This is a genomic window from Micromonospora sp. M61 (genome assembly GCF_018070245.1).
Lineage (GTDB): Bacteria > Actinomycetota > Actinomycetes > Mycobacteriales > Micromonosporaceae > Micromonospora > Micromonospora zamorensis.
The window spans coordinates 1-57,283 of sequence record NZ_JAGPYA010000043.1; the positions used below are offsets into that span (position 1 = coordinate 1).

A 57,283-nucleotide genomic window follows, 5' to 3' on the forward strand; every position below is an offset into this window, starting at 1 on the left:
CGGCGGCGGCGCGCAGCCCGGCTCCACGGCGGGGAACGACTCGGCGTAGCTGAACACCCGCTTCGCGGTGCCCACGTTCTCGTAGATCCAGGATGAGACCAGCACACTGGCGTCCGAGGCCGGAATGCCGTGCTTGGTGAACGCCTCGTACAGCTCGGTGACGGTCACCCCGTCGTAATTGATCTCGCTCGCCATTGTGGTGTCCCTCTCAGAGCTGGTCGTACACGCCGCGGTGCCGGCGCTGCTGGAAGGTGCGGAAGGTCCGGGCCACCGTCGGGCGCAGCGGCTCGGCGGTGCCGTCGGCGTCGAGGTCGACGTGGTCGCGGCGGATGCCGAACGTGTTGATCTCCACGCCGAGCGGGCAGACCCGGGTCAGCGCGTTCATCAGGCGCTCGTACTGCGCCAGGGTCAACGTCACCCCGTCGGGCAGCTCCACCCGGAACTCGTACGGGTCGGTCCGGCCGGTCCGCACGTAGGAGAGCGCCACCACGGCGACCAACCCGGCGTGGGTGGGCCGCAGCGCAGTCCGCGCGCCGACCGCCTTGATCTCCGCGGTGCCACCGCCGAGCCCCACGGTGTACCAACGGAACCCGGTGGCCCGGCGCTCGGCCAGGTTCAGCCCGGCCTGCGGCAGCCCGATCACGCTGCACACCAGCAGGATCCGGTTGCCCGTCTCGACCAGCGGCAGCGCGGCGGCGAGGTGCTGCTCGCGCAGCAGCCCGACCAGGCGGGCCAGCCGGTCGCCGGCAGCCGGCTGGCCGGCGATCAGCGCGCTGGCCAACGCGGCCGGCAGCTCGATGGTCTCCACCAGTTCGTCGGGGAGGCGGTTCAGCGCGGCGACCACCGGGGCCGGATCCCGTACCGCGGGAAGGCCGGCGGCGGCCAGCACCTGGTCCACCGGCTGCCCGGCCGGCCGGGTCGGCACCGCCGCCCACCGGGTCCGGGCCGCCGCGTCGGTCAGCGGCGTCCACGCCGGCTCCCCCGCGCCGGTCCAGGCTGACGCGGCGGCGACCAGACCGGCGAGGAGCAGCGCGTTGCCGCCCGGGTCGCCCGGCGCGTGGAACTGCGCCTCGACCGGCGTGTCGGCCCCGACCGCGGCGCTCAGCGGCGCGGTCACCGCCAGCCCTCGCGTGGGCAGGTGCGACAGATACATCCTGGTGGTGCTGACCCGGTGTGTCGTCGGCAACCCGCACACCCGCCACAGCCAGGCCAGTTCCCCGTCGGCTGCCACAGTGGGCACGCCCTGCGCACGGGCGGCGGCGATCAGCGCCTCGGCGGTCCGGTCGGCGGTGACCGCTCGGGCGGTGTCCAGCACCCGGTTGCGCAGGTCGGTGGCCTGCGCGGGGGTCGGCCAGCTCACGTCGACGCCGAGGCCCAGCTCGTAGCGGCTGCCACCGGCGTCGTCCTGGGCCCGGGTCACCTGCCAGACGATGGACGAGCCGAGCGCCCGGCAGACCCGACCGGCCCGGTCCAGGGCGGCGGCCAGCGGCGGTGCGACGCCGTGCGCGCTGTCGAAGGCGTACGACTGGCGCAGGCTGGCCCGCAGCGCGGTGACCTCGGCCAGCCGACTGGCCGGCAACGCCCGGCCGGCGTGCACTGTGTTGTTCGGCGGGGTGTTCGCGGGCAGCACCAGCCGGTCGCGGCGCAGTTGCGCGAGGAAGTTCGTGCGGTGCTGCGGATCGCCGGCGGCCACCAGCCGGATCGCCACCGCGAACCGGTCGTCGTCCTCGCGCACTGTGAACCGCGCCCCGCCGGGCAGGTCGGCGAAGAGCCCGGTGTTCGGGTCGGTGTCCGTGCCGGGCCCGTTGAGCAGCCGGCGCACCGCACCAGGGGTGGGCAGCAGGAACCGCCCGTAGAGACCGAGCCGGTGGGCGTACGCGGCGTCCGGCTCGCGGGCCGGCGGGGCCAGGCGGCGGGCGTACACCTCACCGGAGGCCGGCTCGTGCACCAGCTCGTCGACGAAGCGGGCCACCCCGACGTCCGCGCCGATCCGGTCCAGCGCGTCGCGGCGGGCGTGCGCGAGGGTCCGGTACGCGTGCACCTCCCGGGCCGCGCGGCGCAGCCGGTGCTTCTCGTACGACATCAGGTAGAGCAGCCGGCCCAGGTTGCCCTCCAGCACGGCCAGCTCGACCAGCCCGGTGAGCGCGGCACCGGTGACCGGCGTGGCGGCGGCGCCGTCGACGGCCCGCTCGGCCGTCACGGCGACGGGGAACGACGCGACCAACGGCTCGTCGGCGGTGTCCGGGGCGTACGCCGGCACCGACGCCCCGGCGGCCGACCACGGCGCGAAGACCACCGGCGGCAGCACCCGCTGGCCCGCGCCGCCGGGGTCCACAGTGACGGTCACCCGCACGGTCTCCTCGGCCAGGTCGCGGCGCAGCACGACGGTGAGCAGCGGGTGGCGGCTGGTCCAGTCCACGACGGCGGCGCCGGTGCCGGCCAGTGGCACCACCACCCGCCGGACGGTGCCCGGGTACGGGCCTTCCAGCTGGTCGACGAGGTTACGTTCGACGGACGGGTCGGCGCCGTCCACGGGTACCCGGATGTCGGTCATCGGTCCCCCGCTCAGACGATCCGGAACGGCCGGGGGTCGTCCCGGTCGACGTAGACGGGCACCTGGTTCGCGGCGAGCACCGCGTTGTCGCCGACCGGCAGGCGCTGCACCCCGTCGCCGGTGGGCGCGCTGCCGGTCACCACCACCGCCGAGTCGGCCGGGAAGCGGACCAGCCGCAGTGCGCGGACGTCCGCGACGCCCGGCTCGTTCATCAGCGTCCAGATCACCTCGGCGGCGCGGACCGGCTCGCCGAAGGGCAGCTCGTCGACGTAGCGGCGCAACCGGGCGTGCAGGCGGGCCCGCAGCTCGGTGGCCGCTGTGGACGCGTTCACCGTCTCCTTCGAGCCGGTGGGCAGGGGCAGGCCCCTGATCACCAGATCGGCCTCGACACCGATGCCCACCTCGTCGGCACGGTCCACGGAGGCGAAGATGCCCACCGGGCGCAGGTCCTCGATGACCGACTCGACTGCGGCGTGCAGCCCGTCGGGGCCGTCCCAGATGGCCGCGGCGGTGGGCGCGACCAGCACCGTGACGTAGTACGGGTTGCCGAGGTCGCGTTCGGTGCTGAAGACCCGCTCGATGAAGTTGAAGTTGCCGAAGATGGACTGGTTGAGGTCCAGCCCGCCGCGACCGTCGAAGACCTGCACCTGACGTACGCCGGGCACTGTCGCCACGGCCAGACCGATCGCCTCGGCCGTCCAGATGGAGCGGGGCGCGGCCAGCAGCAGCTGCCGGTAGCGCGCGTCGGGGACCTGCTGTTCGCCCCCGGTCAGCGCGACGGTGTGGGTGATCTCCACCAGTTCCTTGCCGGCGGCCTGCTCGGCGTCGTCCAGGTCGGCCAGCAGGGTGTCGGCCCGGTTCCAGCGGTCGATCTTCTGGCTGGGTTGCGCGGGGTCGAGGTTGTGCGCCGGGCCGGGATAGAACGCGGCGACGGCCGGCACCCGTTCGCCCACGGCGGCGGAGAGCACCACCGTCTCGTCCAGAGCCACGTGGTGCCCGCCGGGTGTGGACAGCCGCGCTCCCCGGGGCAGTGTGAGCTGGGTGCGCCCGGTGGGCAGGGCGGCCTTCAGCTTCAGCTTCACCGTGCCCTTCGCCGGCAGGTACGGGCGGGGTATGCCGAGTTCCTCGCCGAGGCGGGTCAACGCGTCGGCGGTCGCCGACACCACGTACGAGTTGTCGTAGACGGCACCGAGCGCCGCCCACAGTCGGGCGTCCTCCAGCGCGGCCAGTTCCAGGACCTTTCGGAGCACCGCTCCGCTGGTCAGGTCGATGTCGTCGCCGAAGAGCAGCCGGGCGGTGGCCAGCTTCTCGGCGAGCAACCGGGCGAAGGACTTCGGCACGAAGCCGCTCTCGACGATGCCGAAGCCGGTCGAGCCGGTGGCCCGAAGTGCGGCGGCGTCGACGGCCAAGACGTCGGCCAGCTCGGCCGGGAGGGTGGGATCAGACACTGGGCAGCTCCCCGAGATGCACCGAGAGCCGGTCGTCGGTGATGGTTTCGAACTGGACCTGCACCTGGAGGGTGCGGGACGCGCGCAGCGCGGCCTTCGCCGCGTCGTCGGTGCCGTTCGCGCCGAGCCGACCGTCGTCGAGGTTCACGTCGACGATCTTGCGGACGCGGGGGTCGCGGTCGAGCAGCGTGATGATGCCGATGCGCACCTGCTCGCGGATCAGGTTCGGCTCAATCTGCTCGGCGAGGGCGTTGAGACCGTCGAAGCCGAAGGTGGCGTCGAAGACGTTCGAGCCGCGCAGGGTGGTCAGGGCCACCGCGAGGCTCTGGGCCACGTTGTCGGTGCCGGCGACGAGGGCCAGCACCCGGCCGTTCGGGCCGTCGTCGAAGACGATGTCGCGGGCCAGGTCCACGCCGGGCATGGTGGGTTCGAAGGCGAGGCCCCAGCCGAGGTAGCGGCGCTGGGCGGCCTGCCGTTCCCGCTCGGTCCGGTCCATCTCAGACCGCCTTCAGCTTGCTCTGCCCGGCACTGGCGGACAGCCCGGGGGTGCTGCCGTTGGTGGCGCCGCTGAGGGTGGCCAGCGCCACGCCGGCCCCGCTGACGTGCAGCTTCTGGGCGGCGCCGGTCGCCGACACCACCGTCTTGCATTGCACCGTGGAGCTGCTGTCGGTGATCGTGCAGCCGGTCACCGACTTGCCGGTGATCCCGTCGAGGCGGGTCACCTGGGCGCCGGCCACGATCAGCTTCGCCTGCCCGGCCGGGGTGACCGCGCCCTGGCTGGGGCAGTGCACGTTGCTCGACGTGGTGAGCACGAAAGCCATGTCGCTCTCCTCAGTGGACGTTCATCGCGTTGCTGACCTGGACGTCGACGTCGTCGGCGGCGATGTTGACGGTGCCGCCGCTGATGTTCACCGCGCCGTTGCCCGCGTCCAGGTCGATCTGGGTGGCGGTGATGGTGATGGAGCCGTCCTGCTTCATCACGATCGACGACCCGCCGGCGGCGTGCTCGATGGTGATGCTGTCGGCCTCGTCGGCGCGGGCCGGGCGCTGACCGCGCCCCTGCAACTGGGCCCGGCCCACCCGCACGGTCAGCTCACCCAGCTCGATGACCCGGTTGCCGTCGCCGTCGGTGAGGTCGTGCGCCACCTTGCCGTCGTGGTCGGCCGGCACCACCGTGTCGCCGACCGACGAGCGGCTGTTGGTGGCCACCCCGACCGGCAGGGACAGCCACCAGTCCCCCGGCTGGGAGACCGGGGCGTGCCCGGTGGGCCAGAGCGCGCCCACCTCCACCGGGTCGTCCGGCACGCCGTTGCGGTAGGCCAGCGCCACCCGGGTGCCCGGGTAGCGGGGCAGGATGAGCCCGCAGCCACCCCAGGCGAACGGGGTCAGATAGGTCACCCCGGGCAGCGGCGCGGGCTGTTCCCGGCGGACCGGCAGGCGGCGGGCGCCGTTGGGGCGGCCGTCCGGGCGGGCCAGCCCCTCCCACACCGTCTCGGTCTGTGCCGGCGGTTCGACCGCGCCGGTGGCGTTGGTGGCCGCCGCGCGTACCTCGCCGATCTCCAGGCCACGCGTCTCGCCCCGGGCGGCGCGGGCCGCCCGCCGCACCGCCTCGGCGGCAGCCACCCCGGGCGAGGACGCCGGACCGGCCGGCTCAGCCGCGCCCACGCCGGAGGCGTCACTCCAGCTGTCCCAGGCCTGGGCGCCCGAGGTGACCTCGACGCCCTGCACCACGGTGACGAAACCGGCGGTACGCGACAGGGTGTGCCGCGCGGCGCTGAGGTAGAGCAGCTTCGCCCCCGCGCCCAACTCCCCGGTCGACGGGGCGAACGGGGCCGCGAACGAGCCGAGCAGTGCCGCTCCGACGCTGCCCAGCGTGGTGGCCTCGTCCACCGCTGGCGGGTCGAAGCGCACCAGGTCGCCGGGCTTCAGGTCGGGGCGGCCCTTGAGGGTCAGTGTCCACGCCCGACGGCGCGGAGCGGCGGTGCCGCCGGCCTCGGTGGCCGCGTACGGGTCGGTGTCCTGGCTGCCGTTCTCGGTGCAGGCGAGCAGGCCGGTGGCGAGGGTGAGCGGCTTGGGCTCCCCCTCCGGGTAGGGGATCGGCCGCTTGCCGACGTGCACGGTGCCGTCCCGGATCAGCAGCATCCCCCGCCCGTACGAGTTGAGCGACTGCTGCAACGCGCCGCCGATCCGCTCCAGCGCGGCGCGGTGGAGCAGCCCGGCGCCGAAGGCGACCCGCTCGTCGCCGGCCGCCTCGGTGGCGCCCCTGGTCATCGTGCCGTCCGGGTTCGCGCCCCAGGTGGCGATGTCCACCCTGGTCCGCTCCGCGACGGCCCGGATCGCGGCGCTGAAGGTCGCCGCCTCGAACCGCTCGGCGACCCGCTGACCGAGCCGGGCGTACGCCTGCTCGACGAGGGTCAGCTCGGTGTCGTACGTCCGCTCGCCGGTGAGCCGGCGCACCTTCGTCACCCGCAGCACGGCGACCAGCGCCTGGGTCAGCTCGGCCGGGGTGGGCCCGGCGTTGACGCCGACCAGGTTGGTGAAGAAGGCGCCGACCGAGGTGTTGGCGTCGCGCCAGTACAGGTGCAGTTTCGCCACCAGCGGTGGTTGGCCCTCGGCGGTGCGCAAGAGGGCGAAGTGCTCGTCGATCAGCCCCTGCACGGTGATCGTGTACGCGCCGGGGCCCAGTCCGTCGGGCAGCGCGGCGTCGATGGCCGCGTAGTAGTCGGCGCTGGACAGCGTGAGCGCCGCGTCCTGGCTCAGCCCGGTCGGGGTCTCCCGGTGGAAGGTCAGGGTCCAACCGGCGTCGTTGCCGACCGCGCCCTGGCGGACCTGACCGGTCTGGAACGGCGTGAGCGTCATCGCAGCACCCTCCGCAGCTTCTTGTCGAGCAGGTAGCGGTAGCGCAGCCGGCCGGGGCCCAGCTCGGATTCGACGCGCTGGGCGGGTGGGCGGCGACGCCAGACGAACTCGTTGATCGGTGGCGGCCCGAACTGGTCCGCCGCGCGGTCGGCGCGCCGCCAGGCCAGCGCGATGGACGAGCCGTAGTCGCCGGAGCCGCGTACCGTCCCGGCGTGCAGCAGCCAGCCGAGCACCACCACCTCGACGACGATCGGGGTGGACCCGGCGGCGACCGCCGGGCCGGCGTCGGGGCAGACCCGGCGCAGACCGCCGGCGAGCGGCACCGAACCGAGGATCCGGGTGCCCTGACGGACCACCAGTCGCAGCGGCACCCGCCCGACCAGCGCCGGTGGCGGGGGCACGGCCGGGGGCGCGGGCCGGGGCGCCAGGTCGTCGGCGGAGGTGCTGACCACCGCGAGGGGGTCGGTGTTCAGCCACTGCCGGGCCAGGCCGGTGGGCAGGATCAGCACCGCGTGGACACCGGCGCCCAGCTCGACGCGGTGCGGGAGGCCGGCGGTGAGGCTCTGCCGCACCTCGGTGAACCCGTCGGGCACCTCGACAGGTGTCTCCGGCAGCAGGTAGCGGTCGATCGGGAACGGTGGCATCAGTTGCCCAACCCGTCGGCGAGCGCGCCGACTCCGATGCTGGCCACGTCGAGCAGCTTGCCGAGCAGGCTGGGACGGGGCACGTGGACGAGGGTGATGGTGGTGTCCAGGACGTCGCGGCGGGCGGCGGACGCGTTGAAGGTCAGCGACTGCACCTGCATGTCGGTGCGGATGGTCATCGAGGTGACCAGGATCAGCCCGCCGAACTTCCCCCCGGAGTACGCGGCGAGGGCGGTGCCGCGTTTGCTCGCCTCGGCCATCGTCTCCAGGGCGAACTTCCAGGCGTAGCGTTCCGCGCCGACGAGGACCCCGGTCAGGGTGATGGTGTCGTCGTGGGTGGCCACGATGGCCTTGTGCGCGGTGGAGCCGATCGGCGGCAGGTGGTAGGTCTGCGCGAGGGAGATGGCGGTGACGGCCCAGAGCGGGATCGGCAGCACCCCGTCGCTGATGATCGCCGACGGCACCGTGCCGTACCGCATGAAGCTGCTGGTGATGGCCATGCTCAGCGCCCTCCGATGGGTGGCAGCGACACCGGCGTACCGGTGGCTTCGACGGCCAGGCCCAGGGCGCGCAGCGCCTGGGTGATCTCGCGGACCTCGCCGGCGGCGCTGGTGACGCGCAGCCGCAGCCGGCGATCCTCCAGTGCCCGGCTGATCCGCGCGGGCCGGGTGGACGCGGAGCCACGCCGGTTGATCCGGTCGATCTCGGCTGCGGCGTCCTCCATCCGGGAGATCGCGTCGAGGATCCGCGGGTCGGGGGTGAAACCGGGGTCGTCGCGTTGCAGCCGGGCGATGGCGTCGCGGAAGTCGGAGGCGTCGCGGCGCAGGTTGGTGACGAGGTTGTCGGTGAGCGCGCTGACTCCGCTGACACTCCTGGCCCGGTGCGACTTGTCGTCGATCAGCCACACCCACCCGTCGTGGCCGATGCCGACCAGGTCGGTGCCGGCGACCTTGACGTTGGCGTCGGGGCCCTTGAGGAACAGCTCGATGCTGCTCAGCGAGAACGCGGCGCCGTACTCGCCGAGCACGCCGCGGCCGTAGGTGACCATGTCGTGGCGCAGGTAGGCGCGGAAGCCGGGGCCGTCGTCGGCGCGGCCGCCCCGGTCGCGGAAGCGTCGCCACAGGGTCGCCAGGGCCTCCGGGTTGTGCACGGCCAACTGCTGGGTGAGCCAGATGTCGCCGCTGGCCACCACCGCGCGCAGCTCCGGGTCGGCGATGCGGGCCAGGGCCTCGGTGAGCCGGGCGTCGTTCATGTGCAGGCCCTTGGAGCGGGCCTTGCCGAGTTCACCCACTGCGGTCCGCAGCCGGGCGACGTCGTCGGGGGTGAGCCGGCCGCCGAGCCGGGTCTCCAGGTCCGTGACGGCGGCCCGGCTGCCGCTCTCGGTTTCGGCGGCCACCGCCCGCCACAGCGCCTCCGGTTCCAGCTCGGCGGCGCGGCGCAACGCGGCCTGCTGGTCCGCCGGCATGGCCCGGAACGCTTCCTGGACCACTGCGGCGGGCTCGACGTGCCAGCCGGCCGCACTGGTACCGCCTGCGACCTCGAACTCGCGCAGCAGCGAGTCGGCGTACTGGGCTGCGTCGTCGGCCAGCCGCAGCGGCGCGTCTCCGACGATGCCCTCGCGCGGGCGGCTCAGTTCGCGCATCTCGGTGTTGAGCTGGTCGAAGCGCTCGCCGAGCGTCTCCAGCCGCACCCCCTCGGGCAGGGTGCCGCCCTCCAGCACGTGGTCGAGGATCGCGGCGATGTTGTCGCGCAGCACGGCGATGCGTTCCAGCCGGTTGAGCGCGTTGTTCAGGTGCAGGTCGCCGACGTCGTCGACGACGCGGCGGATGAGGTGCTCCAGCAGCCGCCGGGAACGCACGTCGCCGGCCTCGCTGTGCGCGGCGATGGTTCGCATGAAGCGTTGCAGTCGTGGGTTGGCGTCGGCGGCGGCGTGCACGGCGGCGGCGTCGAGGAACCGGCCGGCACGGAACCGGCGTGGCCCGGTCACGGCCGCACCACCGGGACGCGCGGACCCGCGGCGGCGCCACCGGGCTGTGAGTCCAGCACCATGAGGATGAACCGGGCGCCCTCCGGGCCACCGACAGCGCCGCTGAGCATCGCCTCGCGCTCCACGTACGCGAGCACCGGCTCCATCAGCTTCTGCACCACCCGTTCCAGCACCTCGTTGAGCAGGATCTCGGTGAGGAACCCCTGAAGCAGGTCACGGGACGCGGCTTCGACGATCTGCCGGGTGACCCGGCGTACCACGTACCCTCGGGCTGTGCGCAACCCGGCGCGGACACCGAAACGCAGGGCGACCCGGCCTCCGCGCACGGCCGCGCCGCCGATGGTGCCGGCCTCCGGGATCAGCGACAACGCGAGTCCGAGGTACGCGGCGAACAGCTCGACCTCGACCTCGGTGCGGGTGAGCACCAGCTCCGGGTCGAGCATCGATCCGTAGAGGCGCTCGCGCTGGTGTGCGTGTGCCACGTCGACGGCGGCGACGGCCACCCCGACCACGAAGCCCAGCGGCGGGCAGAGCAGCGACAGCGCGATGATCCCCACCATGACGCCGAACGCGCTCAGCGCCTCCCGGCCCAGCTCGGTGTGGAACAGGCTGTCGACACCGGTGGCGTAGTAGAGGTTGCCGCCGAAGAACTCGCCGATCTGCTGGTGGGTGACCAGGTGGATGCCCTGCAGCGCGAACTGTCCTCCGGGGATGGTGGCCGACGGGATGTGCTCGCTGATCCGGCTGGACCGGAACGCGAAGCGGGCGTCGGTGCGGGCACGGCCGAGCATCTCGGTGTTGTTGCGCCGCATGTCCTGCAGCACCCGCCACAGCTCGTCGCGGATCGCCGACCGGTTGCCGGCGAAGCGGGCCAGCACGTCGGGCAGGTCGGTGATCTGCTTGACCAGCGGGTCGATGCCCTCGGCCTCGCCGCGTTGGATGACCAGCGCCTGCTCGATCTCGGCGAGGGTCCAGAGCACCGCGTGCGAGTCGCGGATCCGGGTGGTGCCGTCACGTTCGACGATCTCGCCGGCCGCGCCGGGACTGCTCAGCGCGGCCTCGGTGGCGAGGAACGCGCTGGAGATGGCGCGGGCGGCCCCGTACCAGGCGGTGGACGGGTTGGCCATGGACACCGTGGCGAGGGTGCCGCCGCCGAGGTCGGTGTGTTCGGCCGTCCACCGGGCGGCCTCGTGGCGGCGCAGCCGCTCGCGCAGTCCCTGAAGTTCGGCGTAGTCGGTGAGCTGGGACACGATCAACCGCTCGAAGATCGGCGCGTACCTGTCGAAGTGGGTGATCCGCGCCTCGATGCCGGTGCGCGAGCTGAGCAGCAGTTGCACGAGCATCGCCTGGCTGCCGACGACGAAGAGCTGCCCGACGGCGTCCTTGACCGCGCCGCTGAGCGCCTGGACGAAGTGCAGGTTCCAGGACGCGGACGTGTCGATCCAGCCGCCCTGGATGCGGGCAAAGTGCTCGGGTTGGCTGTAGCGGCGCATCACCAGTTGGGCTAGGTGATCCAGTCGGGGCACGACCCCGGCCAGGTGGCGCAGGAACTGCACCGCGGGCGAGGCGACCGGCCGGAAGTCCAGCGGGCCGAGCCCTCCGGAACCCTGCGGCACGGGCCGGGTGAACGCCTCGCGTTCCGAGGCGCCGACCAGCAGGCTGATCGCCGCGGCCCGGCCGCGCAGCATGGCGGCGGCCTGGAGGCAGAAGTTCGCCGGGTAGCGGCAGGCCTCGCCCATCTGGAGCCGGAACGCGATGTCGTCCATCAGTCGGCGCAGCTCGTCGCCGTCCGGGCCGAGCGCGGCCAGCTCCGGTTCGCCGTTGAACGGCGCGCAGGCCCGCATCTCGGAGTGTTCGCCGGCGACGGCCGGAAACCGTCGACCCTCGGCGCCGGGCGGGGCGCTGGGGCTGCTCGGGTCGAAGACGAACCCGCCCCGACGGGCCCCGCCGCTGCCGTCCCCACCGGTGCCACCGCCGCCCGGCCCGGTGCCGGTGCCGGTGGGACCGCCCGGGCCACTGCCGGTTCCCGCGCCGGTGCCACCGCCCGCGCCCGTTGCGCCGCCCACGCCGGAGCCGCTACCGGTACCTGTCCCCGAACCGGTGCCGTCGCCGATGCCGCCACCGGGGGGTGCGTTCGGATCCGGTGGCGCCGCCGGTCGCTGCTCGACGCTGATCGGCAGGAGGTTGGCGGTGCCGGTCCAGTGCAGCGTCTTGTCGGTCTCCTCGGTGCCCACCAGCAGCAGCGAGACCCCACCGATGCTGATCACCACGAGGCAGGTGGGCACCGCGCCGCCCACCGAGGCGAGGATCGCGTCGACCCGCCGGGTCACCTCGGCGTCGACGGCCCGCTCGATCTGCGCCTGGTACTCGTCCACACTGGTGGTCTCGCCGCGCGGCTGGGCGGTCCGCAACCGCTGCCGGATGTCGGCACTGAGCTCCTCGTCCACCATCGCGACCAGGGCGCTCCGGTCGGCGACCAGCCGCCGCTGCACCGTGCCGGGCTGCGGGCTGGGCACCCGCTCCTCCACCTCGAAGTGCGGCTGCGGAGCGGCCCGGAACACCGTCTCGCCGAACCGCTCGAACGTGAGGACCGACCACGGGGTGGTGTTCACCATGACGACCCAGACCGGGCGACCGTCCGAGCCGACCACCCGGGCGATCACACCCTGCGGCGTGCCCGACGGCAGGCCGCCGTGCTGACGTACCGCCTCACGGCCCAGCTCGGCGAAGTGGCTGGCCAGGTACGTGACCGGCCGTAGCAGCCACTGGTAGGTCACCGAGGGCGGCTCGTCGCCGTCCACCGGCACCTCGGCGGCGTCCCCACCGTCGTCGTAGGACGGCACCCGGTAGACGGCCAGCAGGTGACGCATCCGCTGCGGGTCGAACACCTCGGCTGCCGGTCGGCTCAGCGGCGCGGCCACCCCGGCCGGAAGCCCCGGGTCCAGCCGCGCCGCCGTGATCACCTCGTCGATGCGCCGGCGTAGCCGGGCCTCGAAGGCCCGCCGGTCGTCCGGGGACACCCGCTCGCCGCCCGCGCCGGTCCAGCGGAACTCCGGCGGGTCGGGGCGTACCTCCAGGTAGCCGCCGCGGGGCGCGACCACCTCGCGGCGGGAGCGTTCCAGCGCGCGGGCCAGGGCCGCGCCGAGCGCGTCGGTCACCGCCGCCGGCCGCTCGGTCACCGACCGGGCGTCCAGCCGGATCCGCACCGGGACGTGCACCGAGATGGCCACCGTCAGACCTGCCCGTCCAGGTGGTCGGCGAGGCGGGCCAGCGCGAGGTCGGCGAGCGCGTCGGTGTCGACCGCGCCGTCGGCCACGACCACCTCGATCTCCACCGGGAAGTGGTACGCGATGACAGCGCGGTCGTCCTCGGCCACCTGCGCGGCCTCCGCCTCGCTGCCGGCCGCCGGCAGCACCAACTCACCCGCGTGCACCAGGGCCAGCCCGGTACGGGTGACCCGGGCGGCACGGCCAGCACCGGTCGTCATCTGCTACCTCCGGTTGATCGTTGGCGGGCTGTCACGTCCTGCCCGGTCAGGGCAGCACGGACTGGTCGCCGGTCTTCGGGTCGACGGTGGCGGCCAGGCTGAAGCCGCTGAAGGTCGCGGCCGGGGCGCCGGAGATGGTGGCGGTGGTCGGCGTGGCGCTGGTGATCATGCAGTCACGCAGGACGAAGGACGAGAACGCCCAGTCGTCGCCGGTGTGCTCCAGCAGCGCGATGTCGAACAGGTCGCCGTCGAGGGCCAGCTTGGTGAGCCGGCCGGCGACGTCCCCGATCGCCTTGACGGTCATCGTGAAGTTCATCGACACCGGCGCGTGGATGACACCCAGGTGGGTGACCTCGCACGAGTGCAGGGCCTCGACGTTGAGCGAGAAGGACGGGCTGAACGAGTCGATGGGGCTGATCAGCACCGTCTCGGTGCCCTTGGTGTACTGCACCGCGAGGCGGGTCTTCCACTCCATGGTCTGGTTCCTCCGGGTCAGAACTTGGCCACGAGCGTGACCAGCAGGCGGCTCACGGCCGGGCCGTACGTGACGGTGACGACCAGGTCGACGGTGCGGTCGGCCCGGGCGGCGGTGACGATCGAGGTGTCGGTTGCGGTACGCGCGACCTCGGGGATGGTGAGGATGTCCAGCACCGGGATCTCGATGCGGTAGTCGTCGATCACCGACTGCCGCTTGAGTGGGCCGAGGATGCCGTCGACCTGGGTCTTCAGCAGCGTCATGCCCGGCTTGGTGATCCGCGCGTCGCCGACCAGCCCGATCAGGCCGGCGCGCAGCATGAACTCGATCGCATCGAGGGTGCGCACCAGGTCGACGTGCAGCAGGCTCGCGTCGGAGGTGAACAGCCTCCCGTCGGCGAAGTGCAGACTCTCCCCGGTGATCAGCGTCGGGTCGATGATCGGCGTGAGGTTGGCCTCGGACAGGCCCTTGATCTCAGCCGGGCTGTACTGCTTGGCCACCGGGATGGCGACCCCGCGGATCTTCTTCAGCACGATGCTGTGGTGCACCGGCAGTCCGGCCACGGCGGCCATCGCGGCGGTGGCCGCGTCACCGTCCGCGCCCCGGGCGGCGATCATCACCATCCGGCTGGTGCTGCTCTTGAGCGGGTTCGCGGCTGTCGTGATGTCCGCGACGTAGGTGGGGCCCTTCTCGGTGGCCGGGTTGACCATGGCGAACCCGAGCCGCCGCTGGCCGGCCGCGGACATCGTCTCCACGTGCGCCTTGAGCGCGTGCAGCCCGGTGGGCGCGCCCGCACCAGCGGGGTTGCCGACGCCCGACTCGTTGGCCAGCGACACCATGGTCACGTCGTCGGCGGCCTCCAGACCGCCGAGCGCGGCGGCGTAGTCGTCGCCGGCGACCTTGACCCCGTACACCTTGGCTGGACGCGGGTCCTGCAGGAACGCCAGCTCCAGGGAGTTGTAGAGGGCGTTGCGCACCACGTTGCCGGCCTGCCGGCGGGCGAAGTTGGTGACCGCGTCGTCGAGAGTCTCGATCCGGACCGGCGTGTTCGCCGGCGCCGAGCCGCCGTCGGCCGTGGCCGGCGCCTTACCCACCACGGCAATGACGCCCGGTGAGCGCTGGGCCAGCGGCGCCGGTGGCGGCACGATCCGGACCTCGATGAACGGGAATGCTGCTGTCGGTGCCACGGGTCCTCCCGGACGAAGTTGCTGTTGCGGTCTGGGGTCTCAGGTCGTCACGGCGGCGAGGCCGATGCCGCTGCGGGCGAGCCACTGGCCGGCCCGGGCGAACCGGGCGGCCCGCTTCTGTGCGTCGGTGCCGGTGTCGCCGCCGGGCCAGCCGTCGTCGTCGAACGTCTCGACGGGGACCACCCAGACGGCGACCACCCGATGTCGTCGCCGGACGTCGTCCGGTGCGGGCACGTCCAGGCCCAGCTCCTCGGCGCGGGCCCGCACGAGGCGGGTCTCGACGAGCAGGTCGGCCAGGGAGAAGCCCTGGTCGCGGATCAGCACGGCGGCGGCGAACGGCAGCGGACGCGGGGTCGGCGGGGCGGCTGGCGGCGCCGCGTAGCGCAGCTTCACCGTGGCCCCCGCGGCCTGCCCGCGCATCCGCGTCACCAGGTCGCCGGCGTTCGCCGCGCCGACACCCGCGAGCAACCGGTCCAGGTGTGCGTCGGTGAACGCGGCCGGCTGGTGCAACCCGGCCCGCAGGCGGGCCACCAGCCGGCTCCGGCGCTCGGTCTCCAGTTGCGCCGGGTCGGCCGGCAACGCGCCCAGGTCGGCGACGATCTGCGGATCCACGTCGAAGGCGGGCACCGCCACGTCGAGGTCCTCGACCCGGTCCCGGGCTGCGCTGGTCCGCACCACCAGGCTGCCCCGCCACAACGCGTCGATCCGCAGCGCCGCACCGCCGAGCCCGTGCAGGCGCACCCGCAGCTCGGTGCGGGTGGTGCCACCGGAGCCCAGCCACTCCCCCTCGGCCACCGTGACGGGAGCGGCGGCGAAGCCGAGGGTCAGCTCGTCGAAGACCGCCGCGTACGGTGGCGCGACCGGCATCGCCTCGGTGTCGTACGCGGCCTCGACCAGGTGCGCCAGGGACGCGTCATCGAAGAGCGCGGCGCGGGTGCCCGGATCGGCCAACCGCACCAGCACCCCGTCGACGAAGTCCACCGCACGGCCTCCCCGCTGCCCGCGCCGGTGCACAGTGCCCGGCTCGGCACGAGGATCGCGAAGGGCCCGTCACCGGACCGTCACCGCCACCGTCACCGTTGCCCGCCGCCGCCGCGACTGTCGGAAACTGAGCACCCGCACAGCTCTCCGCAGCCCCTGCCGTCCGTCCTCAACGGCGGCAGGGCGCGGCGCGGCTGGAGGCGGCCTCACCCATGAGCGTGATACCTCACAGTCATATTGATGCCTCACAGTCATCACGCTCATCCGCACATGCGCCTCCGACTGCTCTCACCCACCGTGAGACACCCTCCGCGCGAGCCGGTTAGCGATCGGCGGGCGAAGCTCCGTGCAGGACCACACGGAGAGGATGTGGGGCGCTGGTGGCGAGATCGCCGAACACGGCGAACAGCAGGGCGTACTGACCGGCCGGCTCGTCGACGAGCAACTCGCCAGCGTCAATGACCAGCAGGGTGAGCGGGTCGGCATCCAGCCGGTCCCGGAGCACGTCGGAGAGGGCGTCCCAGGTGCTCCCCAGGTGGGCCGGCAGGGCCAGCGCAACGGCCAACGCGGCGAAGAGCGCGGGCCGGGTTCGAGCTGCTCCACCGGACAGCACCACCGCGCCGGGCAGCTCCGGGACGGCGCCGCGACAGACCGTCAACCAGTCGGGCAGCCGACCGTCGTCCTCGTCGTACATCAGGTTTCTCCTGGTCTGGCTTGTGCGACGACGCCGGGGGCCGGCCGGACGCAGCCGGCCGGCCCCCGGTCGGTCAGAGCCGGTAGAAGTCGGTGTAGTGGTTGGGTGAGAACCAGGTGACCCCGGTGCTGCGGTTCACCACGATCCGGTACGCGTCCCGGGCGGCGCCCTGGGTCCGCGGGTAGACGTCGTACTCGTAGTAGGTGGCGTTGGTCGGCAGTTGACCCTCGTAGTTGTAGAACCGGCCGCCGGCGAAGTTGGATTTGCCGCCGCTCCAGGAATACCAGCCGCGGCTGGTCGGGAAGCCCTTGGCGGACCAACCCGAACGGGCGGCACGGGCGTCCGCGCAGCGGCTGACATTGCAGGAGCTGTAGACCGCCGCCGAGGCAGAGTCGGTCAACCGCGGGGCCACCACGGACGGGCCGACCAGCGCGGCGGCGACCATGGTGAGGAGCAGGGCGAGAGTGGTGGTACGCCGGCGGATCGCGCCGAGCGTGGCCAACGGGGACACGAGGGTGGACACAGGCTGCCTCCAGACCATCCAGTCGATCGATCCGCATCACTGTCGGATCAGCCCCAGTCTCACCGTTGCCGGTCGACGGCGACAGCCCCGTCGCCCCAACTGCGCCACAATGCTCGGTGAACCCCGCACGACCCTCCGCCCTCGTGGGCCCTGACGGCGTGGCTACGGGCAAATCGGTCATCGGTTGTTAGCGTGAAACGCGGATCCGCGACCGTGGAGGGGTGCCATGACGGACGCCCCCGATGGGAGGCCGAGGCCCGCGGACCAGTGGCGACACCGGGGCGTTCGAGGGCTGACCATCGCCCGCGACGCGAGCGTCCGGGGTTGGCGGTGGTGGGCACGGCACTGGGATCGACTGGTCGCGGCCCTCCAGGACGAGGCCCCCGTCGGCTCCGGCGCGGCCCCGCCGCTCTCCGGCCCCCTCGTGGAGCAGCGCGACGCGCCCCGACTGATCGCGGTCCCGGCACGCGGATACGTTTACTCGTTCCACATCCGCGCCACCTTCGCCTGGTCGTCGTCGACGAGCCTGCGCTCCGAGGTACTGAGCTGGTACGTGCAGTACTTCCAGCCCAACGCGATCCAACGGCTGACCCGGCTCGCCGCCGACGCAGCCCGGAACCTGCCGCCGCATCGCGCGGGTGACCTGGAGGTGGCGTTGCGGCAGGCGCTCGCCGACGATCCGGAGTGGTCCTACGAGCGGGGTGACATCGTCATCACCTGCCGCCCCGACGCCGCCGTCCGGCTCGACGAGCGGATCATGCCGGCGCTCCAACCACACGTCGACCGACTGCTCGAACTGGAGTACCAGTTCGACGAGCAGGTGCGCAAAGCCCGGTACGCCGAGGAACTGAGCCGCCAGTGGGCCACGCTCCTGAACACCCACGCCGACGACCAGGACGTCGCCGACGCCCGCGACCACATGCTCACCACTCAGCGGGAAGCCGCCCGCTGGATCACCGAACTCCTACGCCGCCACGCCGAACACCCGCAGGAAGCGACCGCGTCCCCAATCCCGCCCCAGAGCCGCCCTTCGAGATCACTTGATGGTGAGTAGCGATTCAGGGCTACAAACAGCTACAGAGCATCAAGTGATCATGCGTCGGGGAGACGGAGCCCTGGCCGGTGCGTTTTCGCTGGTCTAGCCGCCGAAGCTCAGCGCCTGCCGCAGATCCACGTCCAGGCTCTCGTTGTACTGCGGATCGGGCTCAGCCCCGCCAGCGCTGAGGACGGTGCTGAAGAAGCATCTGGCGCCAACGGCGAGGATCACGCGAAAGATGTCCGTGTCATCGAGACCGTGAGCGCGCAGGCCCGCGACGTCGGCCTCGGTGATGGAGTTCGCGTCGGCCGCGGCCTTCCCGGCGAAGTTGACGACTGCGACCTCCTGCGCGGAGAGACCGGCGTCGCCGTGGTCTGACGCGATGGCGGCGACGGTCGACGCGTCGAAGAACTTGTCGCGTAGGACCTTTCCATGAGCCAGGCCGCAGTAGGAGGACTTCAGGGCCCGAGCCGCGGCGAGGGTCGCCAACTCATAGCGGCGCAGCTCCATCCCGGCCTTCACCGCACCGTTGAGCTGCTGCCATGCCAGGTACACCGCCGGGCTGTGGGCGAACAACCTGGTGTAGTTGGGCAGGTAACCCATCGCCTTCGTGTCGGTATCGAACATCCGCTCGGTGTCCGGCGACTGCTCTGCCTGCTGCAGAAAACTCATCCGACTCCTCCCCATGCTTGGACGTACGCCAGCGGATCATGCGGGCGCTCCAACCGCACGTCGACCGGCCAATACCCACGCCAACGACCAGGACGTCGCCGATGCCCGCAACCACATGCTCATCACGCAGCGGGAAGTCGCCCTTCAAGATCACTTGATGGTGAGTAGTGATTCAGAGCTACAAGCAGCTACAGCGCATCAAGTGATCATGCGCGGAGACCGCGATTGGCGAGGATGGCGAGGGTTTCCTTACGGACCTGAACCGGATCTGCGGTTAGGCGCCGATGACTGAAGCGGACGACGAGAATTCCGACGGTGGCGAGTAGCGCGTCGCGGCGGAGGTCGATCTCGCGTTCGACCAGGTCACCGTGGCTGGTCGCACCGTCCAGCTCGATGTTGACCCGTTCCGCCTCGGCGAACATGTCGAGGTAGATGGTCCGGGCGCTAACGCGCACCCGTTCCTGCCGAATAAACACTGGCATGCCCGGTCCGGTGAAGACGTGATCATGGCCCCAGATCTCCAATGGGCTCCGACAGCCAGCAGCGAGCCGATCCATCAATCCGCGCAGCGCCTTGCGGTCGGGCAACCTCGGCACCTCGCCGAGAGCGGTGACAAGCCTCTGCGGGGTGGTAAGCCGGCCGTTGACCGCACGGATGAGCAAGCTTGGTCGGTCGACCGTAGGCAACAGCGGCCAGCAGTCCACCAAAGTCCGGTCGAGCCGGGTGACCGGTAAGCCACCTCGGATCACCACGTGCGGAGGCTCAACCGCGAAGCCGGGACGGTGACGCACCACGAGGTGTGGCCACGAACGCCGACCCGATCCGGTGGGCAGATCGAGATGCACGGGCGCGCGCGGCGGTTGACGCCGCAGGCCCCACACGTCGAGCGCGCTCAGGCGGCTGAGTGCGGCATAGCGACCTCCGTACGCCAGCGCGGCCCGGCGAGCCAGTTCCGGCTCGATTCGCGCGAGGACCGGCAGCTCGGATTGAGTGTCCCGAAGGAGCTCAGCATCGACGTAGACCTCCGGCAGCACCCGGACCATCCGACCGGCCCGGCAGGCGCCCTGGAGTGTCCAGGGTGGCGCAACGCTGAGCATGTCGCGCCGTGTGGCAAGTCCACCACGTCGATCGAGCAGGTTCTGCAGGCGCGCGTCCACAAGCCCACCCTGCCGTTGAACACCTCCTCCTGGGAGCTGCTGTGGATAGCGACAGCACGTGTGGACAAAGACCGGGTCCTATCAATCTGTGGTACGCGCCCGCCAGTCGTGGTGCAGCCCCAATAACTGATCGGCCACCCGCGGCTCCCGCCCGAATCGCGCCCAGCCTGCCGATAAGTACGCCGAGCAGAGCCGGGAGCCGCGTCAGGAGCGTCCTCGTTCCGTCATCTCTGCCGGTCTCGTGTGGATGCTGAAACCCGACACTCAACGGTCTTCCTGTCAGAGTGACAATAAGTCTATGTTTGATTCATGTCTGACGATCGCTGGGTTCCGCCGACCGTTCTACTTGCGGTCGACCTCGTCATCCTGACCTTGCGGGATTCTTGCCTCCACGTGCTGTTGATCGAGCGCGGGGTTGAGCCCTATCAGGGTGCCCTGGCCCTACCGGGCGGTTTCCTCAACCACGAAATGGAAGATCTCGTGACGGCGGCCCACCGAGAGCTTGCCGAGGAGGCTGGCTTGGGGCCGGATCAGTTGCACCTCGAACAGCTCGGCATCTACGGTGCGCCGGATCGGGATCCGCGGGGGCGGGTGATCTCTGCGGTCTACCTGGCCATCGCCCCTCGGTTACCCGAGCCAGTAGCCGGAACTGATGCAAGCAAGGCGTGTTGGACCCCGGTGGCGCAGGTGCTGTCCGGCGAAGTGCAGCTCGCCTTCGATCATGTGCAGATCCTGACCGACGGTGTCGACCGGGCGCGGGAGAAGTTGGAGCGGTCGGCGCTCGCCACGGCCTTTTGCGGTCCGACCTTCACGATCGCGGAGCTTCAGGACGTCTACGAAGCGGTATGGGGCGTGACGCTCGACCCGCGGAACTTTTACCGGAAAGTGCAGAGCGCGGACGGCTTCATCCTCCCCGCCGGCCCAAGTCGCAAGACCGAAGGGGGCCGTCCCGCTCGACTGTTTCGTCCTGGGCCCCGCACGACTCTTCACCCTCCGATGACCCGACCCCACGGCCAGGCAGACAAGGAGTCAGTGTGAGCACAAACAGCGGTCTCGTCGTGATCCTCACGGCGTTGAACCTCGAGTACGAAGCGGTTCGCGACCAGTTGACCGACCTCCGGGTGCGTCGACACACGGCCGGCACCCGCTTCGAGGTCGGCCGGATCGACCAGACTGAGTGCCGGGTCGCCCTGGGGCTTGTCGGCAAAGGCAATCATCCGGCGGCGGTGCTCGCGGAGCGGGCGATGGCTCAGTTCTCCCCGGCCGCCGTGCTGTTCGTGGGAGTTGCCGGCGGTCTATGGCCCAATATCTGCCTCGGCGACGTCGTCGTTGGCAGCAAGATCTACGCCTACCACGGTGGCACCAGCCAGGACGACGGCCTGAAGGCCAGGCCAAAGGCGTGGGAAATCCCCCATGAGGCGGACCAGATCGCCCATCACGTCGCCAGGTCCACCGCCTGGCGTCGCGTTCTTCCCGCAGGCGCAGCGCCCGATGTCCATTTCGGGCCGATCGCCGCGGGAGAGGTCGTGCAGGACTCGGGGATCTCCGAACAGGCCCACTGGATCCGCGAGCACTACAACGATGCCGTGGCGATTGAGATGGAAGCGGCCGGTGTGGCGCAGGCCGGGCACCTCAACCGCGCCCTACCCGTGGTGGTCGTCCGCGGCATCAGCGACCACGCAGACGGCAGCAAGGCAGCAACCGACCAGCAGGCCTGGCAACCGAAGGCCGCACGTCACGCCGCAGCGTTCGCCATCGCGCTGGCGCGAGAACTGATCATCGACGGGCCGACCAGCCGAGACGGCGCGGCCCGGGACGGGAGCCCCACGATGCCGATGACCAACCGCAACATCGCCACCGGGAATGCCCACGTCGGGGTGCAGGCCGGGCAGATCTACGGCAACGTCAACGTCGGCGCTGAGGTTGCTCAGCCGATCGACCTTGCAACGAGTATCGCGGACTTCCGAACGCATCTCAAACAGGCCCACCTCGACGGACAGTTGGACGAAGAAACCTATGCCGCTGCCGAGTCGGAACTGGATGCGGCAACGGAATGCGTCTCGGCGGGCACGTCCGAAAAGAAGAGTGGCCTGCTGGTCGCGCTCAAGCGGTTGCGGGGCCTGGTAGCCGACGTGGCAGAGCTGGCGGCGCGGCTTGCGACGATCATTGCTGTGGTACGGGGCACGTCATGACGACAATGGCTGCGACCAACGTCGCCGAAGGGGATGCGCATGTCGGGGTTCAGGCAGGGGTAGTCCATGGTGACGTCAACTTCTACCGAGTGCCGCCGGGCTCCAGTCCGGAGGAAAAATTTGTATCCGCGTTGAGGTATCTCGACGGGCGGGTTCGTGATCAGGCGCGCACGCTGATCGAGCAGGCGGTCGTCGGTGGGTACGTCACCTCGAAGGTCCGGTTCTACCGACTCATCGCCCTGCTGAGCGGACGCACCCTGCGTCAGCTCTCCGACGAGGAGTTGGATCACCTCACCGCCATTTGCGCTGACTTCTCCCACCTCGAAGATCATGACGAGTGGGCCGCGGGCTCGAAAGTGATCACCCATCACCTCCTAGCCCCCGTCAGCGTCACCGAGACGGACCAAGTGATCAAGGAAATCGATGCATTGAACCAGCGTCAGCGCGACGAGATCTATGGTCACCTCGAAGCGCTGCTCGACGGCGCGCTGCAGGAAAAGATGTGGCGAAAGTCTGTCGCCCTGGCGGATTCGCAGCGCACTGCGAACGACCGGTTCAACCGGGTCTGGAAGTTCTTTCATCCCGCACCCGCTCAGCCTCGCACCCCACCGGTTCAACCTGCTGCCGTCGGGCTTCGCGACTGGCTGCGCGCTGGCGTTGGCGCAGCTGTCTTCGTCCTCGCTGTGGTGCAGCTGGCCATACTGATGGCGGCACGCGGCACGCTCGACCCGTTCCTAGGTTTGCTCGCGGCCCTGGTCGGTCTGGCCGCTTTTTGCATCGGCGGAGCGGACCGGTATTACCGAGGAACACGGCTGCACGCGAAGGAAGCACAGATCCGTCCACCACAGCAGCGGCGACGCGAAGCGCCACCGGAGGGCTTCGCCCGCAAGGTTGACAGGCTCTTCGACCGCTACTTCGGCCGATACGTGCCTGATGGCACCGACCGGTCCTACTGGCGCGCCCAGACAGCCGGGATCCAGCGGCATCTCCGCGACGAAGTGGTCGAGCTTTACCGGGAGCAACGCATCGAGGCCGACCGAATCGCCTGGCTGGTGCGGCATCTCGTAAGCGATGTACGAGGGCAATGGGAGCGGGACACGCTGACGGCGTACCGGCTACGGCTGCGCGTCCCCGCCCGGACGAAGGCGCTCCACGTCGGTGGACTTGCTCTCCTCGCTGCTGGGAACCTCTGGGTCGTGCCCGCCGTCATGGCCGGCGCCCCCTTGTCCGGCACAGGCTGGCTACTGCTCGCGGCGGCGTCTGCGGTGCCAGCCGTGCGCTCGTCGTTCCGGATCGTCGCCGAACAACGCAGAGTCGCCGACGACCAAGCGGAACGAGCCGACAAGGAAACCGCCCGCTGGAAGGCGTACCACCGGTGGTGCCACAAGCTGTCCGACAAGCCGTCAGACATCGAGATGGCCGCTTGGTTGGAGAGCGACCGTAAGGTCTTAGTAGACCAAGCCATGCAGCAGTACCGACTGCACCCGAGCCAGGTGATCGCGCACGCCTTCATCGAGGCCCCGGCTCCCTCCTGCAAGAAGGCGCGGTACCCCCAGGGACCGTGGCGTTACTCCAGGTACCGCCTGCTGCTGTTCCTGCTTACCGACGACGGCGTCCGACAGGTGAACATCGACCTCGATTTCGAAACCAGCGCAAGCCGCACCACCCAACGGCTCAACTACCGCTTCGACGCCCTCGCCGCAGTCCGGATCGACGGCATCGCCACACAACAGCAGACCTTCGAACTGACACTTTTTAACGGAAAACCCATCTCCATTCGGATTAGCGAACCTGACGACGAGTCGCTCCAGCACGACGAGAACGCCGCCAAGATCGCGGAGCTGTCGCTGGACGCCGCAGGACTCAGTCACACCCTGCACGTCCTCGAAGGCGTCGCTGCCGAAGGCAAGGAATGGGTGAAGCACCGACGCCATCGTGCCGACAAACGACTCGCCAACCTCACGAGCGCCATCCGTGGGCTCGACTAAGCCCTGGTCACATCCCTCCCCTATAAGGGATCGTGTCGAAATAGCTCAGCTGCCAACGATCACAAGGACACCCACCGAGCACGTCACGACGGCACGTCGCGGCGGCGGAAGCCGGCCACGCCGACGGCGAGCAGGGCTGCGGCCACCGCCGTCAGCACCACCAGCGGCAGCACCGCCGGGTCGACCGCGGGCACGGACGGCACATGGGTGTACGGCGAGACGTTGAGCGCGGCCTGGGGCAGCTTGAGCACCGCGCCGAGTTGCCCGAGGAGCAGGAAGATCAGCAGGGCTGTCCAGGACAGCACCACGGACCAGCGGGGCAGCAGCCCGAACAGGGTGGTCACCACCCCGGCGACCACGAGCAGGGCGGGCAGTCGCAGCAGCGCGGCGCCGCCCAGCTCGACAGCCTTGCCGAGCGGGTCGTCGGTGACGAGGCCGTAGCCGAGGCCGGTGGTCACGCCGGCGAGCAGCAGCAACGCGACCGCGCCGAGCGCCGCGGCGAGGACCTGGGTGCCGAGCCAGCGGATACGGCTGACCGCCGTGGCGAGGGCGGCTTCGAGGACGCCGTCGGTTTCGTCGCCGCGTACCCGGAGCAGGGCCTGCACCACGTACGCGCCGATGGTCAGCGCGAAGAGGCCGAGCATCGCGGCCAGGTACGCGTCGAGGAGGTTGGCTCCGCCGCCCATCGCGTTGATCGCCTCGGCGGCGGCCGGATTCTGGTCGATCATGGCGTTGAACTCGTCGCCGGCGATGCCCATGGAGAAGCCGAGTACGGCCACCCCGACCGCCCAGCCGAGGAGCGTGCCGCGTTGCATCCGCCAGGCCAGCCCGGCCGGGCTGAGCAGCCGTGGCGTGCCGCTCGCCGGTCCGCGTCGGGGCGCGATCAGCCCGGCGCCCAGGTCGCGGCGCTCCGCGAGGGCGTACGCGAGTGCCACCCCGGCGAGCAGCAGCGCGACGGGTAGGGCGAGGACCCACCAGCGTTCGCCCTCGAAGGCCCGCACCTGGTTGCCCCAGCCGAGCGGGGAGATCCATGAGGGCCAGGCGCTCTGCACCCGGGTGCCGTCGGCGCTCTGCTCGCCGAGCACGTCGCCGGCGGCGCGTAGCACGAAGGAGAGCCCGACGGTGGCGGCGGCGAGCGCGTTGGCGCCCCGGGAGGTGACGGAGAGCTGGGCGGTGACGGCGGCGATCGCCGTGAAGGCGACCCCGACACCGCCGATCGCGGCGGCTGCGGCGAGGGAGCCGGCCAGCGGTAGGCCGGCGCCGATGAGGGCGAGCGCGAGCAGCCCGGCGGCCAGCACGTTGGCGGCGACGATGACGAGCAGCGCGGCGGTCAGCGGCGCGTACCGGCCGACCACTGAGGCGCCGAGCAGCTCCGCCCGGCCGGTCTCCTCGTTCTGGCGGGTGTGCCGGGTCACCGCGAAGGTGCTCAGGAGGGCGACGATCAGGGCCAGCGTCACGTACGTTTCGGCGACCACCACCGCGCCGAGCTCGGTGCCGGCGATGGGGCCGTTGAAGGCGCGGGCGACCAGGCTGGACGCCGAGGTGGTGGAGTATGCCTGGCGGGCCGCCTGGTCCGGGTAGATGCCGGCGACGCTGGCCGCGAGGGCGTAGCCGAGCAGGGGTGTGCCGAGGACCCAGATCGCGAGCCGGATCCGGTCGCGGCGCAGCACGAGCCGGGCCAGCAGCGCGGTGTTGGTCAGCGCGCTCACCGGGCACCGGCCTGCGGGGCGCCGGCATCCGAGGCGGCACCGGCATCCGAAACGGCGGGAGCACCGGCGCCGGCGGCGGGGTTGTCGCCGTAGTGGCGCAGGAAGAGCTGCTCCAGGGTCGGTGGGGTGCTGGTGAGGGCGCGGACGCCGAAGCGGATGAGCTGGCCGAGCAGCGCGTCGATGTGCGCGGGGTCGACCTCCAGGTGGGTACGCCCGTCGACCTCGTGCACGTCGTGCACGCCGGGAAGCGTGTCCAGGCCGGTGACCGGCCGGGCGGTCTCGACGGTCACCGCCGTGCGGGTGAGGTGGCGCAGCTCGGTGAGGGTGCCGGACTCGACGGTGCGGCCCTCGCGGATGATGCTGACCCGGTCGCAGAGGGCCTCGACCTCGGCGAGCACGTGGCTGGAGAGCAGCACTGTGGCGCCGGCCTGCTTGACCCGCCGGACCTCGTCCTGGAACACCGCCTCCATCAGCGGGTCGAGGCCGGAGGTCGGCTCGTCGAGCACGTACAGCTCCACGTTGGAGGCGAAGGCGGCGACGATGGCGACCTTCTGCCGGTTGCCCTTGGAGTACGTGCGACAGCGGCGGGTCGGATCGAGGTCGAAGCGGTGGAGCAGCTCGTCGCGACGACGCCGGTCGAGGCCGCCGCGCAGCTTGCCGAGCAGGTCGATGGCCTCCCCGCCGGTGAGGTTGGGCCAGAGGTTGACGTCGCCGGGCACGTACGCCAGCCGGCGGTGCAGACGGACCGCGTCGCGCCACGGGTCGGCGCCGAGCACCTGGGCGTCGCCGGAGTCACTGTGGAGCAACCCGAGCAGGATCCGGATGGTGGTGGACTTGCCGGAGCCGTTGGGCCCGAGGAAGCCGTGCACCTCCCCCTGCTCGACCCGCAGGTCCAGCCCGTCGAGTGCCCGGATCGCGCCGAACGTCTTGACCAGGTTGCCGATCGAGATGACGGGCATCGCCCCTCCTGCGGTTGGCTGCGTCGACCGATCTCACTGTACTGACCAACGGTCAGTCGAATCAACGGTGATCGTGCCCACCGGTCAGGACGTCGCTAGGCTGGCCGGCATGACCGCCGATCCCGCGGACGACACCCGTACCCGGATCCTGCGCGCCGCGCTCGACCTGTTCGCCGAGCACGGCTACCAACGCACCTCGCTGCGCCAGATCGGCGAGCGGCTGCGGCTGACCAAGACCGCGATCCTGTACCACTTCCCGACCAAGGAGAACCTGCTCGCCGCCCTGGTCGAACCACTGGTGGTTGACTTGGAGGCGCTGCTCGACACCGCGCAGACGCAACCCACCGAGCGGGCCCGGTGGACGGTGCTGGAGGGGTGGGTCGACATCATGCTCGCCCATCGCCGACCGCTCGGCATGCTCTTCCACGACATCGCGCTGATCGGCCGGGGCGACACGTACCACCGGTTGATAGTGATCGCGATGCGGGCCAACGACCTCATCGCGGGGCCGGATGCCGGACGTCGGGAGCGGGTCCGGGCGGTGCAGGCGGTCGCGTCGTGCAGCGATCCGATCGTCTTCTTCACCGACGTGTCCGACGAGGTTCTGCGCGCCGACATGCTCGACGGCGTACGCCGACTGCTGACCGCACCGACCGCGGACGCCGCAGGTCCGCCGGACGCCGACCCGACGGGCGCGGCCGTGGGCCCGGCGGCTGCGGCTCTGGCCCACGCGAGCCGGCCGGACGCGGCGCCGGGCGGCGGGGCGGCTGCCCGTCGGCGGCGGCCCGGTCGACCGCCGGCGCTGGGTCGGGAGCAGGTCGAGGCGGCCCGGCGGATGCACGCGGCGGGCACCCACTCGGTGGACGCCATCGCCGCCACGTTGGGTGTCTCCCGGGCCACCGTCTACCGCCACCTCGACGGGCAATAATGAGACAGTTTTAGCGACGGTTTCGAGACGGTTGTGAGCGGATGCTCAGGCCGCCAGGGTGGCGTAGCGGCCGTTGCGGTCCAGCAGACTGTCGTGGGTGCCGGCCTCGACGATCCGGCCGTGGTCGAGCACCGCGATCTGGTCGGCGTCGCGCACTGTGGAGAGCCGGTGCGCGATGGTGATGGTCGTCCGCCCCTCGGCCAGCACGTCGAACGCGCGTTGCACGGCACGCTCGGTCTCGGTGTCCAGCGCGCTGGTGGCCTCGTCGAGGACCAGGATGCGGGGGTCGCGTAGCAGCGTGCGGGCGATGGCGAGCCGCTGCTTCTCGCCGCCGGAGAAGCGGTGGCCGCGGGAGCCGACAGTGGTGTCGTACCCGTCGGGCAGCCCGGCGATCAGGTCGTGGATCTGGGCTGCGCGGGCGGCGTCCTCGATCTCGGCGTCGGTGGCGTCCGGTCGGGCGTAGCGCAGGTTCTCCCGGACGGTGGTGTGCAGCAGGTACGTCTCCTGGCTGACCACGCCGACGATCGCGGCCAGGTCGGCCAGTCGCAGGTCGCGCAGGTCGACGCCGTCGATGGTGACCCGGCCGCCGGTCGGGTCGTGCAGCCGGCTGACCAGTCCGGCGAGGGTGCTCTTGCCGGAGCCGGTCTCACCGACCAGGGCGAGGCTGGTGCCGGCGGGCACGTCCAGGGTGATCCCGGCGAGTGCCGCGGTGTCGCTGCCCGGGTAGCCGAAGGTGACGTCCTCCAGGCGCAGGTGGCCGCGCACCCGGGCCGGGTCGAGGCGGACCGGCTCGGTGGGGTCGGCCACGTCGACGGGCAGGTCCAGGTATTCGAAGATCCGGGCGAACAGCGCCAGCGACGCGGTGAGCGAGACGCCCACGTTGAGCAGACCCATCAGTGGTCGGAACAGGCCGCCCTGCAGGGCGGTGAACGCCACCAGGGTGCCGATGCTCAGCGTGCCGGCGGTGCCGGGCAGGCCCGCGGCGAGGTAGATGACCGCCGGTACGGCGGCGAAGATAATGCTCATCGAGGCCATCCGCCAACGGCCGGCCAACTCGCTGCGCAGTTCCAGGTCGACCAGGCGGGCCGACGAGGTGGTGAACCGGTCGACCAGAGCGGGGCCGGTGCCGAGGGTCTTGGCCAGTTGCACGCCGCTGATCGAGAGCCCCTCCTCGACGGTGACGTTGAGGTCGGCGAGTTCGCGTTGCCGTTCGGCGGTGATCTCGCGGCGCATCCGGGCGACGCGGCGGGTCAGCCAGATGGCGGGCGGCAGCACCACGAGCGAGACCAGGGAGAGCTGCCAGGAGAGCGCGACCATGGCGACCGCTGTGGCGACCACAGTGGTGAGGTTGGACGCGACGGCGGTGGCGGTGGACGTAACCACCGACTGCATGCCACCGATGTCGTTGGTGATCCGGGACTGCACCTCGCCCGTGCGGGTGCGGGTGAAGAAGCCGAGCGACTGGCGCTGGAGGTGACTGAAGACGTCGGTGCGCAGCCGGTGCATGACCTGCTGGCCGACCTGGGTGGAGATCCAGGTCTGTACGACGCCGAGGGCGGAGGTCACCGCGGCCACGGCGACCATGCCGACGACCAGCCAGACCAGCAGGGTCACGTCGCCCTGGGGTAGGGCGCTGTCGATCACGGCACGCAGCAGGAACGGGCTGGCCATCGCGATGATCGAGGAGAGGACGATGATCGCGGTGACGGCGGCCAGCGCGGGACGGTGGGGGGTGAACAGGCGGCCGATGCGACGCAGCGACACCTGGCGGGCCTGCGTCTTCTCTTCGGCGCTGACGGTGTGGTGGCCGCGGTCGCGGCCCATGGGGGTGCGTTCCAAGGGGCACTACCTTCCGGTCAGGGAAACATTACTGAGGTTACCTCAACATGAGGGAACAACCGCATCGGCTGCTACGGTATTCCGGTGATCGAGCACACGTCCGACGGCGCGGACGACGAGAGCCTGGCCGAGACGTTCTGGGCGGTGGCGTCCCGTCTGCGCCGGCAGACCCGGGAGTCGTTGGCGCCCTGGGACATCACCCCCAGCCAGTCCCGGGCGCTCGGTGTCCTGGGCCGGCACGGCGAGGTCCGCCCCGGCACGCTCGCCGAGCACCTGCACATCGCACCCCGCTCGGCGACCGAGGTCGTCGACGACCTCCAGACCCGTGGGCTCGTCGAGCGCCGGCCCGACCCGGCCGACCGACGGGCGACCCTGGTCGCGCTCACCGAGGAGGGCAACCGGGTCAGCGCCGCCATTCGGGCCGCCCGCCGGGCCGAGGCGGACCGCTTCTTCGGCCACCTGGACGACGCCGACCGAGCCGAACTGTCCCGCATCCTGCGCACCCTGCGCGCCTGACACCACGGGTTTACCCACACCGGGCGGGGGTAGCCAGCGGCCCCGTTCGGGGACGAGGTGACAGGAGGACGCTGTGTCGCTGGTGCCACACCTGATCCACCGCCCCGCCTGATGTGCGGGATCAGCGGGGAGGCCCGATTCGACGGTCGCTCCCCCGACGCGGCGGCGGTCACCCGGATGACCGAGGCGATGCGCTCGCGCGGCCCGGACGACGAGGGCCTGTTCGCCGACGGATGGGTGACCCTCGGGCACCGCCGGCTGACCATCATCGACCTGTCCGACGCGGGCGGGCAGCCGATGGTCCGCGACGACCTGGGCCTGGCGCTGGTCTTCAACGGCTGCATCTACAACTACCCCGAGCTGCGCGAGGAACTGCGGAACGCCGGGTACGCCTTCCACTCCACCAGCGACACCGAGGTCATCCTGGTCGCGTACGCGCACTGGGGTGAACGGTTCGTCGACCACCTGGTCGGCATGTTCGCGATCGGCCTGGTCGACCGGCCGCGGCGGCGGCTGATCCTGGCCCGCGACCGGCTCGGCATCAAACCGCTCTACCTGGCCGAGACACCTGGGCGGCTGCGGTTCGCCTCCACCCTGCCCGCGCTGCTGCGGGCCGGCGACGTCGACACCAGCATCGACCCGGTGGCGCTGCACCACTACCTGTCCTGGCACTCCATCGTGCCCGCGCCACGGACGGTGCTGCGCGGTGTGCGCAAGCTGCCGCCGGCCACCCTGCGGGTGATCGAGGCGGACGGGCGCAGCCGCGAGGAGGTGTACTGGCGACCCGACTACGTGCGGGAGCCCGCCGACGCGGGGATGGACGCCGCCGACTGGAAGGCCGCCATCGGGGACGCGCTGCGCGCGGCGGTACGCCGACGGCTGGTCGCCGACGTGCCGGTCGGCGTGCTGCTCTCCGGTGGACTGGACTCCAGCCTCATCGTGGCGCTGCTCGCCGAGGCCGGGCAGCAGCACCTGCGGACGTTCAGCATCGGCTTCGACAGCCGCGACGGCGAGTCCGGCGACGAGTTCCACTACTCCGACCTGGTGGCCCGCGCGTACGACACCGACCACCAGCGGATCCGGCTGGCCGACGACGACCTGGTGCCCGCCGTACGGCGTGCCGTGCTGGCGATGACCGAGCCGATGGGCAGTCACGACGTGGTCGCCTTCCATCTGCTGTCCGAGCAGGTGGCGCAGCATGTGAAGGTGGCGCAGTCCGGGCAGGGCGCCGACGAGGTGTTCGCCGGCTACGGCTACCACCAGCCACTGGTGGAGGCACCCCGGCACAGCGCCGCCGAGACGTTCGCCGCCGCGTTCTTCGACCGCGACCACGACGAGCTGCGGGGCATCGTCGGCCCGGCGTACGCGCTTGAGCACGACGCAAGCCGGGAGCTGCTCACCGAACACCTCGCCGCGCCCGGGGCACAGACCGCGCTGGACGCCGTGCTGCGCCTGGACACCCACCTGATGCTCCCCGACGACCCGGTCAAACGGGTGGACAGCATGAGCATGGCGTGGGGGTTGGAGGTGCGTACGCCCTTCCTCGACCAGGACCTGGTCACCCTGGCCGCGCACTGCCCGCCGGAACACAAGGTCGCCCAGAACGGCAAGGGCGTGCTCAAGGAGGTCGCCCGGGAGGTGCTGCCGGCCGAGGTGATCGACCGTCGCAAGGGCTACTTCCCGGTGCCCGCGCTGCGCAACGTGGACGGCCCGGTGCGGCACCTGGTCGCCGAGGCGTTGCAGGCGCCGGCCGCGCGCGAGCGGGGGCTGTTCCGCCCCGAGTACGTGGCACAGCTGCTCGCCGAACCGGACCGGGCCGAGGCGGCGGCCGGCAGCAACAAGCTGTGGCAGCTCGGCCTGCTGGAGCTGTGGCTACAGACCCACGACATCCACTGAACGCCGCCGATCAGCCGGCAGTCGTGCGGGCGGCCAGGTCGTCGACGACGGCGCGCAGGTCACCGGTGCGCTCCAGCACCCGACGCTGCCGGGTCGCGCCGGTGCCGTCGCGGCGCAGCCGGGCCAGTTGCGCCAACACGTACCCCAGGTCGCCGTGGCGCAGCAGGGCCGGGGCGATCACTGCCATCAACTCGTCGACGAGCGCCCAGGCGGGGCGGGTGCCGCCGGCGCGCAGGTCGATCAGTTCGCCGTCGAGGCCGTCGTGGGCGGCCCGCCAGTGGGCGGCGGCGACCAGACAGTCGCGCACGGGCGGCGCGGTCACCCCGGCGCGTACGTCGTCGGCGAGGGTGGCGACCAGTGACCGGACCAGCGCGGCGACCAGCACCGCGTCGTCCACGTCCGGGCAGACGTCGCCCACCCGGATCTCCACCGTCGGGTAGGCCGACGACGGTCGGGCGTACCAGTAGACCATCGCGGCGTCGAGCATGATGCCGGCGGCGATCAGCTCGTCGACGGTCCGGTCGTAGTCGGCTGCGGAGTCGAAGTACGGCGTGGGGCCGATGCTGGGCCAGCGTTCCAGCTGCATGGACCGCCAACTGGCGTGGCCGGTGTCGTGCCCGTCGTGCAGCGGTGAGTTGGTGGTGATCGCCTGCACCACGGGCAGCCACGTCCGCAGGTGGTTGCAGACCTGCACGGCCAGTTCCCGGTCGGGCAGCCCGACGTGGACGTGACAGCCGCACACCGCCGGGTCGTGCGCCACCGGGCCGTAGCGGCGCGACATCGCGTGGTAGCGCGGCTCGTCGGGGACCGTCCGGTGCGGCTCGGCCACCGGGGTGGCGCCGATCGCCACCAGCCGTGCCCCCGCCGCCGTGGCGGCCTCGGCGGCGGAGTGGCGCAGCGCCACCAGGTGCGCGCGGAGCTCACTGAGGTCGGCGCAGACCGGGGTGACCATCTCCACCATGCTGTGCCGGAACTCCTGGCGGCTCTGGTCCCGGGCGGAGCCGCGAAGCGCGGACAGCACCTCGTCGGCCACCGGCAGGTTGCGCCCGCTGTCCGGGTCGAGCAGCAGGAACTCCTCCTCGACGCCGAGCGTGAGGGTGGACAGGTCGGGCACGGTGCCGGCGGTCGCCGAACGGTACTTCATGGTTTCTCGCCCTCCACTGCTGCGGCCGGCGCCTCGGTTTCCCGGCCCGGCCCGACGGCAAACGCCCGCTCAGGAGGTCGCCAGGGCCGCCGCGCGGGCGGTGAGGAAGGCCCGTTCGGCCGCGTTGTCCGTCAGGGCGACGGCTGTCCGGTACGCCTCGACGGCCTCCGCCTCCCGACCGAGGCGGGCGAGCAGGTCGGCGCGGACCGCGTGGTGCACGTGGTAGCTGTCCAGGTCGAGCCGATCCACCTCGGCCAGCCCCGCGGCCGGCCCGGCCACCTCGGCGAGCGCGACGGCCCGGTTCAGCGCGACCACCGGGCTGGGGGCGACGACCGTCAGGTGGTCGTACAGCTGGAGGATCTGACCCCAGTCGGTGCCGGCGCTTCGCGGCGCGGCGCTGTGCACGGCGGCGATCGCGGCCTGGATCTGGTACGGCCCGGGCCGGTCGCGGCGCAGGCAGCGGCGCACCAGCGCCTGCCCCTCGGTGATCAGCTCGGCGTCCCACCGGGCCCGGTCCTGGTTGGGCAGCGCCACCAGCTCACCTGCGGCGTTGGTCCGCGCGTTGCGGCGGGACTCGGTGAGCAGCATCAACGCGAGCAGACCGAGCGCCTCCGGCTCGTCCGGCATCAGCTCGACCAGCAGCCGGGTCAGCCGGATCGCCTCGACGCACAGCTCGGCGCGGACGAGCTGTCGCCCGGCGCTCGCCGTGTACCCCTCGTTGAAGATCAGGTAGAGCACCGCGAGCACCGCGTGCAGCCGGTCGGGCAGGTCGGCGTCGCGGGGCACGCGGTACGGGATCCGGGCGTTGCGGATCTTCGACTTGGCACGGACCAGCCGTTGCGCCATGGTCGCCTCGGGCACCAGGAAGGCCCGGGCGATCTCGGTGGTGCTCAGCCCACCGAGCAGGCGCAGGGTGAGCGCGACCCGGGCCGCCGGGGCGAGCGCCGGATGGCAACAGGTGAAGATCAGACGGAGTCGGTCGTCGCGCACGGGTCCCTCCTCGACGGGTCCGTCTGCGGCGAACAACAGGGCCGCCTGGGCGTGCCGGTCGACCCGGGACGCGTCGCGGCGAAGCCGGTCGATCGCCCGGTTCCGGGCCGTGGTGATGATCCAGCCGGCCGGACTGGGCGGCAGGCCGGTCGTCGGCCAGCGCGCCACGGCGACGACGAAAGCCTCCTGCACGGCCTCCTCGGCGAGGTCGATGTCGCCGAGGAGGCGAACCAGAACGGCGACCGCGCGCCCGTACTCCGCGCGGAACACCGCCTCCACATCCGGCACGGTCAGTCTCCGGCCCCTGCCTGGAAGGGGCGGACCTCGATCGGCAGCGTCGTGGCCAACGCGTAACGGCGGCCCACGTCCAGGGCGGCGTCCAGGTCGGGCACGTCGATGATCGTGATGCCGCCCAGGTACTCCTTGCCCTCGACGAACGGGCCGTCGGTGACCAGGACGTCGCCGTCGCGGGCGCGCAGCACAGTGGCGGTCTCCGGGCCGTGCAGTCCCTGGCCGAAGACCCACGAGCCGGTGGAGACCAACTCGGCGCGCAGCTCACCGAGCTGGCGCATCACCCCGGCCAGAAACTCCGGGTCCGGGGGCAGCTCACCCTGCGGCTGGTGAAGGCTGAGCAGGTACAGCGTCATCGTTCCTCCTCGCGGGGGGCCGGCCCGTCGCCGACCTCTCATCCTCCACACGATCGGCCGGGGCCCGGATCGACAGGCCGGCGGAAAGTTTCTCGGAGGCCGGCCCGGCCCCGGGGTCGGCGTGCCCTTTGCTCTGCACCCACGGATGCGACAGTCGGCGGCCCACCGAGGCGTCGCCTCGGTGGGTGCAGAGCAAAGGACGAAGGACAGGGGTACGGTCCGCCGCGGGCCGCGACCGGTGCCCGGTCGTCGCAACAGCCATGCCGGCGACGGTTGTGGGTAGACCCCGGTGTGGGCGACGGCATGCGGGTGGTCGTGGTCGGCGCCGGTTTCTCCGGTCTCGCGGCCGCGCTGGCGCTGACCCGTGCCGGTGCCCAGGTGCGGGTGTTGGAGGCCCGCGACCGGGTGGGCGGTCGGGTGTTGACCCGCTGGCTGCCCGAACTCACCCAGGTCGACCTGGGCGCGCAGTGGATCGGTCCGACGCAGGACCGGATGTACGCGCTGGTCGCCGAGCACGGGTTGGCCACTTTCGCGTCCGCGGCGGTCGGCGCGCCCACCCTGCTCTGGGCCGGCCAGCGCCGGGCCGAGCCGCCGGCAGACGTCGCCCGGGTGCTCAGCCTGCTCGACGAGTACGCCGCACGACTGGACCCGGCCGCGCCGTGGCGAGCGCCGGAGGCCGCGCAGTGGGACCGGACGATCCTCGGCGGCTGGCTGCGCTCCACGGCCGGTGACGGTGACACCGCCGACTACCTGGGGCGTCTGCTCGCCGGCGGGCTGCTGGCCAGCGGCGCGGACGAGCTGTCGCTGTTGCACCTGCTCTTCTACCTGCGCAGCGCCGGCGGGACCGCGCCCCTGCTGGGGATGGCGGGCGGCGCGCAGCAGGACCGGATCGTGGGCGGGCCGCCGGCGCTGGCCGAGCGGATGGCCGGTGCGCTGCCACCAGGGACGCTGATGTTGGCCGCACCGGTGCGGACCATCGAACAGAACGCTGAGGGGGTGACGGCGTGGACCGACACCGGGCGCGTCGACGGCGACGCCCTGGTGGTCGCGCTGGCACCGGCACTGGCGGGCCGGATCCGGTACGCCCCACCGCTGCCCGCCCTCCGGGACGGCCTGACCCAGCGGATGCCGATGGGTTCGGCGCTGAAGGTGCACGCCGTCTACCCGGAACCGTTCTGGCGTGCCGACGGGCTGTCCGGGGTGTCCACCAGCTCCGCCGGTCCGCTCACCGAGACGGTCGACAACACCACGCCGACCTCGCCGCTCGGGGTGCTCACCGGGTTCAGCTACGCATCGGACGCCGCGGCGCTGCGCGGGATGTCCCCCGCACAGCGCCGGCGGTGCCTGCTGGAGGCGTTCGCCGCCGTGGTCGGGCCACGGGCCGGTGACCCGATGGACCTCGTCGAGTACGACTGGTCGTCCGAAGAGTGGACGCGGGGCTGCTTCTCCGGTGCGCCCACCCCGGGGACCTGGATCGCGTACGGCCCGCATCTGCGGTCGCCGGTGGGGCGGGTGCACTGGGCGGGTACCGAGACGGCGACCCACTGGGCCGGCTATCTGGAGGGTGCGGTGCGGGCCGGTGAACGGGCCGCGGCCGAGGTGCTGGCCGGCTGAGGCGGAACGACCGGAGCCGGCCCGGTCTCGGCGGGACCGGGCCGGCCACGGCCCTGGGTGCTACCCGGGCCGACCCGGTCACGGAGGACCGGGCCGGCGCGGGCGCCCCGGTCAGGGGTAGGTGGTCAGGTACACCTGCTGGTTGGCCGCGTTCGCGGTGCCACCGGCGTTGTTGATCACCCGGTTGATGGTGCCGACGCCACCGAGCGAGACGGTGACCATGTTGGTGAAGCGCACGTTCGGGTTGTTGGGCACCTCGAAGGCCCGCTCCTCCACGACGGCGGGGTTCACGTTGAAGTAGCTGTAGCTGCCCAGCCCCCACGCCTGGTGGCTGGTCACCGAATCGGCGACCTTGTACGCGGCGTAGCCCCGGGTAGACCCGTTCATCCAGGCCGCCTGGTTGGGCGGGTCGTACGGCAGCTCGTTCTGGTAGAAGTACGTCCGGCCGCCGTTGCCGTTCCAGACGGTCTGGTACTTCTGGTAGTGCTCGACGAAGAGGCCGTACATGGTGACGTTGTCGCCGTTGACCGTGAGCCCGGTGTCGGCGGTGTTCAGCGTCCACCCGGTGGGTACGCCGCTGGCCGCGTGGTCGGCCCGCCACAGCCACATGTGGTCACCGATCACGTTGTCGCTGTTGACGGTCAACGTGTTGGTGGCCTTGCCGACGTGTGGGCCGCCGATGCGGAAGAACACGTCGTGCAGCGAGGTCGGGTTGCTGGCGTGGCTCGCGGACGAGCCGGACGGCCCGACCTCCATCAGCACCGGCGAGTTCGTGGTGCCGGCCTCGAACATCAGGCCGGCCACCTTGACGCCGTCCACATCGGCCACCCGCATCCCCACGCTGCCGTTGTCGGCCTGGATGGTGGCCAGACCGAGGCCGAGGACGACAGTGTCGGCGCGGTTGACCTGGATCGGTTCGGTGACGTGGTGCACGCCCGGGGTGAAGAGCAGGTGCCGGCCCTGGGCGAGGGCCGCGTTGATGGTGGCCGCGCTGGTGCCCGGCTGGACGACGTAGAACTGCGACAGCGAGATGGACGAACCGGCCGGGGTCTTGTTGTACCAGCTGGTGCCGGTCGAGTTGGTGCGCAGCGCCGGCACGAAGACCCGGTACTCACCGGTGCCGTCGACGTAGAGGAACGGCTTCTCCCGCACCTGCGGGGTCTGGCCGATGACGGTGTGCGACGGGTTGGGGAAGCTCGGCGCGGGAGCGCCGTTGACGCCCTGGAAGACCATGTTCCACACCGAGCCGGTCCAGCCGTTGCCGAACTCGCTGTTGCGTGAGTACCACTGCTGCTGCGAGCCGGAGACGACCAGGCCGTCGACGCGGGTGTCGGCCATCAGGCCACCGCTGGACCAGCCGTCTCCGCCGTTCCAGAGCTGGATCTGGTTCTGCGCGCCGCGCAGGTGCATCCGCCGGTACGGCGCCGCCTGGGACACCGCCCAGCGCTCCACGGTCTGCCCGGCGGGCAGGGAGACCGACAGGTTCTCGGCGGCCCGCCAGAAGTTCTGGGTGGCGTTGCCGCCGAACCAGAACGCCTCGGTGCGCACGTGACCGTTGAGGTTGACGTCGTCCGGGCTCAGGCCGAGGCCGGCGACCTGGGTGAAGAAGCCGAGGTTGACGTCGGCGGTGTAGGTGCCGGGCTTGAACAGCACCGCGTAGCGCTGCGGGCCGAACTGGTTGGTCTCCTGCTGGGTGAAGAGGGTGTTCAGTCGACTCTGGATGGCCGACGTCGGGGTGCTCGGGTCGAAGACGAACGTGTTCGGCCCGAGGTTCGGGTTGCGCGGGTCGGTCGTGTCGACCGGTGGCTCGCCGGTCCCGCCGCCGGTGGTGTTCACGGCCAGCTCCCACAGCGAGTAGCCGTACGCGGTGCCTCGGGCGGTGCCGTACATCCGCAGGTACCGGCCGGTGCCGCTGACGGTGAGCGACTGCGTGCCGCCGGTGCCCGTGGTGGTCGAGTAGATGGTGGTCCAGGTGGCACCGTCGGCCGAGGTCTGGAGCTGGAAGGCCCGGGCGTACGCGGCCTCCCAGGTGAGCACCACCCGGCAGATCGTGCGGGTGCTGCCCAGGTCGACGCGCAGCCACTGCGGGTCACTGGCGGCGCTGGCCCACCGGGTGCCGGTGTTGCCGTCGACCGCGGCGGATGCCGCGAGGCCGGCGTCCTGCGTGGACGACGCGGTCGCCGGGCTGCCCTGCGCGACGTTGGTGCTGCCGCAGGTGGGCGTGCTGCCGCCGGTCTCGCCGTAGACCTGGAACTCCCAGAGCGAGTAGCCGTAGCCGGTGCCCCGGGCGGTGCCGTTCATCCGCACGTAGCGGCCGGCGCCGGTGACGGTGAGGTTCTGGGTGCCGCCGGTGCCGGTGGTGGTCGAGTAGATCGTTGTCCAGGTGGCGCCGTCGTCGGAGGTCTGGAGCTGGAAGGCGCGTCCGTAGGCGCCCTCCCAGAGCAGGTTCACCTGGCTGATGGTTGCCCGGGCGCCCAGGTCGACCTGGAGCCACTGCGGGTCGCTGAACGCGCTGGCCCAGCGGGTGCCGGTGTTGCCGTCGACCGCGGCGGAGGCCGGGGTGCCGGCGTTCTCGGTGGACGACGCGGTGGCGGGGCGGCCCTGGGAGAGCAGGGTGGGTGCGGCCTGCGCGGGTGTGGTGGCACCGGCCGGGGTGAGCGCCGCGACCAGGGCCACGGTGAGCCCGACGATCAGGTGCCGGACGGCCCGTCGGGGACGCGGGCGTGCGGATATTGCACGAGATGTCATGACATCGCCTGTCGATAGGGGGTTACGGATGCCGGACGGGTGGGATCGGGTTGGGCCCCGTGGTGCCGTGGGTGGTGCCAGCGATGGGCGGCGCCGCGGACCGGGAGAGCGCTCTCGAGTGAGTGTTGCGGCGAGATTGCGACGGCGTCAAGACATCGATCTATAACACCGTTATTTATCCCGAGCTTCGGGTTTTGTGTAATTTGCCGTTGCCGGCGCCGTCGTTCCGGCTCAGCGGCGGATGCCGCCCTCGGTGAGGAAGCGGGCGATCGGCAGGGTGGCGGCGCCCAGCGCCACGGCGTCCACGCCGAGCCGGCACAACTCGATCGACGCCTGCTCGTACGGCTGGCGCAGCGCCTGCCGGCCGGCGGCCTCCCGGACGGCCGGCAGCAGGTCGCCCAGCGCCATCGCCGCCCATCCGCCGAGCACCACCCGCTCCGGGTTGAACAGGTTGATCAGGTTGGCCACCCCGGCACCGAGGTAGCCGGCGGTGTCGTCCAGCACCCGCCGGGCGGTGGCCGAGGTCTCGGCGGCGGCGACCAGCGCGGCGATCTGGGACTCCTCGTCCTCGCCGGGCACCGGTCGACCCCGGCGCGCCTCCCGGTAGCGGTCGATGATCGCCTCGGCGCCCACGTACGCCTCCAGGCAGCCGCGCGCGCCGCACCGGCAGGCCCGGCCGCCGTACACGAGGGTGGTGTGCCCCCACTCCCCCGCGCTGCTGGACGCACCCCGGTAGGTGGCGCCGTTGGTCACCACCGACGCGCCGACCCCGGAGCCGACAAGCGCGAAGACGGCGTGCCGGGCGCCCCGGCCGGCGCCGAACCACATCTCGGCCTGGCCGAGGGTCTTGGCGCCGTTGTCGATGTGCAGCGGCAGATCGGTGCCGGCGCCGATCAGACGCTCCAGCGGCACCCGGTCCCAGCCGAGGGCCTGGGCGTGCACGACCGCCTCGGCGCCCTGCTCGACCACGCCCGAGACGCCGATGCCGACGCCGAGCACGTCGCCGGGGGCCACCTGCGCCTGGGCGGTCACCGCGTCGATGCCGGCCACCACGTGCCCGGCCACCAGGTCCGGCTCGGTCCGGGCCGGGTCGAGCGGGTACTCGATGCTGGCCAGCAGGGTCATCGCGAAGTCGAACAGCTCCACCCGGACGCGGGTCTCGCCGACGTCCACGCCGACCACGAAGGCGAACCGGGGTGCGATCCGCAGCAGCATGCTGGGCCGACCGCCGTCGGACTCGGCGGCGCCGGCCTCGGCGACCAGCCCCTCGTCGATCATGTCGGCCACCACGTTGCTGACCGCCGGCTGACTCAGGCCCGTGCTGCGCACCAGGTCCTGCCGGGTGAGAGGGCCGTCGAGGAAGAGCTTGGTCAGCAGGGCAGACCGGTTGCGCAGCCGCACACTGCGGTTGGTGGCACGCGCCAGCTCCACTCGTCACCTCGTTTCCCGTCGGCCGTTCGAGGCGACTGTAACCGCCTCGTGCTTGACGACCCACCGGCCAGCAACTTTAATGACGACATAATTTAAGCCGTGATGTAACTCCCGGGAAACGCCGACGGACCCCGACGGCGCACCCCCGAACCCTGTCCGCAGCCGGCCCCCGTCGCCCGACCCCTATCGGTGACGAAGGTCGGCGGACCCCCACCACGCACCGGAAGGGCTGACCCGTGTCGAGACGACACCTCGGGATATTCACCGCCGCCGTACTGGCCGCCGCCTCACTGACCGCCTGCGGTGGCTCCGGCGACGACTCCGCCGCATCACCCAAGACCCTCACCTACTGGGCCAGCAACCAGGGCGCCAGCCTGGAGGCCGACAAGACGATCCTCCAGCCCGAGCTGGACAAGTTCGAGAAGCAGACCGGGATCAAGGTCACCGTCGAGGTGGTCCCGTGGTCGGACCTGCTCAACCGCCTGCTCGCGGCCGCCGCCTCCGGCAAGGGCCCGGACGTGGTCAACATCGGCAACACTTGGTCGGCCTCGTTGCAGGCCACCGGCGCGTTGGTCGAGTTCGACGACGCCGCCCTGCAGGCCGTCGGCGGCAAGGACCGGATCGTGCCGGCCGCGCTCGCCGCCGCGGGCGCCCCCGGCAAGCCGCCGGCCGCCGTGCCGCTCTACAGCATGGCGTACAGCCTGTACTACAACAAGAAGTCGTTCGCCGACGCCGGCATCACCGCACCGCCGACCACCTGGGAGCAGCTCGCCGAGTACGGCAAGAAGCTGAGCACCGGCGGCAAGTGGGGCCTGGCGATCGAGGGGGCCAACCCGTCGGAGAACGCCCACCACGCGTTCACCTTCAGCCAGCAGTACGGCGGTGAGTGGTTCGACTCGGCCGGCAAGCCGACCTTCGACACCCCGCAGAACGTCTCGGCGATCAAGCGCTACATCGACTTCATGGCCGCCGACAAGATCACCAACCCGAGCAACGCCGAGTACGCGCAGAACCAGTCGGTCTCCGACTTCGCCAACGGCAAGGCCGCCATGCTGCTGTGGCAGTCCGCCGGCTCGAACCTGAAGACGCAGAACATGCCGGCCGACGCGTACGGGGTGGCCCCGGTGCCGTTCCTGGCCAGCCCGCCGCCCGGCGGCAAGAAGGTCAACAGCATGGTCGCCGGGATCAACATGGCGGTCTTCAAGCACACCAAGAACAAGGACGGCGCGCTGAGCTTCGTCAGGTTCATGACCAGCGACGAGGAGCAGACGCTCCTCAACAAGACGTACGGCTCGCTGCCGGCGGTGAAGACCGCGGGCTCCGACCCGGCGTTCAGCGCCACGGAGCAGAAGACCATCCAGGAGACCCTGGTCACCACCGCGGCCCCGCTCCCGCAGGTGCCCGAGGAGAGCACCTTCGAGACCCTGGTCGGCACCGCGATGAAGGAGCTGTTCGCGGACGCGGCCAGCGGCAAGCCGGTCACCGAGGCGTCGGTGAAGGCGAAGCTGACCGACGCGCAGCAGAAGATGCGCTGACCCAGGCGTCACCGGTGGCCGTGGTCGGGCGCTGAGCCCGGCCACGGCCACCGCCTCCGAGAGGACCCCGATGGCAACCAGCACCACCGCGCCGGACGCCGACCGGCGCGAACCCCGGGGCGGGTCACCGGCCCGGAGGCCGGCCCGCCGGCCCCGCGGCCCCCGCCGCTCACTCCTGCCGTACCTGCTGCTCGCACCGGCCATCGTGCTGGAACTCGCCATCCACGTCATCCCGATGGTGGTCGGCGTCTGGATGAGCATGCTGGAGCTGACCCAGTTCCACATTCGCGACTGGTCCACCGCACCCTTCATCGGGTTCGAGAACTACCGGGCGACGCTCGACCTGAACAGCGCCGCCGGCAAGGAACTGCTGCACTCGTTCTGGGTCACCCTGGCCTACAGCGTGCTCTCGGTCGGGTTCGCCTGGCTGCTCGGCATCTCGGCGGCCGTCGTGCTGCAACGGCCCTTCCGGGGGAGGGCGATCCTGCGTGCGCTGTTCCTCACCCCGTACGCCCTGCCGGTCTACGCCGCGGTGATCACCTGGAGCTTCCTGCTGCAGCGCGACACCGGCCTGGTCAACCACGTCCTCGTCGACCAGCTCGGGCTGCTGGGCGAGCGGCCGTTCTGGTTGATCGGCGACAACAGCTTCTGGTCGCTGCTGGTGGTGTCGGTGTGGCGCAACTGGCCGTTCGCGTTCCTGTGCCTGATGGCGGGTCTGCAGAACGTGCCGGGCGAGATGTACGAGGCCGCCGCGATCGACGGCGCCGGGTTCTGGCGCCGGCTGCGCTCGATCACCCTGCCGATGCTGCGGCCGGTGAACCTCGTGCTGCTGCTGGTGCTGTTCCTGTGGACGTTCAACGACTTCAACACCCCGTTCGTGCTCTTCGGCGGCTCCGCGCCGGAGCAGGCCGACCTCATCTCCATCCACATCTACCGCAGCTCCTTCAAGACCTGGGACTTCGGCTCCGGCTCGGCCATGTCCGTGGCGCTGCTGCTGTTCCTGCTGGTCGTCTCGGCCGTGTACCTGCTGATCACCAACCGTCGGAGGGACGACCATGCGTGAGACCGCCGGTGAGCGCTGGGGCCGGCGCATCGTGCTGACCCTGCTCACCCTCTTCGTCGTCATCCCGCTCTACGTGATGGTCACCTCCGCGGCGAAGCCGTTGCAGGACGTGCAGAACGGCTTCACCTGGTGGCCCAGCCGGCCGACGCTGCAACCGTTCGTGGACATGTGGAGCACCGTCCCGCTGGCCCGTTACCTGGTGAACAGCCTGGTGGTGTCGACCATCGCGGCGGTCTGCTCGGTGGTGGTGGCCATCTTCGCCGCGTTCGCGGTGAGCCGGTACCGGTTCCGCGGCCGGGGAGTCTTCTCGGTGACGGTGCTGTCCACCCAGATGTTCCCCGGCATCCTGTTCCTGCTGCCGCTGTTCCTCATCTACGTCAACCTGGGCAACGCGACCGGCATCGAGCTGTACGCCAGCCGTACCGGCCTGGTGATCACGTACCTGACCTTCTCGTTGCCGTTCTCGATCTGGATGCTGGTCGGCTACTTCGACTCGATCCCTCGCGGGCTGGACGAGGCGGCGCAGGTCGACGGCGCAGGTCCGCTGCGCACCCTGTTCCAGGTGATCCTGCCGGCCGCAGTGCCCGGCGTCGTCGCGGTCACCGTGTACGCGTTCATGACCGCCTGGGGTGAGGTGCTCTTCGCGTCGGTGATGACCGACGAGGGCAGCCGCACCCTGGCCGTCGGCCTCCAGGGCTACTCCACCCAGTTCAACGTCTACTGGAACCAGATCATGGCCGCCTCGCTGGTGGTCAGCATCCCGGTCGTCGTCGGCTTCCTGGCCCTGCAGCGCTACTTCGTCGCCGGCCTCACCGCCGGCGCGGTCAAGTGAGTCATCCAAACCCAGAGGAGATCCGTCCCGTGCCCGACCTGTCCAAGCTGCCACCCGACTTCCTCTGGGGCGTCGCCACGGCGGCATACCAGATCGAGGGGGCCGTCGACGTCGACGGCCGGGCACCGTCCATCTGGGACACCTTCTCGGCGACCCCCGGCAACGTCGACAACGGCGACACCGGCGCGGTGGCCTGCGACCACTACCACCGGTGGCCCGAGGACTTCGCGTTGCTGCGCCGGCTCGGCGTGGACGCGTACCGTTTCTCGGTGGCCTGGCCCCGGGTGATGCCCGACGGTGTCGGGCGGGTCAATTCCGCCGGGCTGGACTTCTACGACCGGCTCGTCGACACGCTGCTCGCCGACGGGATCCGGCCGTTCGTCACCCTCTACCACTGGGATCTGCCGCAGGCGTTGCAGGACCGGGGCGGTTGGCCGGAGCGGTCCACCGCCGAAGCGTTCGCCGATTACGCGGCGGTGGTGGCCGCCCGCCTCGGTGACCGGGTCGGCGACTGGAACACGGTCAACGAGCCGCTCTGCGTGTGCTGGATCGGGCACCTGGAGGGGCGGATGGCCCCCGGCGAGCGGGACCTCACCCGCGCGGTGCACGCCTCGCACCACGTGCTGCTCGGGCACGGGCTGGCCACTCAGGCGATCCGCGCCAACGCCACCCGGCCGGCCTCGGTGGGCCTGGTGCTCAACCTCAGCCCGATCGAGGCGGCCACCGACCGACCCGAGGACGTCGCGGCTGCCCGCCGGGCGGACGGGCACGTCAACCGGTGGTGGCTGGACCCGATCCACGGGCGGGGCTACCCCGCCGACATGATCGCCACCTACGGCGTCGAGCCACCGGTACGCGGCGACGACCTCGCGGTGATCGCCACGCCCACCGACTTCCTCGGGGTGAACTACTACTTCCGTCAACTGGTGGTCGACGACCCGACCGGCGCGGCACCGTACGCCCGGCAGGTGCCGGTGCCCGGTTCGGTGGAGACCGCGATGGGCTGGGAGATGTACCCGGCGGGGCTGGAGCGGCTGCTGGTCGACGTGCACGAGGAGTACCGGCCCGGTCGGATCATCGTCACCGAGAGCGGTTCGGCCTGGCCGGACGAGGTCACCGCGGACGGCAGGGTGGAGGACAAGGAGCGCACCGACCACCTGGAGCAGCACCTGGCGGCGTGCGCGTCGGCGGTGGCCCGGGGTGTGCCGCTGGACGGCTACTTCGTCTGGTCGCTGCTGGACAACTTCGAGTGGGCGTACGGCTATGACAAGCGCTTCGGGTTGGTGCACGTCGACTACCCGACCCAGACCCGGACGGTGAAGGCGAGCGGCCTGCGTTACGCCGAGCTGATCCGCGCGCACCAGCGTCTCGCCCGCACGACCGGGACGGCCGCACCGGTGGCCTGATCGGGGGCGGTGCGGTCGGCCGCCCGGGGCAACCCGGGCGGCCGTTCCCGTTCCGATCGGACGAAACCGCCACCTGCCGCCACGCCCGGTGGCTAGCCTGCGGCAATGTCCGCAGCACCCGACGAGGTCGAGCAGCCCGACGCCGGAGCGCAGGTGTCCGGGATCGACCGGATGACGGCGTTCAGCGACGGCGTCTTCGCCATCGTCATCACCCTGCTGGTCATCGAGTTGCGGGTGCCGGAATACCACGAGGGCGAGCTGCTGACCGGCCTGCTCGGCGAGGGCGCCTCCTACCTGGCCTTCGTGGTGTCCTTCGTCTACATCGGGGTGCTCTGGCTCAACCACCACGCGCTGCTGCGGCTGATCCGCGGCACCACGCTCACGCTGAGCTGGATCAACCTCGGCGTGCTCTTCGGCGCGGTGATCATTCCGTTCCCCACGGCGGTGCTGGCGTCGGCGTTCACCCACGGCGACATCGACGACCAGCGCGCGGCCGTCGCCCTGTACGCGCTGTCCGCCGCGCTGATGTCGGCCCCCTGGCTGGTGTTCTTCGGCTACCTGCATCGGCACCCGGCGCTGCTGAGGCGTGGGGTCAGTCCCGAGTACGCGCGTACCCAGCGGCTGCGACCGGTCACCGGCCTGGTGCTCTACGGGCTCAGCGGTCTGCTCGGCTGGTTCGTCAACCCGCTGCTGGGCCTGATCGGCGTCATCGTCATGATCACCTATCACGCGGTGACCAGCGAGGGGTTGCCCCGCTGGCTCACCCGTCGCTGAGGGCGCGCAGCCGCAGCAGGTCGGCCGGGGTGTCCACGTCGAGCGGTGCGCCGACGTCGTCGCAGGGCACCTCGACCACCAGGTCCGGCCGGTCGCGCAGCAGGTCGCGGGCACCCCGGTCGCCGACGGCGTACCGGTCCAGCAGCGGCCAGGTCTCCCGAGCCAGGAGCACCGGGTGTCCCGGCCGACCGGCGTAGGTGGCGACCGCGACGAGCGCACCGCCGGCGTACGCGGCCCGCACCCGGCGGACCGCGACCGGGCTGAGCAGCGGCTGGTCGACGAGGACCACGACCGCGGCCGGTACGTCGGCCGGCAGGGAGGCCAAGCCCCGGCGCAGTGACGATCCCAGCCCTTCGGGCCAGCCGTCGTGTCGGACCCGCACCGCGCCGGGCAGATCGGGCACGTTGTCGGCGCCGGCGCCGAGCACCACGTGCACGGGTGTGCAACCACCATCGCGGAGCAGCGTGATCCCGCGCCGCACCAGCGGCACCCCGTCCAGCTCGACCAGCGCCTTCGGACGGCCGTACCGCCGCCCCGCGCCGGCGGCCAGCAGCAGCCCTGCGATCACCGGCATCACCCCCGTACGAACGGCTTTGCGTTATTCGCCCTCAGATGTACCGACAAAGCTAGTCTGGGCCGGTGCAGGGCGGACCCGAGAACGCGACGACGACCGACGAGCGGCACTCGTCCCGGGTGACGTTCGAGGTCAACGGCTCGCCCCGCGAGGTGACGCTGGACAACCGCACCACGCTGCTGGACGCGCTGCGCGAGCACCTCGACCTGACCGGGGCGAAGAAGGGCTGCGACCACGGCCAGTGCGGCTCCTGCACGGTGCTGCTGGACGGTCGCCGGGTGAAGAGCTGTCTGGTCTTCGCTGTCACACTGGACGGCCGTTCGGTGGTCAGCGTCGAAGGGCTGGCCGGGCCCGACGAGCTGTCCCCGTTGCAGGCCGCGTTCATCGCCCACGACGCGTTCCAGTGCGGCTACTGCACACCCGGGCAGCTCTGCTCCGCCCGCGGCATGCTCGACGAGGTCGCCCGAGGCTGGCCCAGCGCCGTCACCGACGACCTGAGCGCACCGGCCGAGCTGACCGACGCGGAGATCCGGGAACGGATGGCCGGCAACCTGTGCCGGTGTGCCGCGTACCCGCACATCGTCGCGGCCGTGCGCGAGACGGCGGCGTCCTCGTGAGGGCGTTCCGCTACCACCGGCCCGCCGACGTGGCGGAGGCGGTCGCCGTGCTGGCGGCCGAGCCGCAGGCCGCGTACCTGGGCGGCGGCACGAACCTGGTGGATCTGATGAAACTCGGGGTGCAACGCCCCGACGTGCTGGTCGACGTGACCCGGCTCCCGCTGGACACCGTCGAGGAGTTGCCCGACGGCGGGCTGCGGATCGGCGCGACCGTCCGCAACAGCGACCTCGCGGCCCACCCGGTGGTCCGCCGGAACTACCCGGTGCTGGCCCGCGCCCTGCTCGCCGCCGCCTCCGGACAGCTGCGCAACATGGCCACCACCGGCGGCAACCTGTTGCAGCGCACCCGCTGCCTCTACTTCCAGGACACGGGCAAGGCGTGCAACAAGCGTGAACCGGGCAGCGGTTGCGCCGCCCTGCACGGTCAGAACCGCGACCTGGCGGTGCTGGACTGGTCCGAGCAGTGCGTGGCCACCCACCCGTCCGACCTGGCCGTGGCGCTGGCCGCACTCGACACGGTGGTGGAGGTGCACGAGGCAGACGGGCCGCGCGACGTCCCGCTCACCGCCCTGTACCGCTCCCCCGGCACCCACCCGGAACGGGAGACCACCCTGGCCCGGGGCACGCTGATCACCGCCGTCCGGTTGCCACCGCTGCCGGCCGCGCGCCGCTCGACGTACCTCAAGGTGCGCGACCGGGCCTCGTTCGCCTTCGCCGCCGGCTCGGTGGCCGCGGTGCTGGACCTCGACGGCGACGTGGTCCGCGACGTCCGGCTGGCGTACGGGGCGGTGGCCCACCGACCGTGGCGGGCGTATCGGGCCGAGGAGGAGCTGCGGGGCCGACCGTTCAGCCCCGAGCTGGCCGCCCGGGCCGCCGACGCGGAGCTGGCCGAGGCCCGCCCGTTGCGGCACAACGGTTTCAAGGTGCCGCTCACCCGGGCCATCACGGTGCGGGCGCTCAGCGAGCTGGCGTCGTCGTGAGCACCGACGCGGTTGGCCACGCGTACCCCCGGCTGGAGGGCCGCGAGAAGGTCACCGGCACGGCCCGCTACGCCGTGGAGTACCCGGTGGACGGGATCACCTACGGCTGGGCGGTGCCGTCGGCGGTGGTACGGGGCCGGATCACCCGGGTCGACACGTCGGAGGCGCTCGCCTCCCCGGGAGTGCTGGCGGTCCTGCACCACGGCAACGCGCCCCGCCTCGCGGCCGGCCCCGAGCCGGAGCTGTGGCTGTTGCAGGATCCGGCGGTGCACTACCGGGGGCAGTTCGTCGCCGTGGTGGTGGCCACCAGCCTGGAGGCGGCCCGCGAGGGCGCCCGGCTGGTCCGGATCGACTACGACGCCGCCCCGCACAGCACGGTGCTCACCGACGACCACCCCGGCCTGTACCAGCCGGACCACGTCAACCCCAGCTATCCGACGGACACCGCCGAGGGTGACTTCGACGCCGGGTACGCGGCAGCCCCGGTGCGGGTGGACGCCACGTACCGCACCCCGGCGTACCACAACAACCCGATGGAGCCGCACGCCACGACGGCGCAGTGGCGCGACGGACGGCTGCTGGTGCACGACTCCAACCAGGGCGCGTCGTCGGTGCGGGGCACCCTCGCCGAGCTGTTCGAGGTGTCCCCGGAGTCGGTGCGGGTCGTCACCGAACACGTCGGTGGCGGTTTCGGCAGCAAGGGGTACGCCAAGGCCGCTGTGGTGCTGACCGCCCTCGCGGCCCGGCACGTGGACCGACCGGTCAAACTGGCGCTGACCCGCCAACAGCTCTTCGGGCCGGTCGGCTACCGCACCCCCACCATCCAGCGGGTCCGCCTCGCCGCCGACGCCGACGGGCGACTCACCGCCATCTGCCACGACGCGATCAGCCAGACGTCGACCATCCGCGAGTTCGCCGAGCAGACGGCCGTCTACACCCGCAGCATGTACGCCGCACCCCACCGCCGCACGACCCACCGGCTGGTCCGCCTCGACGTGCCCACGCCGTTCTGGATGCGCGCCCCCGGCGAGTGCCCCGGCGCGTACGCCCTGGAGTCGGCGATGGACGAGCTGGCCATCGCCGTCGGCATCGACCCGGTGGAGCTGCGCATCCGCAACGACACGGAGGTCGACCCCGACCAGGGGCGGCCGTTCACCAGCCGCAACCTGGTGGCCTGCCTGCGCGAGGGTGCGCAGCGGTTCGGCTGGACGGACCGGGACCCGACGCCCCGCGCCCGGCGCGACGGTCGCTGGCTGATCGGCACGGGGGTGGCCGGGTCGAGCTACCCGGCCCGGGCCAGGCCGTCGTCGGCCAGGGCCACCGCCCGCCCCGACGGGAGCTTCCTGGTCCAGATCAACGCCACCGACATCGGCACCGGCGCCCGGACGGCGATCTGGCAGGTGGCCGCCGACGCGCTCGGGGTGCCTCCGGAGCGGGTGGAGATCCAGATCGGCGACACCGCCCTGCCGGCCGCGCCGGTGGCCGGGGGCTCGATGGGCACCGCCAGTTGGAGCTGGGCGGTGATCCGGGCCGGTCAGGCGCTGCGCGAGAAGCTGCGGGACAACCCGGGCGGCGTACCGACGGACGAGGTGTCCGCCGATGCCGACACCACCGACGAGGTGGGCGGGCAGCCGGCGCTCCCCCGGTACGCGTACGGGGCGCAGTTCGCCGAGGTGAGGGTGGACGCGGACACCGGCGAGGTACGGCTGAACCGGATGCTCGGCGTGTTCGCGGCCGGCCGGGTGGTGAACCCGACGACGGCGCGCAGCCAACTCATCGGCGGCATGACGATGGGGCTGTCGATGGCCCTGCACGAGGAGGGACTGCTCGACGAGCGGTACGGCGACTGGGTCAACCACGACCTGGCCACGTATCACATCACCGGCTGCGCGGACGTGGAGTCCATCGAGGCGTACTGGCTCGACGAGCACGACGACGAGCTGAACCCGGCCGGCGTGAAGGGCATCGGTGAGATCGGCATCGTCGGGGCGGCGGCGGCGATCGCCAACGCGGTGCACCACGCCACCGGCGTACGGGTCCGGGACCTGCCGATCCGGTTGGACAAACTCGTAGGCGCATCAGCCTTGGCTTAAATAAGCCGGTGGTGATATAAAGTCGTCGTGCACGCCTTCGACGTGCTGGGCGATCCGGTCCGGCGCCGCATCCTGGAGCTGCTCGCCGACGGCGAGCAGACCGCCGGCGCGGTCAGCGCGGTCATCCGCGACGAGTTCGGCATCTCCCAACCTGCCGTGTCCCAGCACCTCAAGGTGTTACGGGACAACGGCTTCGCCACCGTGCGGCCGGAGGGCACCCGGCGGTTGTACGCGGTCGACCCGCGCCCGCTGCGCGAGGTCGACGGCTGGCTGGAGCACTTCCGCCGGTTCTGGACCCCACCCCTGGCGGCACTCGCCACCGAGCTGGCCCGGGGCCGACGCGAGCGTCGGCTGCGTGGGCCCGCCGACCCACCCGACGAGAGGAACACCTGATGTTCGACGCGACCGAGCAGATCAACGCCGTGCAGCGGAAGGTCGGCAGCCGCACCCTGGAGGCCGGTGAGGCTCGGGTGACCACGATCAGCCAGACCTACCAGGCGACCGCCGAGGACCTGTGGGACGCCTGCACCAGCGCCGAGCGCATCCCGCGCTGGTTCCTGCCGATCACCGGTGACCTGCGGCTGGGCGGCACGTACCAGCTACAGGGCAACGCCGGCGGCACCGTGGAGAGCTGCGAGCCGCCGCGCCGCTTCACCGCCACCTGGGAGATGGGCGGCGAGGTGAGCTGGATCGAGGTGCGGGTCACCCCGGTCGGCGACGAGCGGGCCCGCCTCGACCTGGACCACATCGCGCACGTCGACCAGGACCGGTGGGCCCAGTTCGGGCCGGGCGCGGTCGGCGTCGGCTGGGACCTCGGGCTGCTCGGCCTCGCCTCGCACCTGGCCGGCGACGGCAGCGGGATCACCCCGGAGCAGGGCGCCGAGTGGACCGCCTCCGCCGAGGGACGGCGGGCCATGGAGCTGAGCAGCCACCTGTGGGGTGAGGCAAGCATCGCCGCCGGCACCGACGCCGACGAGGCAAAGGCCGCCGCCGAGCGCACCACCGCCTTCTACACCGGCGCCCCGCAGGCCTGAGCGCGGGCGGCGGCGCGGCAGCAAGAGCGGCGACCGGGGTAACGTGCTGCGGATGACCGGCACGCCGTACTCGCACTGCTCCTACTGCGGCGCCGCCTACCCGCCGGCCGCCGGATGGCCGCGGGTCTGCGCGGCCTGCGGTGAGACGGTCTGGCGCAACCCCCTGCCCGTGGCGGTCGCGGTGCTGCCGGTCCGCACGGCCGAGGGCCTGGGCGTGGTGGTCGTCCGCCGGGACATCGAGCCGGCCCGCGGCCTGCTCGCGCTGCCCGGCGGCTTCATCGAGTACGGCGAGGAGTGGTCCGACGCCCTCGTCCGTGAGCTGCGGGAGGAAACCGGCCTGGTCGCCGCGGCCGAGGACGCGCGACTGTTCGCGGTGCACGGCGCCCCGGCGGGCGGCACGATGATGATCTTCGGGGTGCTGCCCGAGCGAGCGGCCGAGGATCTGCCACCGTCGACGCCGACCGAGGAGGCGACCGAGTGGCTGGTGCTCACCGACCCGGTCGAGCTGGCGTTCTCCACCCACACACGGGTCCTGGCCGAGTTTTTGACACCCACCTCCTGAGTCACCGACGCTGCGCCGGGTCGTCCGACACGTTCGTAGGAGATGATGAGGACATGGTGCAGGCGTTCGCAGCCCACCCGCCCTGCGCGGTGTGCGGCCGACCCGCGACACACGTCGAACTCGTCGCCCCCGGTGCCAAGCCCGCCGACTGGGCCGACCGCTCACCGCAGGAACGCGACGTGCTCGACGCCGCCCGACAGCGTCATGGCGACCAGCAGTGGTGGCTGATCTTCTCCGGCATCGAGGCCGGCAATGGCACCGGCGACCCGGTCGATCTGGCGAGAGCGACGCGGATCGCCGCTGCCTTCACCGAGCCGTACCGGTTCGCCGCCGTGACGACTGCTGGCTTCTACGATGACGCTGGCTTCTGCGGCCCCTGCGACGCACCGTACTGCCACCGCCACTGGAACGTCTCCAGCACCGGATACGGCACCTGCCCACACGGCCACGGCAAGAGCCTCGATCCATTCTGGTGGCCCGACGACCTCTGACCGTGGCCGTTGCCGCCATCAAGGGTTACGTCGATCCGCAGTATCAGCGAGCGTCGCCGCGCCGCTAGGCTACGACCTCGACATCGCATGGCTGGTAAGGGGAGACGGACATGTCGCAGGACCACACTGAGCAGCCGGTGGGAGGTTCGGCCGCCAAGCTGGACACGACGGTGCCGCACTCGGCACGGGTGTGGAACTACTGGCTCGGCGGTAAGGACAACTTCGCCCCGGATCGCGAGGTCGGCCAACAGGTACGGGCGGTCTTCCCGGAAATCGTCGAGGCGGCCCGGTATTCGCGCGCGTTTCTCGGACGAGCCGTAACCTATCTCGCCGCGGAGGCGGGGATCCGCCAGTTCCTCGACGTCGGTACCGGCCTACCCACGGCCGACAACACCCACGAGGTCGCCCAACGGATCACGCCGCAGGCGCGCGTCGTCTACGTCGACAACGACCCGATGGTTCTCGCGCACGCCCGGGTGCTGCTGACCAGCAGCCAGGAGGGTGCCACCCAGTATGTCGACGCCGACCTGCGCGACCCGGAGAGGATCGTCCAGGACGCTCGGGACACACTGGACTTCAGTGCGCCGATCGCGCTGATGCTGCTGGGCGTCATGGGTCACGTCGAGAAGCCGGCCGAGGCGCGGGCCATCGTCAACGCTCTGGTCTCGTCCCTACCGCCGGGCAGCTTCCTGGCGATGTCCGACGGTACGGCTACCAGCGAGCGGGTCATCGAGTCGCATCGGCAGTACAACGAAAGCGGTGCTCTGCCGTACCACCTGCGTGAGGTCGCGGACTTCACGGCGTTCTTCGACGGCCTCGACCTGGTCGAGCCGGGTGTCGTGCCGCTGGGGCACTGGCGGACTGAAAGCAGGCCCCCGGCCATGGTGGACGGCTACTGCGGGGTCGCCCGCGTGCTCTGACGCCTCTTCACCCCGTACGCCGTTCGGCGGGTCGCTTGAAGGTTGGTTGCTGGCGTCGGACATGACCAGTTCCCCGACGCGCCTCTAGGTAGCCTGCGCGTCGCCCGGCACCTCCGTGAGTGGCAGCAGGACCCGGAACGTGGTCCGTCCGGGCTCGGTCTCCACCCGAATGTCGCCGTGGTGCTTGTGCACCACGATCCGGTACGAGATGTCCAGCCCCAGGCCGGTGCCCGCGCCGACCGGCTTGGTGGTGAAGAACGGCTCGAAGATGCGCGGACGCACCTCGGGCGGGATACCCGGGCCGGTGTCGGTGACCTCCACCGCCAGCGAGTCACCGACACGTCCCGTGTGGACGGTCAGCACCCCCTTCTCCCCCATCGCGCCCAACGCGTTGTCGATCAGGTTGGTCCACACCTGGTTCAGCTCGGCCGCGTACGCCGGGATGGGCGGGATGCCGCGGTCGTACTCGCGGACCAGCTTGACCTCGGCGGGGATCTTGCCCTTGAACATCACCAGGGTGGCGTCGAGCAGGTCGTGCACGTCCACCACCCGGTGCGGCGCGCGGTCCAACTGCGAGTACTGCTTGGCGGCGCCCACCAGGCCGGAGATCCGGGTGACCGCGTCACCGATCTCGCGCATCAGCAGCTCGGTGTCGACCGTGTAGGTGAGCCACCGCACCGCCGCCTCCAGGTCGGCGGATCCGACCGCAGCCTTCACCTCCGTCAGCCAGGCCGTGTCGAGCCCGCCGCCGACCAGGATCGGCGCCAGGTCCCAGGCGCCGCCGACGCCGTGCTCCTCCAACCAGTCGGTCAGGGTGTCCTCGGCGTCAGCCGTGGCCATCGGGGTCAACTTCGGCGCGGTGGCGACCCGGGCGACAGCCTCCTCCTGCAACGCGACGAGACCGTGCAGGGCCCTGCCGTCGAGCCGCCCGTCGGCGATCATCGCGAGCTTGTGCCGCATCCCGGCGACCCGGTCGCGCAGCACCGAGGTGGCCCGCACCGCCGCCGCCGCCGGGTTGTTCAGCTCGTGGGTCAGCCCCGCCGAGAGCGAACCGAGCGCCAGCAGACGCTCCCGTTCACCGACGATGGTCTGGGAGTCCCGCATACCGAAGAACAACCCCTCCAACAGGTGCATCGGCATCGGGAACCAGGACCGCAACGCGTGCGCGAAATCCTCCGCCGGCAACACGAAGAAGTCCGCGTCGGTCACCGCCCGCAGGCTGTTGCGGTAGACCTGGTCGACCTGGTCACCGAGGTACGCCTGGACAGCTCCGCCGTACACGCCGCGCTGGTCGGTGCGGCTGACCTCGACGTCGTCACCACGCACCTGCCGACTCAGCGCCACCGCGCCGCGCACCAGCACGAAGAAGCAGGTCGCGGGCTCGCCCTCGGCGTACACGAGGGTGCCACCGGCGCGCTGCTCGACCCGGCCGCGCTCGGCCAACCAGTCGAGCTGGCCGTCGTCCAGGGCCTCGAACAGGAACAGGGTACGCAGCTGCTCGGGTGTCAGCCGATCAGACTCCATGGTCATTGGGCCTCCTTCGTTCGCGACTGCGGGGCTCGCAAAACCGGCTCACTCCTCGCGCTCACTGGGCCACCATTCGTTCGCGACTGCGGGGCTCGCAAAACCGGCTCACTCCTCGCGCTCACTGGGCCTCCAGGTAGCGGTGCACGAGCGAGACGGCCATCGCACCCTCGCCGACGGCCGAGGCGACCCGCTTGACCGACTCGGCGCGCACGTCACCAGCGGCGAACACCCCCGGCACGCTGGTCTCCAGGTGGTACGGGTCGCGCGACAACGACCAGCCCGCCGGCCGTCGTCCGCCGGCGAGCAGATCCGGGCCGGTGACGATGAAGCCGCGCGGGTCGCGGACCAGCACCCCGTCCAGCCAGTCGGTACGCGGCTCCGCACCGATGAAGATGAACAGCCAGGACGTGTCGACCGAACGGGACTCCCCGGTCCGCGTGTCGCAGAGGGTGAGCCGTTCCAGGTGGTCCTCCCCGGACCCACCGACCACGGCGGTGTACGGGTGCACGGTGATCCGGTCGATCCGTTCCAACTGGTCGATCAGGTAACGCGACATCGAGGCGGTCAGGTCCGCGCCGCGGATCAGCAGGTGCACCTTCGACGCGTACCGGGAGAAGTGCACCGCCGCCTGCCCGGCGGAGTTGGCCCCGCCGACGATGTAGACCTCCTGCTCGACGCAGCTCGGTGCCTCGGTGGCGGCGGCACCGTAGAACACCCCCCGGCCGGTGAAGTCGGCCAGCCCGGGGGCGTCGAGCACCCGGTACGACACGCCGGTGGCCAGCACCACTGTGTGCGCCGCGATCTCGGTGCCGTCGCCGAAGCGCAGCAGCCGGGCTCCCCCAGCCTCACTGAGACCGACGACCTCCCGGGCACTGAGCAGCTCGGCGCCGAACTTCACCGCCTGCCGCCGGGCCCGGTCGGTCAACTGCGCGCCGGAGACGCCGTCCGGGAAGCCCAGGTAGTTCTCGATCCGGCTGCTCTGCCCGGCCTGACCACCGGTGGCCCGCCGCTCGACGAGCACGGTCCGCAGCCCCTCCGACGCGCCGTACACCGCCGAGCCGAGGCCGGCCGGACCACCGCCGATCACCACCAGGTCGTAGAAGTCGCACGCCGGCACCACTGTCAACCCGGCCAGCGCGGCCAGCTCGGTCTCATTCGGGGCGATCAGCGCCTTGCCCTCGGGGGTCACCACCAGCGGTACGTCCGCCTCGGTGGCACCGGCCGCGTCGAGCAGGCGGACGCCCTCCGGGTCGTCCGACAGCAGCCAGCGGTACGGCACCAGGTTGCGGGCGAGGAAGTCGCGGACCTTGAACGACGGCGCCGACCAGCGGTGCCCGACGACCCGGATCTCGGCGCTGGCCGCGTCCGGGGTGACAGCCCACGCCTCCAACAGCCCGTCCACCACCGGGTACAGCTTCTCCTCCGGCGGATGCCACGGCTTGAGCAGGTAGTGGTCCAGGTCGACCACGTTGATGGCCTCGATCGCGGCGTCGGTGTCCGCGTACGCGGTGAGCAGCACCCGGCGGGCGGCCGGGAAGATGTCCATCGCCGCCTCGAGGAACTCCACCCCGGTCATCTCCGGCATCCGGTGGTCGGCCAGCAGCAGCGCCACCTGTTCGCCGCGCAGTTTGACCTCTCGCAGCGCGTCCAGCGCCTCCGGCCCGGAGGAGGCCCGCAGCACCCGGTAGCGGTCGCCGTAGCGGCGCCGGACGTCCCGGGCCACCGCCCGGGACACCACGGGGTCGTCGTCGACGGTCAGGATCACCGGGTTCGCCATGGCGCCATGAAACCACCTGGCACGGGTCGACCGCACCAATGCGTGAGCTCCACCGCACGGTTGACCGGCCCGGGACCGGGTAAGCCGGTGAGCCGCACGGGCGCCCGAACACCGGCGACCCGCCCGGTTGCCGTGCACACCTCGGGGGGCCCATGGCGGACGCGACACCGACCGGACCGACGATGTCGGGCGCGATCGTGGAGCTGCGGGTGCACGGCGTCTCCGGCGCGGGGGCGGACCAGGTGCTGGACCGGCCGTACGTGCACCAGGTCGCCGGGGACCGCAGCGGAGGGTTCTACCGCCCTCGCCCCGGTTATCCGGACTCGACGGGGACGGACGGGGTGACGCTGGAGGCGTACCGCTGGAGCGACCTGCCGTCCGGCACGGCCGTGCGGACGCTGTCGTTGGTGTTCCTGTTGCCGTTCATGCTCTGCAACGTGGCGCTCTGGATGCGCCCGGCGAACACCGCTTCGAAGCTCGGCTTCATGGCGCTGTGCCGGGTGCTCGCCCTCACCCTCACCATGCTCTACGTGCTCTCCATCGTCGGGGTGGCGTTGGACCTGGTCGCCTGGCGCTGCATGGACACCCCGTCGTGCCTGGCCGGGCGGAGCTGGCTGTCCTGGCTCGGCGGCCGCCCGACCGGGCTGCGCCTGGGAGTGCTGGCGTTGGTGCCGGTCGCCGCCATCGGGTTGGTCTGGTGGCTCGGCGCGCGCCCAGGCCACTCGTTCGACGCGTTCCGGACCCCGTCGACCCCGACCTCGAAGCACCAGTTGAGTGCGGTCGGCCAGTGGGA

The 57,283-nt window shown here is 71.6% G+C and carries 51 protein-coding genes (1 of these 51 cut by a window edge); 22 read left to right on the forward strand and 29 right to left on the reverse strand.

The window, feature by feature from the left end; translation table 11 throughout:
• From KBX34_RS22785 to KBX34_RS22860, 16 genes are all read right to left on the reverse strand, one after another.
• Positions 1-195: hypothetical protein (locus KBX34_RS22785; RefSeq protein WP_210926810.1), on the reverse strand; the 195-nt coding region annotated here is incomplete at its 3' end.
• 13 nt (positions 196-208) lie between these two features.
• Positions 209-2,554 (reverse strand): hypothetical protein, encoded by a 2,346-nt coding sequence (locus KBX34_RS22790; protein WP_210926812.1) that lies wholly within the window; start codon positions 2,552-2,554, stop codon positions 209-211.
• Between the two features lie 11 nt (positions 2,555-2,565).
• Entirely contained in the window at positions 2,566-4,002 is a 1,437-nt protein-coding gene (locus tag KBX34_RS22795; RefSeq protein ID WP_210926814.1) for a baseplate J/gp47 family protein, read from the reverse strand.
• A complete protein-coding gene (locus KBX34_RS22800; RefSeq protein WP_088948436.1) occupies positions 3,995-4,498 on the reverse strand; it encodes a hypothetical protein in 504 nt (167 codons plus the stop codon). Before KBX34_RS22800 ends, KBX34_RS22795 begins: the two co-directional genes overlap by 8 nt.
• Before the next feature lies 1 nt (position 4,499).
• Complete coding sequence (locus KBX34_RS22805) at positions 4,500-4,823, reverse strand: hypothetical protein (RefSeq protein ID WP_210926815.1); 324 nt, start codon at positions 4,821-4,823, stop codon at positions 4,500-4,502.
• 10 nt (positions 4,824-4,833) lie between these two features.
• Entirely contained in the window at positions 4,834-6,861 is a 2,028-nt protein-coding gene (locus KBX34_RS22810) for a hypothetical protein (RefSeq protein ID WP_210926817.1), read from the reverse strand.
• Complete coding sequence (locus KBX34_RS22815; RefSeq protein WP_210926819.1) at positions 6,858-7,505, reverse strand: hypothetical protein; 648 nt, start codon at positions 7,503-7,505, stop codon at positions 6,858-6,860. The genes KBX34_RS22810 and KBX34_RS22815 overlap by 4 nt, the downstream gene beginning before the upstream one ends.
• A complete protein-coding gene (locus KBX34_RS22820; RefSeq protein WP_053659787.1) occupies positions 7,505-8,005 on the reverse strand; it encodes a hypothetical protein in 501 nt (166 codons plus the stop codon). Before KBX34_RS22820 ends, KBX34_RS22815 begins: the two co-directional genes overlap by 1 nt.
• 2 nt (positions 8,006-8,007) lie before the next feature.
• Positions 8,008-9,492, reverse strand: a complete 1,485-nt coding sequence (locus KBX34_RS22825; protein ID WP_210926820.1) for a hypothetical protein — start codon at positions 9,490-9,492, stop codon at positions 8,008-8,010.
• Positions 9,489-12,722 carry a hypothetical protein gene (locus KBX34_RS22830; RefSeq protein ID WP_210926822.1) on the reverse strand — a complete coding sequence of 1,078 codons (3,234 nt, stop codon included), beginning with the start codon at positions 12,720-12,722 and terminating at the stop codon, positions 9,489-9,491. The genes KBX34_RS22825 and KBX34_RS22830 overlap by 4 nt, the downstream gene beginning before the upstream one ends.
• Before the next feature lie 2 nt (positions 12,723-12,724).
• On the reverse strand, positions 12,725-12,979 hold the full coding sequence (locus KBX34_RS22835; protein WP_210926824.1) for a hypothetical protein: 255 nt from the start codon (positions 12,977-12,979) through the stop codon (positions 12,725-12,727).
• Between the two features lie 46 nt (positions 12,980-13,025).
• Positions 13,026-13,454, reverse strand: coding sequence for a hypothetical protein (locus KBX34_RS22840; protein WP_099854053.1), 429 nt, complete (start codon positions 13,452-13,454; stop codon positions 13,026-13,028).
• 17 nt (positions 13,455-13,471) lie between these two features.
• Complete coding sequence (locus KBX34_RS22845; protein ID WP_088948445.1) at positions 13,472-14,641, reverse strand: hypothetical protein; 1,170 nt, start codon at positions 14,639-14,641, stop codon at positions 13,472-13,474.
• Between the two features lie 39 nt (positions 14,642-14,680).
• The gene (locus KBX34_RS22850; protein WP_210926826.1) at positions 14,681-15,622 is read right to left on the reverse strand and encodes a hypothetical protein; all 942 of its coding nucleotides are present in this window, start codon (positions 15,620-15,622) and stop codon (positions 14,681-14,683) included.
• 322 nt (positions 15,623-15,944) lie between these two features.
• On the reverse strand, positions 15,945-16,316 hold the full coding sequence (locus KBX34_RS22855; RefSeq protein ID WP_210926828.1) for a barstar family protein: 372 nt from the start codon (positions 16,314-16,316) through the stop codon (positions 15,945-15,947).
• A gap of 73 nt (positions 16,317-16,389) precedes the next feature.
• Entirely contained in the window at positions 16,390-16,839 is a 450-nt protein-coding gene (locus tag KBX34_RS22860) for a ribonuclease domain-containing protein (RefSeq protein WP_307871476.1), read from the reverse strand.
• A 226-nt stretch (positions 16,840-17,065) separates the two neighbouring features.
• Here KBX34_RS22860 and KBX34_RS22865 point away from each other — a divergent pair, with 226 nt between their 5' ends.
• On the forward strand, positions 17,066-17,893 hold the full coding sequence (locus tag KBX34_RS22865; protein ID WP_210926830.1) for a hypothetical protein: 828 nt from the start codon (positions 17,066-17,068) through the stop codon (positions 17,891-17,893).
• Positions 17,894-17,977: 84 nt separating this feature from the next.
• Here KBX34_RS22865 and KBX34_RS22870 read toward each other — a convergent pair whose 3' ends face one another.
• Together KBX34_RS22870 and KBX34_RS22875 are read right to left on the reverse strand one after the other, a co-directional pair.
• Complete coding sequence (locus tag KBX34_RS22870; RefSeq protein ID WP_247672119.1) at positions 17,978-18,547, reverse strand: carboxymuconolactone decarboxylase family protein; 570 nt, start codon at positions 18,545-18,547, stop codon at positions 17,978-17,980.
• A 206-nt stretch (positions 18,548-18,753) separates the two neighbouring features.
• Positions 18,754-19,704, reverse strand: a complete 951-nt coding sequence (locus KBX34_RS22875) for a DUF559 domain-containing protein (protein WP_210926831.1) — start codon at positions 19,702-19,704, stop codon at positions 18,754-18,756.
• Between the two features lie 309 nt (positions 19,705-20,013).
• Between KBX34_RS22875 and KBX34_RS22880 the strand changes: the two genes are divergently transcribed.
• The 3 genes from KBX34_RS22880 to KBX34_RS22890 are packed head-to-tail and all read left to right on the forward strand — an operon-like array spanning position 20,014 to position 23,884.
• The gene (locus tag KBX34_RS22880) at positions 20,014-20,742 is read left to right on the forward strand and encodes an NUDIX domain-containing protein (protein WP_210926833.1); all 729 of its coding nucleotides are present in this window, start codon (positions 20,014-20,016) and stop codon (positions 20,740-20,742) included.
• Entirely contained in the window at positions 20,739-21,896 is a 1,158-nt protein-coding gene (locus KBX34_RS22885; protein ID WP_210926835.1) for a 5'-methylthioadenosine/S-adenosylhomocysteine nucleosidase, read from the forward strand. The genes KBX34_RS22880 and KBX34_RS22885 overlap by 4 nt, the downstream gene beginning before the upstream one ends.
• On the forward strand, positions 21,893-23,884 hold the full coding sequence (locus KBX34_RS22890) for a hypothetical protein (RefSeq protein WP_210926837.1): 1,992 nt from the start codon (positions 21,893-21,895) through the stop codon (positions 23,882-23,884). Before KBX34_RS22885 ends, KBX34_RS22890 begins: the two co-directional genes overlap by 4 nt.
• A gap of 83 nt (positions 23,885-23,967) precedes the next feature.
• Here the strand turns inward: KBX34_RS22890 and KBX34_RS22895 are convergent, their stop codons facing one another.
• Together KBX34_RS22895 and KBX34_RS22900 are read right to left on the reverse strand one after the other, a co-directional pair.
• A complete protein-coding gene (locus KBX34_RS22895; protein WP_210926838.1) occupies positions 23,968-25,593 on the reverse strand; it encodes an ABC transporter permease in 1,626 nt (541 codons plus the stop codon).
• Complete coding sequence (locus tag KBX34_RS22900) at positions 25,590-26,552, reverse strand: ABC transporter ATP-binding protein (protein ID WP_210926840.1); 963 nt, start codon at positions 26,550-26,552, stop codon at positions 25,590-25,592. The genes KBX34_RS22895 and KBX34_RS22900 overlap by 4 nt, the downstream gene beginning before the upstream one ends.
• A gap of 109 nt (positions 26,553-26,661) precedes the next feature.
• Between KBX34_RS22900 and KBX34_RS22905 the strand changes: the two genes are divergently transcribed.
• Positions 26,662-27,480, forward strand: coding sequence for a TetR family transcriptional regulator (locus KBX34_RS22905; RefSeq protein WP_210926842.1), 819 nt, complete (start codon positions 26,662-26,664; stop codon positions 27,478-27,480).
• Positions 27,481-27,525: 45 nt separating this feature from the next.
• On the opposite strand, the gene KBX34_RS22910 is transcribed toward KBX34_RS22905, so the two are convergent.
• A complete protein-coding gene (locus KBX34_RS22910) occupies positions 27,526-29,304 on the reverse strand; it encodes an ABC transporter ATP-binding protein (RefSeq protein WP_210926895.1) in 1,779 nt (592 codons plus the stop codon).
• 99 nt (positions 29,305-29,403) lie between these two features.
• On the opposite strand from KBX34_RS22910, the gene KBX34_RS22915 reads away from it, so the two are divergent.
• Both KBX34_RS22915 and KBX34_RS22920 read left to right on the forward strand, forming a co-directional pair.
• On the forward strand, positions 29,404-29,835 hold the full coding sequence (locus KBX34_RS22915) for a MarR family winged helix-turn-helix transcriptional regulator (RefSeq protein ID WP_088948460.1): 432 nt from the start codon (positions 29,404-29,406) through the stop codon (positions 29,833-29,835).
• Between the two features lie 111 nt (positions 29,836-29,946).
• Positions 29,947-31,731, forward strand: coding sequence for an N-acetylglutaminylglutamine amidotransferase (locus tag KBX34_RS22920; protein ID WP_210926844.1), 1,785 nt, complete (start codon positions 29,947-29,949; stop codon positions 31,729-31,731).
• Between the two features lie 10 nt (positions 31,732-31,741).
• Here the strand turns inward: KBX34_RS22920 and KBX34_RS22925 are convergent, their stop codons facing one another.
• From KBX34_RS22925 to KBX34_RS22935, 3 genes are all read right to left on the reverse strand, one after another.
• A complete protein-coding gene (locus KBX34_RS22925; protein ID WP_210926846.1) occupies positions 31,742-32,875 on the reverse strand; it encodes a glutamate--cysteine ligase in 1,134 nt (377 codons plus the stop codon).
• Positions 32,876-32,944: 69 nt separating this feature from the next.
• The gene (locus tag KBX34_RS22930) at positions 32,945-34,153 is read right to left on the reverse strand and encodes an RNA polymerase sigma factor (RefSeq protein WP_210926847.1); all 1,209 of its coding nucleotides are present in this window, start codon (positions 34,151-34,153) and stop codon (positions 32,945-32,947) included.
• Positions 34,154-34,155: 2 nt separating this feature from the next.
• The gene (locus KBX34_RS22935; RefSeq protein WP_088948464.1) at positions 34,156-34,512 is read right to left on the reverse strand and encodes a YciI family protein; all 357 of its coding nucleotides are present in this window, start codon (positions 34,510-34,512) and stop codon (positions 34,156-34,158) included.
• Between the two features lie 291 nt (positions 34,513-34,803).
• On the opposite strand from KBX34_RS22935, the gene KBX34_RS22940 reads away from it, so the two are divergent.
• On the forward strand, positions 34,804-36,126 hold the full coding sequence (locus tag KBX34_RS22940; protein WP_374223718.1) for a flavin monoamine oxidase family protein: 1,323 nt from the start codon (positions 34,804-34,806) through the stop codon (positions 36,124-36,126).
• 111 nt (positions 36,127-36,237) lie between these two features.
• Here the strand turns inward: KBX34_RS22940 and KBX34_RS22945 are convergent, their stop codons facing one another.
• On the reverse strand, positions 36,238-38,874 hold the full coding sequence (locus KBX34_RS22945) for a discoidin domain-containing protein (protein ID WP_210926852.1): 2,637 nt from the start codon (positions 38,872-38,874) through the stop codon (positions 36,238-36,240).
• 231 nt (positions 38,875-39,105) lie between these two features.
• The gene (locus KBX34_RS22950) at positions 39,106-40,305 is read right to left on the reverse strand and encodes an ROK family transcriptional regulator (protein ID WP_210926854.1); all 1,200 of its coding nucleotides are present in this window, start codon (positions 40,303-40,305) and stop codon (positions 39,106-39,108) included.
• 236 nt (positions 40,306-40,541) lie between these two features.
• Between KBX34_RS22950 and KBX34_RS22955 the strand changes: the two genes are divergently transcribed.
• From KBX34_RS22955 to KBX34_RS22975, 5 genes are all read left to right on the forward strand, one after another.
• The gene (locus KBX34_RS22955; protein ID WP_210926856.1) at positions 40,542-41,840 is read left to right on the forward strand and encodes an ABC transporter substrate-binding protein; all 1,299 of its coding nucleotides are present in this window, start codon (positions 40,542-40,544) and stop codon (positions 41,838-41,840) included.
• A 70-nt stretch (positions 41,841-41,910) separates the two neighbouring features.
• Positions 41,911-42,903, forward strand: coding sequence for a carbohydrate ABC transporter permease (locus tag KBX34_RS22960; RefSeq protein ID WP_210926858.1), 993 nt, complete (start codon positions 41,911-41,913; stop codon positions 42,901-42,903).
• Positions 42,896-43,735, forward strand: coding sequence for a carbohydrate ABC transporter permease (locus tag KBX34_RS22965; protein ID WP_088948469.1), 840 nt, complete (start codon positions 42,896-42,898; stop codon positions 43,733-43,735). The genes KBX34_RS22960 and KBX34_RS22965 overlap by 8 nt, the downstream gene beginning before the upstream one ends.
• A 29-nt stretch (positions 43,736-43,764) precedes the next feature.
• The gene (locus tag KBX34_RS22970; RefSeq protein ID WP_210926860.1) at positions 43,765-45,141 is read left to right on the forward strand and encodes a GH1 family beta-glucosidase; all 1,377 of its coding nucleotides are present in this window, start codon (positions 43,765-43,767) and stop codon (positions 45,139-45,141) included.
• A 105-nt stretch (positions 45,142-45,246) separates the two neighbouring features.
• Positions 45,247-45,915, forward strand: a complete 669-nt coding sequence (locus tag KBX34_RS22975; RefSeq protein WP_210926862.1) for a TMEM175 family protein — start codon at positions 45,247-45,249, stop codon at positions 45,913-45,915.
• Here KBX34_RS22975 and KBX34_RS22980 read toward each other — a convergent pair.
• Entirely contained in the window at positions 45,902-46,489 is a 588-nt protein-coding gene (locus tag KBX34_RS22980) for an NTP transferase domain-containing protein (RefSeq protein ID WP_210926864.1), read from the reverse strand. The genes KBX34_RS22975 and KBX34_RS22980 overlap by 14 nt on opposite strands.
• 119 nt (positions 46,490-46,608) lie before the next feature.
• Between KBX34_RS22980 and KBX34_RS22985 the strand changes: the two genes are divergently transcribed.
• The 8 genes from KBX34_RS22985 to KBX34_RS23020 all read left to right on the forward strand — a co-directional run bounded on the left by KBX34_RS22985 (position 46,609) and on the right by KBX34_RS23020 (position 53,186).
• Positions 46,609-47,106 carry a 2Fe-2S iron-sulfur cluster-binding protein gene (locus tag KBX34_RS22985; RefSeq protein ID WP_210926897.1) on the forward strand — a complete coding sequence of 166 codons (498 nt, stop codon included), beginning with the start codon at positions 46,609-46,611 and terminating at the stop codon, positions 47,104-47,106.
• Entirely contained in the window at positions 47,103-48,086 is a 984-nt protein-coding gene (locus tag KBX34_RS34300; RefSeq protein ID WP_210926866.1) for a xanthine dehydrogenase family protein subunit M, read from the forward strand. Before KBX34_RS22985 ends, KBX34_RS34300 begins: the two co-directional genes overlap by 4 nt.
• Positions 48,083-50,179, forward strand: a complete 2,097-nt coding sequence (locus tag KBX34_RS22995; protein ID WP_210926868.1) for a xanthine dehydrogenase family protein molybdopterin-binding subunit — start codon at positions 48,083-48,085, stop codon at positions 50,177-50,179. Before KBX34_RS34300 ends, KBX34_RS22995 begins: the two co-directional genes overlap by 4 nt.
• A 27-nt stretch (positions 50,180-50,206) precedes the next feature.
• Positions 50,207-50,572, forward strand: coding sequence for a helix-turn-helix transcriptional regulator (locus tag KBX34_RS23000; protein WP_088948476.1), 366 nt, complete (start codon positions 50,207-50,209; stop codon positions 50,570-50,572).
• On the forward strand, positions 50,572-51,213 hold the full coding sequence (locus KBX34_RS23005; RefSeq protein WP_141909660.1) for an SRPBCC family protein: 642 nt from the start codon (positions 50,572-50,574) through the stop codon (positions 51,211-51,213). The genes KBX34_RS23000 and KBX34_RS23005 overlap by 1 nt, the downstream gene beginning before the upstream one ends.
• A 52-nt stretch (positions 51,214-51,265) precedes the next feature.
• Positions 51,266-51,775 carry an NUDIX domain-containing protein gene (locus KBX34_RS23010; RefSeq protein ID WP_088948478.1) on the forward strand — a complete coding sequence of 170 codons (510 nt, stop codon included), beginning with the start codon at positions 51,266-51,268 and terminating at the stop codon, positions 51,773-51,775.
• A 53-nt stretch (positions 51,776-51,828) separates the two neighbouring features.
• Complete coding sequence (locus KBX34_RS23015; protein WP_210926870.1) at positions 51,829-52,266, forward strand: hypothetical protein; 438 nt, start codon at positions 51,829-51,831, stop codon at positions 52,264-52,266.
• 110 nt (positions 52,267-52,376) lie between these two features.
• Positions 52,377-53,186 (forward strand): SAM-dependent methyltransferase, encoded by an 810-nt coding sequence (locus tag KBX34_RS23020; protein ID WP_210926872.1) that lies wholly within the window; start codon positions 52,377-52,379, stop codon positions 53,184-53,186.
• Positions 53,187-53,270: 84 nt separating this feature from the next.
• Here the strand turns inward: KBX34_RS23020 and KBX34_RS34090 are convergent, their stop codons facing one another.
• Complete coding sequence (locus KBX34_RS34090; protein ID WP_210926874.1) at positions 53,271-54,716, reverse strand: ATP-binding protein; 1,446 nt, start codon at positions 54,714-54,716, stop codon at positions 53,271-53,273.
• A 115-nt stretch (positions 54,717-54,831) separates the two neighbouring features.
• Complete coding sequence (locus KBX34_RS23030; RefSeq protein WP_210926876.1) at positions 54,832-56,490, reverse strand: FAD-dependent oxidoreductase; 1,659 nt, start codon at positions 56,488-56,490, stop codon at positions 54,832-54,834.
• 182 nt (positions 56,491-56,672) lie between these two features.
• On the opposite strand from KBX34_RS23030, the gene KBX34_RS23035 reads away from it, so the two are divergent.
• Positions 56,673-57,283 carry the start of a hypothetical protein gene (locus tag KBX34_RS23035; protein ID WP_247672120.1) on the forward strand. It continues 1,615 nt past the right edge of the window, so 611 of the gene's 2,226 nt are visible here — the first part of the coding sequence; it begins with the start codon at positions 56,673-56,675; the stop codon falls past the right edge of the window.

What these genes read in the sequence shown, in the direction of transcription:
- KBX34_RS22790 (WP_210926812.1), bottom strand. Translation starts at nt 2,554, where the DNA reads ATGACCGACATCCGGGTACCCGTGGACGGCGCCGACCCGTCCGTCGAA.
- KBX34_RS22800 (WP_088948436.1), bottom strand. Translation starts at nt 4,498, where the DNA reads ATGGACCGGACCGAGCGGGAACGGCAGGCCGCCCAGCGCCGCTACCTC.
- KBX34_RS22805 (WP_210926815.1), bottom strand. Translation starts at nt 4,823, where the DNA reads ATGGCTTTCGTGCTCACCACGTCGAGCAACGTGCACTGCCCCAGCCAG.
- KBX34_RS22810 (WP_210926817.1), bottom strand. Translation starts at nt 6,861, where the DNA reads ATGACGCTCACGCCGTTCCAGACCGGTCAGGTCCGCCAGGGCGCGGTC.
- KBX34_RS22815 (WP_210926819.1), bottom strand. Translation starts at nt 7,505, where the DNA reads ATGCCACCGTTCCCGATCGACCGCTACCTGCTGCCGGAGACACCTGTC.
- KBX34_RS22820 (WP_053659787.1), bottom strand. Translation starts at nt 8,005, where the DNA reads ATGGCCATCACCAGCAGCTTCATGCGGTACGGCACGGTGCCGTCGGCG.
- KBX34_RS22835 (WP_210926824.1), bottom strand. Translation starts at nt 12,979, where the DNA reads ATGACGACCGGTGCTGGCCGTGCCGCCCGGGTCACCCGTACCGGGCTG.
- KBX34_RS22840 (WP_099854053.1), bottom strand. Translation starts at nt 13,454, where the DNA reads ATGGAGTGGAAGACCCGCCTCGCGGTGCAGTACACCAAGGGCACCGAG.
- KBX34_RS22855 (WP_210926828.1), bottom strand. Translation starts at nt 16,316, where the DNA reads ATGTACGACGAGGACGACGGTCGGCTGCCCGACTGGTTGACGGTCTGT.
- KBX34_RS22865 (WP_210926830.1), top strand. Translation starts at nt 17,066, where the DNA reads ATGACGGACGCCCCCGATGGGAGGCCGAGGCCCGCGGACCAGTGGCGA.
- KBX34_RS22870 (WP_247672119.1), bottom strand. Translation starts at nt 18,547, where the DNA reads ATGAGTTTTCTGCAGCAGGCAGAGCAGTCGCCGGACACCGAGCGGATG.
- KBX34_RS22880 (WP_210926833.1), top strand. Translation starts at nt 20,014, where the DNA reads ATGTCTGACGATCGCTGGGTTCCGCCGACCGTTCTACTTGCGGTCGAC.
- KBX34_RS22890 (WP_210926837.1), top strand. Translation starts at nt 21,893, where the DNA reads ATGACGACAATGGCTGCGACCAACGTCGCCGAAGGGGATGCGCATGTC.
- KBX34_RS22900 (WP_210926840.1), bottom strand. Translation starts at nt 26,552, where the DNA reads ATGCCCGTCATCTCGATCGGCAACCTGGTCAAGACGTTCGGCGCGATC.
- KBX34_RS22905 (WP_210926842.1), top strand. Translation starts at nt 26,662, where the DNA reads ATGACCGCCGATCCCGCGGACGACACCCGTACCCGGATCCTGCGCGCC.
- KBX34_RS22910 (WP_210926895.1), bottom strand. Translation starts at nt 29,304, where the DNA reads ATGGGCCGCGACCGCGGCCACCACACCGTCAGCGCCGAAGAGAAGACG.
- KBX34_RS22920 (WP_210926844.1), top strand. Translation starts at nt 29,947, where the DNA reads ATGTGCGGGATCAGCGGGGAGGCCCGATTCGACGGTCGCTCCCCCGAC.
- KBX34_RS22925 (WP_210926846.1), bottom strand. Translation starts at nt 32,875, where the DNA reads ATGAAGTACCGTTCGGCGACCGCCGGCACCGTGCCCGACCTGTCCACC.
- KBX34_RS22935 (WP_088948464.1), bottom strand. Translation starts at nt 34,512, where the DNA reads ATGACGCTGTACCTGCTCAGCCTTCACCAGCCGCAGGGTGAGCTGCCC.
- KBX34_RS22945 (WP_210926852.1), bottom strand. Translation starts at nt 38,874, where the DNA reads ATGACATCTCGTGCAATATCCGCACGCCCGCGTCCCCGACGGGCCGTC.
- KBX34_RS22960 (WP_210926858.1), top strand. Translation starts at nt 41,911, where the DNA reads ATGGCAACCAGCACCACCGCGCCGGACGCCGACCGGCGCGAACCCCGG.
- KBX34_RS22965 (WP_088948469.1), top strand. Translation starts at nt 42,896, where the DNA reads ATGCGTGAGACCGCCGGTGAGCGCTGGGGCCGGCGCATCGTGCTGACC.
- KBX34_RS22975 (WP_210926862.1), top strand. Translation starts at nt 45,247, where the DNA reads ATGTCCGCAGCACCCGACGAGGTCGAGCAGCCCGACGCCGGAGCGCAG.
- KBX34_RS22980 (WP_210926864.1), bottom strand. Translation starts at nt 46,489, where the DNA reads ATGCCGGTGATCGCAGGGCTGCTGCTGGCCGCCGGCGCGGGGCGGCGG.
- KBX34_RS23005 (WP_141909660.1), top strand. Translation starts at nt 50,572, where the DNA reads ATGTTCGACGCGACCGAGCAGATCAACGCCGTGCAGCGGAAGGTCGGC.
- KBX34_RS23010 (WP_088948478.1), top strand. Translation starts at nt 51,266, where the DNA reads ATGACCGGCACGCCGTACTCGCACTGCTCCTACTGCGGCGCCGCCTAC.
- KBX34_RS23015 (WP_210926870.1), top strand. Translation starts at nt 51,829, where the DNA reads ATGGTGCAGGCGTTCGCAGCCCACCCGCCCTGCGCGGTGTGCGGCCGA.
- KBX34_RS23020 (WP_210926872.1), top strand. Translation starts at nt 52,377, where the DNA reads ATGTCGCAGGACCACACTGAGCAGCCGGTGGGAGGTTCGGCCGCCAAG.
- KBX34_RS34090 (WP_210926874.1), bottom strand. Translation starts at nt 54,716, where the DNA reads ATGACCATGGAGTCTGATCGGCTGACACCCGAGCAGCTGCGTACCCTG.
- KBX34_RS23030 (WP_210926876.1), bottom strand. Translation starts at nt 56,490, where the DNA reads ATGGCGAACCCGGTGATCCTGACCGTCGACGACGACCCCGTGGTGTCC.